Source organism: Sphaerisporangium sp. NPDC005288, from assembly GCF_040607475.1.
Taxonomy (GTDB): domain Bacteria; phylum Actinomycetota; class Actinomycetes; order Streptosporangiales; family Streptosporangiaceae; genus Sphaerisporangium; species Sphaerisporangium rhizosphaerae.
Genome location: NZ_JBEXGT010000060.1, coordinates 1 through 45,435 on the forward strand (window position 1 = coordinate 1; position 45,435 = coordinate 45,435).

Here is a 45,435-nt window from a genome sequence, read left to right on the forward strand (position 1 = left end):
GCTACCAGGGCGAGCGCCCGGCGCGCGACGCCCGCGGCGGCCCCCGCCGCCCCGCCTCCGACCGTCGCGAGCACACCCCCGGCCGCGCCGCCCGCTGACCCATCGACGAAGGCGCACCCGCTCCGTGCGGGTGCGCCTTCGTCATTCGTGGGGACCGTATGTCAGGACAAGAGATGATCTAGGCCGGTGGGGGAGCGGTGCTGCCTCGGGGGGTGAGGCGGGCGGCCTGGTCCTCGTAGGCGGTGACGTGGTCGCCGGCGATGAGCGAGAGCAGGCGGCGGGCGCCGTGCGCGCCGTAGGCGGGGATGTCGCGGGTGAGCGCGGTGAGCGGTGGCCGGACCACCTGCGAGAGCGGGGAGTCGTCCCAGGCGACGATGGACAGGTCGCCGGGGACGTCCAGGCGCATCTCCTGGGCGACCGACAGCCCGGCCACGGCCATGATGTCGTTGTCGTAGACGACGGCGGTCGGCCGCGCGGGCGAGCTGAGCAGCCTGCGGGTGGCGCGGGCGCCCTGCTCGCCGGTGTAGTCGGTGTGCACGGTGACGGCCTCGCTCACGCCGAGGCTCGCGCAGACGGCGGTGAACGCCTCGTCGCGCAGCGCGGTGTGCAGGAGCCGGGGCAGGCCGGCGACCCGGGCGATGCGGCGGTGGCCGAGCGCGGCGAGGTATTCGACGGTCTCGCGGACGGCCGTGCCCTCGTCGGACCAGACCGGCAGCAGCGACCCCGACCCCGAGGGTTGCCCGAACACCACGACCGGCATGCCCATCGACTCCATCTCGCTCACGCGGGAGTCGTCGGAGTGCAGGTCGACCAGGATGGCGCCGTCGACGCGGCCCTCGCCCCACCATCGGCGGTAGACCGCCATCTCCTCGTCGTGGTCGGCGACCACCTGGAGCATGAGCGCGTACGACTGCGCCGACAGCTCCCCCTCGATGCCGCTGATGAGCTCCATGAAGAACGGCTCGACGCCGAGGAAGCGCGCCGGACGGCACAGCGCCAGGCCGACGGTGTTGGCCCTGGCGCCGTTCAGGGCGCGGGCCGCGCTGTTGGGCCGCCAGCCGATCTCGTCGGCGATCGCCAGGATGCGCGCCCGGGTGGACGCCGACACCCCCGGCTGCCCGTTGAGCGCGTAGGACACCGCCCCTTTGGACACCCCGGCCTGCCGCGCGATGTCGGCGATCGTCGGACGTTTCACAGCGGCCCCTTTGCTGAACCGGTCTAGACCAACCGTGTCTGCCCAGTACCTTACTACGCTCCTTGCAGGTGGAACGGGCTCTCTCCCGGCCGGACGGCCGCCCGGCGTACGGGGCGCTGACCCTATCGGCGCGGGGAATCCAAGGGACGGGCACGGTGGCGCCCCCGTTGCGACCGCATACGCGCGGGCCGTGGTCGCATGTTGCTTATCCGGTTCAGCATCTGTCTTCCCATCGAAGGCGGAACACGCGGGACCGGCGGCCGTCACCTTCACCGGCGCCGCTGGGGGATGGCCACCCGATGGCCTGCCTGCCGCACGGCCGGGTCCCGTCCTGGTCCGTTTGACGCGCCGGGCGGCTCTCGGGCGGGTGCCTAGCACGCCTCGCGTCCGCCGCCGACTACTCTTGACGAGCAGGCACACCGACGTGAGAGAGACCATGAAGACCTTCGAAGAGCTGTTCGCCGAGCTTTCGGACAAGGCGCGCACCCGTCCCGCCGGGTCGGGCACCGTCGCGGCCCTGGACGCCGGTGTCCATGCCATCGGCAAGAAGGTCGTGGAGGAGGCCGCCGAGAGCTGGATGGCGGCCGAGCACGAGTCCACCGACCGGGCGGCCGAGGAGATCTCCCAGCTGCTCTACCACGTCCAGGTCCTCATGATCGCCCGGGGCATCGGGCTCGACGAGGTCTACAAGCATCTCTAGGCCGGAGCATCCGGCCGCAGCCGACCGACCTCGTTCCCCGACCCGATGCCTCTCCGATCCGAAAGGGACCACGGCAAGCCATGCTCCGTCTCGCCGTACCGAACAAGGGCGTGCTCAACGAGGCCGCCCAGACCATTCTGAAAGAAGCGGGCTACCGCTCACGCAAAGACTCCAAGGAACTCGTGGTCGTCGACCCCGAGAACTCCTGCGAGCTGTTCTTCCTGCGCCCGCGCGACATCGCCGTCTACGTCGGCGAGGGCACCTTGGACGTCGGCATCACCGGCATGGACATGCTGGCCGACTCCGGGGCCCCGGCCGAACAGATCATCCCGCTCGGCTTCGGAGTCTCCACCTTCCGCCTGGCCGCCAAGCCCGGCGCGTTCACCTCGATCCACGACCTCCAGGGCATGCGCATCGCCACCTCCTACGCGGGGCTGCTCGGCAAGTACCTCGCCGAGGTGGGCGTCGACGCCCGGGTGATCAAGCTGGACGGCGCGGTGGAGACCGCGATCAGGCTCGGCGTCGCCGACGCCGTGGCCGACGTGGTCGAGACCGGCACCACGTTGCGCAATGTCGGCCTGGAGGTCTTCGGCGAGCCGATCGCGCAGTCGCAGGCGGCCCTGATCAAGCAGGTCGGCGCCGAGGAGACCCCCGCGGTCAGGCAGCTCGTCCGGCGCCTGCAGGGCGTGCTGGTCGCCCGCGACTACGTCATGATCGACTACGACATCCGGGCCGAGCGCATCGACGAGGCCATCGCGATCACCCCCGGCATGGAGGGGCCCACGGTCTCCCCGCTGCACCGTGAGGGCTGGGTCGCCGTCCGGGCGATGGTCCCGCGCAAGGGCCACCAGCAGATCATGGACCAGCTCTGGGAGATCGGCGCCAAGGCCGTCCTGGTCACCGCCATCTTCGCCTGCCGCCTGTGATCCCACGCTGATCCCGTTCCGCTGATCCCGCTCTGACAAATGTCATCGCCAGGCCCGGATGGTCGGCACTGAGGATCTCCGGCGTTCCCTTCTAGCGTTGAGCACATGAACGCCATATCCCTCGCCGGCGTGCGAAAGAGCTTCGGTGAGGTCCGCGCCGTGGACGGCCTGGACCTCACCATGGAGGCCGGGCGCACGGTCGCGCTCCTCGGCCCGAACGGGGCCGGCAAGTCCACGACGATCAACATGCTGCTGGGCCTGACCCGCCCCACCGCCGGGGACATCCGCGTCTTCGGCCGCACCCCCGACCAGGCGGTCGCCGCCGGCGACATCGGCGCGATGCTCCAGGAAGGGACGCTCATCCCCGAGCTGACCGTCCGCGAGCTGGTCGACTTCGTCCGCCGCCTCTACCCTCGTCCCCTGCCGCTGGACGAGCTGCTGCGGATGGCCGACCTGACCGACCTGGCCTCGCGCCGCGCCGACCGGCTGTCCGGCGGTCAGTCCCAGCGGGTGCGGTTCGCCCTCGCCGTCGCCGGGTCGCCCCGGCTGCTGGTGCTGGACGAGCCCACCGCCGCCATGGACGTCGAGTCGCGGCGCGCCTTCTGGGAGGGCATGCGCGCCTACGCCGCCCAGGGACGTACGGTGCTGTTCGCGACCCACTACCTGCAGGAGGCCGACGAGAACTCCGACCGGGTGATCGTCGTCGCCCGCGGCAAGGTGGTGGCCGACGGCACGGCCGCCGAGATCAAGGCGGGCGCCGGCGGCAGCTCGGTGGAGTTCTCGCTCGGCGTCCAGTCGGCGGCCCGCCTGGACGCCCTGCCGGGGGTCACCGGCGTCACCATCCTCGACGGCAGGGTGACGCTGCGCACCGCCGACACCGACGCGACCGTGGCCGCGCTGTACCGCCGCACCACGCTGGAGATCAGCGACCTGCAGATCAACGGGGCCGATCTGGAGGACGCCTTCCTCGCTCTCACCCAGTCCTCGGAGGCGTGAACCATGCCGCACTACATCAAGATCGAACTGCTTCGGATGTTGCGCAACAAGCGCTATATCATCTTCGTCGTGGCCTTCCCCGTCGCCTTCTACCTGCTGTACTCCAACCTGTACGGCGACCAGGCCGACCCCTCGACCGGCACGCGGGCCGCCGTCATCCTGATGGTGTCCATGGGCGCCTACGGGGCCCTGGCCGCCTCGATCATGTCCACCGCCGTCCCGTGGGCGCAGGAACGGCAGAGCGGCTGGCTGCGCCAGCTCCAGATCACCCCGCTGCCCGGCTGGTCGATCATCCTGACCAAGCTCATCGCGTCCCTGCTGCTGGTGCTGCCCGCGCTGCTGTTCGTCGTGCTGGCCGCGGTGCTCACCCAGCACGTGTCGCTGAGCGCGGGGGAGTGGGCCGCGTTGATCCCGGTCATGTGGGCGGGCACGATCCCGTTCGCGGCGCTCGGCCTCATCATCGGCTCGCTGGTGCGCCCGGACACCGCCCAGCCGATCGCCATCATCAGCATGTTCGGCCTCGCGCTGCTCGGCGGCCTGTGGTTCCCCGTCGACATGCTCCCCAGCGCCCTGCGCACCGTCGCGCACGTCCTGCCGTCCTACGACTACGCCTCCATCGGCTGGGAGATCGTCGCGGGTCACACCCCCTCGGGGGCGTCGGTGGCCGGCATCCTCGGCTGGGCGGTCGCGCTCGGCGCCGTCGCGGTGTTCGCCTACCGCAGGGCGACGGTGCGGGCCTGAGTCATGAGCGGTCTCAGCAGCGTGTTCACCTTCGGCGGGGTGGGCGACAAGCCGTCCCGCTGGAGGCGCCTGCTCGGCACGTCCTTCGGCCTGGTCTACCTGTTCTACCCGGTCTCGGACGTCACCTCGGGCGCGATCACCGGAACCAAGGCGTACTGGGCGGTCGCCTCGCTGGTCGCCTTCGTCACCTGCTACATCGCCACGGTGCTCAGCCCGAAGGACTACGGCGAGCCGGGACGCTGGACCGCTCCGCTGCTGTCGGTGCTCGTGCTGATGGCCATCGTGCTCCCGATCATCTTCGGGGGCGGCTGGGTGGCGCTGCCCGTCTACGTCACCGTCGTGATCAGCATGGGCCTGCCCAGCCGGGTGGCCCTGGCGGGCATCGCGGGAATGGCCGGCGTCGTGGTGGTGGACGGCCGCCTTTCCGGGGCCGACGGCGGGGCCATCGCGCTGCTGGTGATGCAGGTCGTCACGCTCGGCGTGCTGTTCATGAGCGTCCGCAACACCCGCGTTCTGCTCAACCGGCTGCACAGGGCGCAGAGCGAGGTGGCCCGCCTGGCGGCCAGCGAGGAACGGCTGCGCATCGCCCGCGACCTGCACGACCTGCTCGGCCACAGCCTGTCGCTCATCGTCCTCAAGAGCGAGCTGGCCGGACGGCTGGCCGAGAGCGGCTCTCCCAGGGCCACCGGCGAGATCCGCGACATCGAGTCGGTCGCCCGCATGGCCCTGCAGGAGGTCCGCGAGGCGGTCACCGGCTACCGCCAGCGCGGCCTGTCGGAGGAGCTCGACAGCGCCCGCGCTGCGCTCGACGCGGCCGGGGTGAACGTCGTGGTGCGCACCACCGGCACTCCGCTGCCCGACACCCTGGACGGCCTGTTCGGCTGGGCGGTGCGCGAAGGGATCACCAACGTCGTCCGCCACGCCCGTGCCCGCAGGTGCGAGATCACCGTGACCTACCACGAGGGCAAGGCCGGTCTCGAGGTCACCGACGACGGCCACGGGGACGGCACCTACGAGCCGGGCAGCGGCCTGACCGGGCTCGCCGAGCGCGTCCAGGCCGCCGGCGGCACCCTGGACGCCGGCCCCTCCGCCGGGGGCGGCTTCCACCTGCGCGTCACCGTCCCGGCCCCCGTGGGAACCCGCGCGTGACCCGGCTCACCGACCACCTGCGCATGGCTTGGCGCACACCCCACCCGGGCCGCGTCACGCCGCCGCCCGGCCTTCGCACCCCCGGGAGCGGCACGTGATCAGAGTGGTGCTGGCCGAGGACCAGGCGATGGTCAGGGGCGCCCTGTCCACCCTGCTCGGCCTGGAGGCCGACATCGAGGTCGTCGGCGAGGCCTCCACCGGGGAGGAGGCCGTCGCCGTCGTCCGCGAGACCAGGCCCGACATCGCTCTGCTGGACATCGAGATGCCTGTGATGGACGGCATCACGGCCGCCGCCGAGATCGTCCGCGTGGCGCCCGGGTGCCGCGTCATGATCCTGACGACGTTCGGCCGGCCCGGCTACCTGCGCCGGGCGATGGAGGCCGGCGCGGTGGCGTTCATGGTCAAGGACAGCCCGGCCCGCGAGCTGGCCGCCGCCATCAGGCGGGTGCTGGCCGGCGAGCGGGTGATCGACCCGGCCCTGGCCGCCGCCGCCCTCAGCGCCGGCCCGAACCCGCTGTCCCCGCGGGAACGCGACGTGCTGTCCGCCGCCGCCGACGGCTCGACCATCGGCGACATCGCCCTGCGCCTGCACCTGTCCGAGGGCACCGTCCGCAACTACCTGTCCACGGCCATCCAGAAGACCCACACCCGCAACCGCATAGAAGCCGTCCAGCGAGCCCAATCCCAAGGCTGGCTCTGACGACGTGCGTGAGGGCATGGCCGGAGCATCCGGCGCGCTTCGCGCGAGCGACGCTCGGGCCGTTCGGATGAGCCCGGAAAGTTCTGGAAGAGGTCCGGGGAGGCGTGTCGGATCGGGGCGGTGGTGTTCGTAGCAGTGGTGAGGCCGCCGCAAGGCGCGCGACCGACTTCCCGCGAGGAGACACCGTGACCGCCACGTACACCTTCGACATCTTCTCCACCCTTGACGGCTTCGCCAATCACGACGGTGACTGGGGCGGCTACTGGGGCAAGCAGGGCCCCGAGTTCCTCGCATATCGCGCCGCCGCCTACCGCGACCCGCTGCGCATGGTGCTCGGGGCCACGACCTACTCGTCGAACGCGCCGTTCCTTGACGCGGGCTTCGACCGCAGCCTGTTCGACGGGTGGATCACGCGCATGTTCGCCTCCCCGGTCACGGTGCTGTCCAGCCGGCTGAGCGAGCCGCTCGACTGGCCGGACACGACCATCGTGTCCGGCGATCCCGTCGAGGTGGTCACGCGGCTCAAGGCCGAATCCGATGTGCCGCTGCGCTCCCACGGCAGCCTGACGCTCAACCGGGCGCTGCTGAACGCCGGCCTGGTCGACACCATCGAGGTGACGGTGTTCCCGGTGATCTCCGGGGCGACCGGCGTGGACCGTATCTTCGACGGCGCGGACGACTTCGACCTCGAACTGCTCGAGGCCCGGACCTTCGACCGCCACACGCAGGTGCTGACCTACCGGCCGACCCGACACGGCTGACCGGCGACGGGACCGCCGCCGGTTCGCGTGGCGGTCGGCCCGGCCCCGAAACCGCTGCCGCGGCTAGGCCGGTGGCTCGACGACCACCGCCAGCATGCGGGTGACCTGAGCCGTCAGCAGATCCGGATCGGCGTCGCGCAGCGCCGAGGTACCGATGAGGCGGCGCAGCAGCCAGGTGCCGGCCAGCAGGGCGAGCCCCAGTTCGGCGCGTTCCCGCGCGTGGGAGCCGTGCAGGGCGGCGGTGAACCGGGCCCCCACGTGCTTCTCGATGCCGGCTCGGATGATCTCCGCGGCTCTTGGGTTGGCCGCCGACTTGAGCATCAGCTCGAACGGTCCGAGGTGGTCCGTCTCCGGGGCGGTGCGGTCCACCAGCGCGCGGGCGGTCTCGGCCGTCACATCTGCCGGATCGGCCGGGACCATCGTGGGCTCGGCGAACGAGACGTCCACCACCTCGGTGAACAGCCCTTCCTTGGAGCCGAAATAGCGGTTGACGAGCATGGCCGTCACTCCGGCGTCCGCGGCTATGTCGCGGACGCCCACCCCGTCGTAGCCGTGCCGGGTGAAGGCCGTGATCGCCGAGGTCAAGATGGCCTGCCGGGTGGCCGCGGCATTGCGGGGCCGGGCGGTGGGGTGCGTCATGCCGAGCAAGTCTACAGCTGACAACTTATCGTGGTAGTCTACGACTGTAGACAAAAGTCTCGACCCAAGGAGTTCTGATGGATCTGCAACTCACTGGACGTCGCGCCCTGATCACCGGGTCGACGTCCGGACTCGGTGCGGCCACCGCCCGGCTGCTCGCCCGGGAAGGCGCCGCGGTCGTGGTCCACGGCCGCAGCGCAGAGCGGGCACAGGCGGTTGCCGACTCGATCGCCGCCGACGGCGGAAAGGCGTCGATCGCGGTGGGCGACCTGGCCACCGATGCCGGCGCGGACGCGACGGCCGAGGACGCTCTGGCCGGCGGTGACGTCGACATCCTGGTCAACAACGCCGGCGCGTACGAGCACCTGAACTGGGCCGACGCCACCGCGGACATCTGGCAGGACACCTACGACGTCAATGTCGTGTCCGGGGTGCGGATGATCCAGCGCCTGGTTCCCGCCATGCGTGAGCGCGAGTACGGGCGGGTCGTCACCATTGGAGGCGGCCTGAGCACGCAACCGTTCAACAGCCACCCGCACTACAACGCCTCCCTCGCGGCCCGGCACAACCTGGCGGTCTCCCTCGCCCGCGACCTGGCCGGCACCCGCGTCACCTCCAACGTCGTGGCACCCGGCGCGATCCTCGTCCCGGCCGTGCGGGACTTCCTGGTCAAGCTGTCGCCCGGGCGCGGCTGGGGCGAGACCTGGGAGGAGATCGAGTACAACTCGGTCCGCGAGATCGTGCCCAACGACCGGGTGCGCTACGGCAGGCCAGAGGAGATCGCGGGCGCCGTCGCCTACCTGTGCGGCCCCTACGCCGAGTACATCAGCGGCGCGACCATCCGCGTCGACGGCGGCACGGTCCGCGGCGCCTTCTGAAGACGTCCACCGCGACCGGCCCATCGAGAGCCGTGAAGGTCCGGCGGTCGCGTGGTCACAGGTGGTCGCCGGCGAGCGTGGCGAACTCGTCCAGCACGTGCAAGGTCTCGTCCTCGGGCAGGGTCGGCAGTGAAAGCGCCAGGCGGTCGGCCCCCGCCTCCGCGTAGGCGGCGATGAGTTCGGCATCGGGTGGCACCGATGCCACGATCACCGGCACGTCTCCGGCGACCTCGGCCAACTGGTCCAACTGGGGCCTGACCCGGGCGGGGTCGTCCGCCGAATGCGGCATCCACCCATCGCCGTGCGCCGCCACCCTGGCCAACGCCGCCTGGCCATCTCCACCGATGTAAATGGGCGGATGCGGGTGTTGTACCGGCTTGGGCCAGCAGAACATCGGGTCGAAGTCAACGTACCGGCCGTGGAACTCGGCCTCGTCCTTGGTCCAGATCTCCTTGATCGCGGTGAGCCGTTCGTTCAGCAGGGCCCCCCGGGTGCGTGGATCCGTGCCGTGATCGCGCATCTCCTCCCGGTTCCAGCCCGTGCCCACGCCGAAGATCACCCGGCCGCGGGACACCAGGTCCAGGCTGGCGACCTCCTTGGCGGTCTGAATGACATCGCGCTGGGCCAGCAGAGCGATGCCGGTTCCCAGCAGCAGGTGGTCGGTCACCGTCGCGGCCGCGGACAACGCGACGAATGGGTCGAGCGTGCGGTAGTACACCCTAGGCAGCTCGCCGCCCATGATGAACGGCGTCTCTCGTTTCACTGGGACATGGCTGTGCTCGTGCAGGAAAAGGGAATCGAAACCGCGCTCCTCCAACGCCTTGGCGAGTACGGCAGACCGGATGCCCTCGTCCGTGACGAACGTCGTGACACCAACCCTCATGTCTCAAGTCAAGCACTCTCCCTGCGCCTGTCGGCTGCCAGGGGGTTCCTGGGGTGAAGCGGCGCTGCAGGTAGTGTGGGCAGGTGAGAGTCGCGCTGCTGGGCGCGCCATCTGCTTCGGTACCCACGACCCCGCATCGACAGCGATCGGCGCATTCTCTGAGCTCGCAGACATCGTCCCCTGAACGGGCATCACTGGGATCTGTGGAATCGACAACATGAGGACACATCATGTCGAGTGTCACATATGAACCGAAGGCCACGGGCCTGGTGCTGATCGACACCGTGAACGACATCTTCTCCGAAAACGGAAAAGGCTACCCTCTCTTCAAGGACGAGTTCGCGCGGATCGGCGTCCTGGAGAATCTCGTACGCCTGCTCGCGGGAGCACGCGAGCGAGAGATGCCGATCTTTTTCTGTCCGATGTCCTACACCGAAGAGGACTACACGACGTGGAAGCACCTGTCCGGCATCCACCAGGAGATGTACGAGAAGCGGATGTTCGAGGCCGGCAGTTGGGGCGCTGACTTTCACCCTCGGCTGGGGCCGCGTCCCGGCGAGATCACGATCATCCCGCACAAGAACATCGACGTGATCGCGAACACCGACCTCGACGTCCAGCTACGTCAGCACGGCGTCGAGTACGTCGCGGTCGCCGGGATGATCGGCACCCTCTGCGTGGAGTCGACCGCGCGCAGTGCGATGGAACGCGGCTACCACGTGACGACGTTCACCGACGCCACCGCCGCCATCGGTGGCGAGGAAGCCTACGCGGAAATGGTGCGGCGCTACCGGCTGATCTCCCATGCCACACTCGACGTCGGAGGCTTCCTCGCGGCGAGCGGCAAGAGCGTCCGGTCGGGCTGAAGGCGGGCCGCGAGATCGTTCTCTCCGCCGGGGCGCGACGGTGATCTCCTCATCCGGGCCGGCATGAATCCGCGAGACCTCGGACGTGGACATCCCGGTATCGACGCCCGAGGCCGCCGCCTCGACGCACATGCCGCCGTCGTCGCCGGACATGCTCGCCTTGCGCCACCGGGCCTGGCTGAGGTCCAATTCCGCACCGCTTCCTCGATCATCCGCAAGGACGGTGAACGCGGCGGCCAGGTGCGGCGGAAGATCAGGGACATTTGATCAGCCGCCGAGGACGCGCTCCCACAGCAGCCCGTCCCGCCAGCTCCCGTCGAGAAAGATCGAGGAGTGCGCGACGCCGTACGGGCTGAACCCATTGCGGCGCAGCACCCGCTGTGACGGCAGGTTCTCCAGGTTGGTGGACGCCTCGGCGCGGTGCAACCCGAGTTCGTCCGTCATCACCTGGAGCACGAGCCCGACGGCGTGTCCGGCGTGCCCCTGATTCTGGGCGACGCCGGCGATCCAGTATCCGACGGAGCCGCGGAGCAGATGCGGCTGCGGCAGAATGTTCCCGACGGTGACCTGTCCGATCACCTGGTCGTCGGCGAGCACCACGCCCGGCCAGACCGAGCCGGCCCGGTATCCGGCCAGCAAGCCGTCGATCCGCTCCGCCTGGCCCTCTGGGGTGAAGAAATCGGCCGGCTGGGCGGGTTCCCACGGCCGGAAAGCCTCGAAGTCCCGCGCCCGATGCGCGGCTATCGGGGCGGCGTCGGTGGGCTCGATCAGACGGATCCTGGTGCTGCTGCGCATGGGCCGATCCTCGTCGCGGCGCGTCGGATGAGACGGCCAGCCTAAGCGAGGGTGCCCGCGCCTTTCCCGGCCTCATCTCGACCGAGGCGGCTGGCTCAAGGCGGCTTTGGCGCCGTGCGCTTCTGAGCGGCGGCGCTCTCCGTATCGAACATGTGATCTAAAACTTCTAGGAGTAGGGCTTAGGCCGAGGTTACGATCTTGGTGGTGGTCGGCCGGGTCGATCGGCCGGCTCTCCACGCTGACGGGGCGGGAAGACGCCCCGCTGACCGGACGGGAGATCGAGCTTGAGGCGTGCGCTGATCGCGATGGGCATGGGGTTGAGCTTGCTGGGGTCCACCGTCGTCGCAGGTCCGGCCCGGGCCGCGAGTCCGCTGGCCGTGCCGTTGGCTTCCACTGTGACGGCGGCTCAGCAGGTCGCGAGCTTCTGGCTGGCCGACGGGGCCGCCAATCTGAGGAACGCCACGCCGTACACCGTGGAGACCGAGACCGGCGGCGAACGGCTTTCCGCCGACATCGTCCCGGACGGTCCTCCGGCGTCCATCCCGCCGCTGGAGGGGCCTGCCTCGCCTGAGGGCGAAACGCCCCCGACCTCGGGCAAGGTGTTCTTCATCGGCAGCGATCTGCTGCCGCACTGGTGCACGGGCACGGTCGTGCACGCGAAGTTCAGGAACGTCGTCGCGACGGCGGGGCACTGCGTGCTGGACGTTGAGGCTCCGATGGGCGCGCTCTGGAAGTGGGTCTTCGTCCCCGGCGGCCACTCCGACGGAACGACCCCGTTCGGCCTCTATGTCGGCAAGCGTGCCTACACCCACTACGACCTGGACGACCTTCGCGACTACGACCGGGACTACGCCTTCGTGAACGTGTACGACGGGGTCGTCTCCGCGTCGCCGGACGCGCTGAGCGATGTCGGGAGGCTGGGCGATAACGTCGGCGGGCAGGGGATCGAGGCCAACCAGCCGCTCCCGTCGACGGTGGACGTGCTCGGCTATCCCGCCGGCCCTCACCCCGACGGCAGCCTGCCCTACACCGGCGGGACCCTCGAACGCTCGACCGGAGCGGCCTTCGCGGCGAAGGTCACGATGTCCAGGATGGACCGGCCTGTCGGCGTGGATTCACCGTTCACCGGTGAGGGGTCCCTCGGGTCCTCGTGGCTGACCCAGTACAGCGACGACAGCCGTAAGGGCTATCTCAACGGCATCACGGTCAGCGTTTCCGACACCGACGGCGACGGCCGGTACGACACCGGCATATCGCCGTACTTCGACGGCGAGTTGTACGGGGTCTACCTCAAGGCCACCGCCTACTGGACGGGTTCCATCATCTGAGCGCCCTCCGTCCCCGCCGCGCCCGCCCGCATGGGTGGGCGCGGTGCCGCTGTTGGTTCCTTCAGGCCACCTCGCCGGCCTTCGTGGCGCGGAGGAATCTCGCCCAGGCCTCCGGGGGGAAGGTCAGGACGGGGCCGCCGGGATTGGTGGAGTCGCGGACGGCGACGACTCCGGGCAGGTTGGCCGCCACCTCGACGCACATACCGCCGTCGCTTCCGGACCGGCTCGATTTGCGCCATCGCGCCTTGGTCAGATCCATCTCCGCACCGCTTCCTCGATCATCTTGAGGGACAGGGTCTGTGCGTGAGCTTCGCCGCGGAGAGTGTCGTGCAAGGTGCGAAGCCGTGTGATCGTCGCGCGATCGTCAACGGTACGTCCCTGCGGCTGTGTCTCCACATATCCGGTATAAGCGGAACCGCGCATTTCCGCTATGCCGAACGCTCCGAGAAACCCTGCGGCGGCCCTGGAACCGTAGGGGACTATCTGAATGGTGATCCTCGGCAGGCGGGACATTCCCGCCAGGCTTTCCATCTGCTCACGCATGACGGCGGGGCTTCCGATCGGCCGATGGAGAACGCCCTCGTCGACGAGGGCCCAGACCATGGGCGGGTCGTCGCGTGAGAGGGCGTTCTTGCGCTGCATGCGGCCGGCGAGGCGTGTCTCGATCATTTCCGCCGTGATGCCTGGGTCGTCCTCGAAGAGCGTCCGTGCATATGCCTGTGTCTGGAAAAGGCCGGGGACGAGGAGGGGGTCCCATAGACGGAGATCGGTCGCGCGTAGCTCCTCGGCGGCCCAGTCGCGGAAATGTTCGGGGACCGGGGGGAGGGGCGGCCAGGCGTCCAGGTAGAGGCCGTGCATGACGCCGTCGAGGCCGAAGACCTGGTCGCACAACTGGGCGAGGCCTTCTGTGGGGATGCGTCTGCAGGTCTCGACCATGCCGATCAGGCTCTCGGAGTAGCCGACCCTGCGGCCGAACTGCTCCTGGGTCATCCCGGCCCTGAGGCGGTGTCGCCGTAGCTCGTACGAGAACCGCGCCGCACCCGATGATTGGGGGTCGATATCGACCATTCTGCCCATCTATCCCTCGCCTTCGCCGCGCCACGGCACATCCCACGAGCTCACCACGACATGACCGGGGGAGTGCCTTTCGGTGAGTTCGATCGGCTACGCAAAGTATCCGATCGACTACAGGATGGTAAGGCGAATTCGTGCCCGGTGGCAGACGGTTTTCGGTCCACGACCGTAATTGGACGCGCCTCGCCGCCGGGCACCCGACACCCCGACTCGTATCGTGGAGGCGGCCGATGGGCGGCGGCAGAACGCGGGATCAATACCTGGAGATGAGGGCCGAACCGGAGGCCGCGGGCTACGCGCGCGAACACGTCAGGCGCGTGCTGTCGAAGTGGGGCAGAGAGGACATCCTCGAAACCGCCGAACTCGTCGCCTCGGAGCTCGCGACCAACGCCGTCAAGGCGACATGGGAGAGGGTCCACTTCGATGATCGTCGGCTGTGGGTGATCGCTCGATCGACCACGGGTGCGATCACGGAGCCGACGTGCTCAGGACGTACGTGAGTCGCCGATCACCCTCGTCGGTGCGCTCGTCCTGGTCGAGGCACGCGTCGCGGCGGTGTCGTGCCGGTGCTGCGGGCCGAGCACGCGAAGCATGTCCAGCGCCTCGGTGCCGCCGGGTGGCGGGGTGAAGACCCGCAGTCGCTGGTCGGTCGCGGGCGTCGCCAGCACTTCGCAGTCGAGGTCGATCCTGCCGAGCTCGGGATGCGTGAGCCGGTACGGGTGTGACACGCGCACCGCGACCTCGTGCCGGTCCCACAGCGCCGCGAACTCGGCGCTGGCCGCGCGGAGCCGCGTGACGAGTGTGCGGGATGCCGCGTCGTTGCCGCGGCGGGCCGCCGCGGCGCGCAGGTCGGCGACCAGCTGCCGGGCGTGCTCCTCGTGCTCTTCGGCTGCGAAGTGGCTTCGCACGTCCGGTTCGGTGAACCAGCGCAGCACGATGTTGCGGTCCTCCTGGGCCACGGTGCACACGCACCCGAACAACGCCGCCGCCATGTCGTTCTGCGCCAGCAGGTCGCCCAGATCGCTCAGGACCTGGACCGGAACGCTGTCCAGCCGGTCGAGCAGGTACAGCATGCTCGGCCGCAGGTACTCCCCGGCCCGCGCCCCCTCCGGCGGGCGGTGTCCGGCGAGCAGGTACAGGTGGTCCCGCTCGTCGGTGGTGAGCCGCAGCGCGCGCGTCAGCGCGGCCAGCATCTGAACCGAGGGCTGCGGGCTTCTGGCCTGCTCGAGCCGCATGTAATAGTCGGACGACATCCCGGCGAGCACCGCGACCTCCTCGCGGCGCAGTCCTGGCGTACGCCGCCTCGGGCCCTCGACCAGCCCGACGTCCCGTGGAGTCAGCCGTTCCCGGGACCGGCGCAGGAAATCGGCAAGGTCGTCACGCTTCATCACCATATCGGTAGTGATATCACCACTCGTGGAACGCATCCTCGGACCGCCGATCCTAGGCGGACCGCTCCGGTTCTCAGCCGTCGAAGGCGAAGGCATAGTTCTGGTGTGGCCGTCCAAGGCCCAACCGGACGAGGCAGAGCGGTGATCACGTCATGAAGGCAGTGCGGTTCCACGAATACGGCGGGATCGATGTCCTGCGGGTGGAGGAGGTGGAACGTCCGGCGCCGGGCCCCGGGCAGGTGCTGGTCGAGGTCCGCGCGGCCGGGATCCAGCCCGGCGAGGTGATGATCCGGGAGGGGGCGCGGCACGACCGCTGGCCGGCGAGGTTCCCCTCCGGGCAGGGCAGCGATCTGGCCGGCGTCGTGGTGGAGGCCGGTCCGCAGGTGCGCGGCTTCTCGGTGGGCGACGAGGTCCTCGGCTTCACCCACAACAGAGCGAGCCACGCGGAGTTCGTCGTGGTCGACGACGTGAATCTGGTCTCGCGCCCGGAGGGGCTGCCCTGGGAGGTGGCCGGGTCGTTGTACGTGGCCGGCACGACCGCGTACGCCACCGTGTTCGCGGTCGACCCCGGACCGGCGGACACGGTCGTCGTCTCCGGTGCGGCGGGCGGCGTCGGGTCGCTCGCCGTGCAACTCGCCCGGCGGCGCGGCGCCACGGTGATCGGGCTGGCGAGCGAGCCGAACCACGCCTGGTTGAAGGACCGCGGTGTCGTCCCGGTCAGGTACGGGGAGGGTGTGGCCGAACGGATCCGGCAGGCCTGCGGCGGGAACGTCGACGCGTTCATCGACACCTTCGGCGACGGCTACGTGGCCCTGGCGGTGGAACTGGGCGTGCGGCCCGAGCGGATCGACACGATCCGCGACTGGCGGGCCGCGGCCAAGGTCGGTGCGCGGACCTACGGAGAAGGCGCGGCGGCGTGCGCGGTCGTGCTCGGCGAACTGGCCCGGCTCGCCGCGCGCGGGGAGCTCGAGGTGCCGATCGCCCGCGCCTACCCGCTGGAGGGAGTGCGGGACGCCTTCCGCGAGCTGGAGCGGGGGCACACCCACGGCAAGATCGTGCTCCGGCCCTAGAGCATGTACGGCATCGGAGATCAGAGGGATTCGCCGGAAGGCGACTCGTCCGCCGAGCAGTATGGGCGCCATTTCGCCCCTGTCATAAGGGATTAACACCGGCGAAATTCGCCGCCGGGCGCCAAGTAATAGGTTGACGGTGTCGGTCGAGGGTCTCTCTCGACCGTACGCGTGCGCGCACTGCACTGCCGGTCCCTGATCAGGACATGTCCGTCCACCGCACCTTTTCGCCCAGGGATGCGAAATGACCGAATCCAGTGTGTCACCCCCACCGAGCCACGCACCCGACATGGTCACCACTACCGCCACCACAACGACCGTCCCGGCGGCCTCCGGCGAGGACGCCCCGGCCGGTGGCCTGGTCAAGCCCGGCTACGATCCCCGGCTGGCCAACGAGGACCTGGCCCCGCTGCGCCACCAGAACTGGTCCTCCTACAACATCTTCGCCTTCTGGATGTCGGACGTGCACAGCGTTGGCGGCTACGTCACCGCGGGCAGCCTGTTCGCCCTGGGCCTGGCGAGCTGGCAGGTGCTGTTCGCGCTCGTGGCGGGCATCGTCATCGTCAACGTCTTCTGCAACCTGGTGGCCAAGCCCAGCCAGATGACCGGCGTGCCGTACCCGGTCATCAACCGGGCGATCTTCGGCGTGCTGGGCGCGAACATCCCGGCCGTCGTCCGGGGACTCATCGCCATCGCCTGGTACGGCGTGCAGACCTACCTAGCTTCACAGGCGCTCATCATCATCTTCCTGAAGTTCTGGCCTGCCACGGCGGCCCTGAACGACGTGCGCGAGTACGGGTTCCTGGGGCTGCCCGCGCTCGGGTACATCTGCTACGCCATCCTCTGGGTGGCGCAGGCGGCGGTCTTCTGGAAGGGCATGGAGGCCATCCGCCGGTTCATCGACTGGGCCGGGCCCGCCGTGTACGTGGTCATGCTGGTCCTGGCCGTCTACCTGGTGAGCCGGGCTGGATGGCGCAACATCAGCCTCGACCTCTCCCAGGGTGAGGTGCTCGGCTTCGGCGAGTCGTTCCCGGTCATGCTGGGCGCCATCGCCCTGGTCGTCTCCTACTTCTCCGGGCCGATGCTCAACTTCGGGGACTTCTCCCGGTACGGACGCTCGTTCGCCGCGGTGAAGCGGGGCAATCTGCTGGGGCTCCCGGTCAACTTCCTCTTCTTCTCCATCCTGACGGTGATCACCGCCTCGGCCACGGTGCCGGTGTTCGGCGAGCTCATCACCGACCCCATCCACACTGTCCAGCGCATCGACACGCCGTTCGCCATCCTGCTCGGCGGGCTGACCTTCGTCATCGCGACGGTCGGCATCAACATCGTCGCCAACTTCATCTCCCCGGCGTTCGACTTCTCCAACGTCAACCCCAGGCGGATCAGCTGGCGTACCGGCGGCATGATCGCGGCGGTCGGGTCGGTGCTGCTCACGCCCTGGAACTGGTACGGCAACCCCGACGCCATCCACTACACGCTCGGCCTGCTCGGAGCCCTCATCGGCCCGCTGTTCGGCATCCTGATCGCCGGCTACTACGTGTGCTCGCGGCAGCGGGTGTGGGTGGACGAGCTGTTCACCCTCGACCGGGGCGGCCGCTACTGGTTCCGCGGGGGGTACAACCCCAACGCGGTCTGGGCGACCGTGGCCGCGGGCGTGCCGGCCATCGCCTCGGTGCTGGCCCCCAAGCTGCTGCTCGACCTCGGTCTGACCACGATCGACCTGACCTGGATCGCCGACTACAGCTGGTTCATCGGCTGCGGGCTGGGCTTCGTGGCGCTGGTCGCGTTCGAGCGGGTCTCGCCCCGCATCACCGGCCTGGACCGCGACCTGGCCGCCGCCTCCGACGGGGTCGCCGCGCGAGCGGCCGTCCCGGAGGGCGCGACTCCGGCCGGCCCGTGACCCGCATCCGGGTGATCAACCCCAACACCGCCCAGGCCATGACCGAGTCGATCGGCCGTTGCGCCCGGGCGGTGGCGGGGCCGGGCACGACGATCGTGGCCGTGAGCCCGGCCATGGGCCCCGAGTCGATCGAGAGCCACTACGACGAGGCGCTCGCCGTTCCCGGGCTGCTCACCGAGGTCGCGGCCGGTGAGCGGGACGGGACCGACGGGTACGTCATCGCCTGCTTCGGCGACCCCGGCCTGGACGCGGCGCGCGAGCTGGCGGCCGGCCCCGTCGTGGGGATCGCCGAGGCCGCCATGCACGTCGCGACCCTCGTCGGACGCGGCTTCAGCGTGGTGACCACCCTGTCCAGGACGGCGGGCCGCGCCTGGGACCTCGCCCACAGGTACGGCTTCGCCGCCGCCTGCCGCGGCGTGCACGCCTGCGACATCCCCGTGCTCGATCTGGATCGCCCTGACGGCGACGCCCGCGAGGTGGTGGCCAGGCTGTGCGCCGCCGCCCTCGAAGCGGACGGCAGTGACGCGGTGGTGCTCGGCTGCGCCGGGATGGCGGCGTTCTGCGCTGAGATCTCCGGCCGCCTCGGCGTCCCGGTCATCGACGGCGTGACCGCCGCCACCACCCTCGTCGAGTCGCTGGTCCGCCTTGGGCTGCGCACGAGCGCCCGCGGCGAGTACGCGCCGCCTCCGCCCAAGCGCTACTCGGGACCTCTCGGCGGCTTCACCATCCCGGCCCGGGGATGACCTCCGCCGCGCCGCCGGAAACGCCCCATCGTCGCATGTGGTCCGTCGGCTACGCCGGCACGCGGTGTGGTCGTGCCGGCCGGATCAGAGGCTCGCGGTGGCGACGTCGAACGCCTCGATCAGGCGTGCCGCGCCGGCCCGGCCGGTGTCCGGAGCGAGCAGGGCGCGCTGGCGTTCGGCACCGGTGCCCGTGCGGGCCAGTGCGGTCAGAAGCCGGTCGACCTCCTCCTCGTCGCCGGTCTCCCGCAGCGCGGGACGGATGCGGTCGAGCATCTCGTCCACGAGCGCGGTGGCGGGCACCCCGCCGCCCGTCTTCGGATGCACGCCGTCGCCGTTCAGCCCGAAGCGGGCGGCGGACCACAGGGCGGCCCGCAGGATCTCGGTGTCGCCGGGGTCGGCGGTGTCCGCGCCCGCCGCCAGCTCGGCGCAGGCGGTGCGCACCAGCGCGCGCGACAGAGCGGCCTGGAGCACCGCCTCGTCCACGGTGGCGGCGACGTCCGCGGCCCTGATCTCGACGGTCGGGAACCGCGCCGACGGCCTGGCCAGCCAGTACGGATGCGCTGAGGGGACCAGCGCGCCGCTGCGGTGCAGCATGGCCGTCACCTGGTCGTAGTGCGCGGCACTGGAGAAGTGCGGGGGGATGTCGGTGGCGGGCCAGCGGGACAGCGCGACGGTGCGCCAACTCGCGTAGCCGGTGTCGGCGCCGTCGCAGAACGGGGAGTTCGCGGAGATCGCGAGCAGGGTCGGCAGCCAGGGCCTGAGCCGGTTGACCACCGCCACCGCCATCTCACGGTCGGCCACGCCCACATGGACGTGCAACCCGCACGTCTCCTGCTGGGTGACGATCAGTCCGTACAGGTCGCGCAGCTCGCCGTACCGCGCCTTCGCCGACACGGTGCGGGGAACGGCCGGAGGGGTGACCGGAGAACCGATGGCCAGGACGCGCAGGCCCGCCTCGGCCGCGGCGCGTCCCAGCCGGGCCCGGCCCCCGGCCAGCACCTCGCGAAGCCCGCCCAGGTCCGTCCGCACGGGGGACACCGTCTCGATCATGGACGCCAGCAACTCGGCCTCGAACCCGGTCGCCGACCCCGCCGGCCCGGCGCCCGTACCCGCCGTCGCGGGGGCGCCTGAGCCGGTCGCCGCGGCCTGCTCGGCGTGCCGGTCGGCCACGTGCGCGGGCTCGCCGGCCCGCGGTCTGTCGAGTACGTCCAGCAGTCGTGCGTTGCCGGGGACGGGGCGGCCGTCCAGGGCGTCGACGACCAGGAACTCCTCCTCGACGCCGAGGGTGACCGCGTCGCCCTCGGCCGGCCGATAGGACCGCGCGAAGCTCACCTACACCGTCCCAAGCCATGACAGGGACACCACGAACAGCTCACGACGGCCCGGGCGCCTGCGCGACACGGGCGGCCTGCGGCGCTTCGGCTCGTTCATCGACGCCATTCTAAAACCGCCACCCCTCACCCACGAGCCCCGAAGGGCGATGATCGATGCGCCCCGACATTCCCCGGGCGAGGGGGAACATGCTCGCCCCGCACCGCTTCAGGAATGATCGACGTTCGGGTGCCGCATGGCGAACGCGCGCCACGCGTCTGGACGGGACCACGACGGCCGAGTCGGCATGCCTGGCGGAGGGCACGGATGGGCGGCACCTCACATTCCGCCGGACCGGAGAGGTGATTCCTCCGCGCTGCGGGGGAGGTGACGGCGATGGCGACGAGTGGGATACAGGACCGGATCCAGCGTCATATCGACACGCTGATCGAGACCGGCGCGGAGACCGGTGTGCAGGTCGCCGTCTATCACCATGGCGCGCTGATCGTCGACGCGGTGGCCGGTACGGCCGACCCGGCCACCGGGAGGCCGCTCACCTCCGGAACGCCGATCTTCAGTTTCTCCACCGGCAAGAACGTGGCGGCCGTGCTGGCGCATCTGCTCGTAGAGGGTGGTCTCATCGATTACGACACCCTGGTCACGGACCTGTGGCCCGAGTTCGGCGTGCACGGCAAGGCCACGGCGACACTGCGGCACGTGCTGACCCACACCGTCGGCCTTCCGGCCATGCCGCGACAGATCACCCCGCGCGAGCTTCCCGACTGGGCAAGGGTGTGTGAGGCGCTGGCCGCCGCCGAGCCGCGCTGGCCGCCGGGCACCGCCGTCGGCTATCACTCGTACACCTTCGGCCATCTCGTCGGCGAACTGGCCCGCCGCGCGACCGGGCGGCCCATGCGCGCGCTGCTCCGTGAGTGGATCACCGCGCCGCTCGCTATCGAGGGGCAGCTCTACTTCGCCGCTCCCAAGGAGTCGCTCGCGGGGCTGGCACGCCTGGAGCAGCAGACGCGGCAATGGCCTGCCGGCCCGGACGAGGATGCTGCGATCCTCGCACCCTGGGAAAGCCGGCCCAGTGCCGGCTTCGGCAACGACGAGGAGATCCTGCGCGCCGACATTCCATCAGTGGCCAGCGCCACCGCTCACGGCCTCGCCGCGATGTTCAACGCCGTGCTGCAGGGCGAACTCCTGGACTCCGCGCGGCCGGCGGACCTGTCCGCGCTCGCGTTCGAGGGGACGGACCGGGTTTTCGGCAATCCCTCGCGGATGGCGCTGGGCTTCCCGATCGGCAGGATCGGCGCCCCCGCCGAGGAGAACTCCGTGGCATTCGGATGGCCGGGCGGAGGCGGAAGCTACGCCTACGCCGACCCCGTGCGGGGGGTCGCCTTCGCGCTGACGAAAACCCGGCTCGTCCCGAACTTCGACACCGCCCTGTCGGTCACCGCCATTCTGGCCGACCATCTCGCCGGGACCCGCTGAGCGTTTCCTGCGGCTGTGCCGGGATGGGATTCACGACGATCAGAAGGAGAGAATCATGTCCGCTCACACAGTCGGCGACTCGACCGCGCCGCAGACCGGCCTCGGTCCGTTCTCCTCGCCCGGCGCCTGCCCGACGCCGTGGGAGGAGACGGAGTGGGCACTGCGCCGGATCCAGAAATTCCAGCTGTGCACCGTGCGCCGGGATGGCCGCCCGCACGTGACACCGTTGCTGGCGGTGTGGACGCTGGGCGCGATGTGGTTCACCACCGGCGAGAACGAACAGAAGGCCAAAAATCTCAGCGCCAACCGGCACTGCGCGCTGACCGCCGGAACCGGCACCCTGACCGGCGTGGACTACGTCATCGAAGGCACCGCGAGCCTGGTCACCGACCAGGCCACCAGGGACGCCGTGGCGACCGCCTTCGAACAGGCCTATGGCTGGCAGCTCACCCGCGAGGACGGAACCTGGTACCACCTGGGCGACGCCGTCCGGACCGGCGATGTCCGCCTCTACCGGCTCCAGCCGGACAAGGGCTTCGCCTTCGCCACCGGTAGCGAGTCGTCCGAGACCCGCTACCAGTGGGGCTGAAGGCGCAACGCCGCGCCGCCCACGCAGTCGTGCCGTGACCTCCCCGCCGCACAGCGCCCGGACGGGCCAGGCCACCGGATCGCGATCGCGGGTGACGGCTTCGGCCGTACGAGGCCGTTCTCCTGCGCATGCCGGCGCGGGGAGGCGTTCGAGCGGATCAGTAGTGGTACTTCGTCACCTGCTTGCGGCGGACGATCATTCGGAAGATCCACAGTGGGAGCCACACGAACAGGCCCCATAAGCCACAGGTGAGGATGGTCAGTACCAGGTGCAGCGTGTGTGACCCGGCGGACAGACCACGCTGTTTGGTCACGATCTTGCGCGGCCCGGGTGGCGGCGGTGGGTACTGCTGCCCTTGATACTGCGGCGGGTACTGCTGATCGTGGTACGGCTGCTGCGGGTGGCCGTAGGGCGGCTGGTTCGGAGGATAGGGGGGCTGGCCCACGCGGTCGCTCTCCATAACTGGATAGTGGTAGTGATCTTTGTGGGACGTGCGGGCGTCGCGGCCGGTTTACCGCGCCCCGCTCCCCGAAATCAGCATGACCCACCTCGCGGACAACCGCCGGCGGCCGGCCCCGGCTCTGCTCAAGGCGGCCCTGCGACGGGTCCGACCAAGGTCACCAGACGGCGGGCAGCCGTAAGGACTCCTTCACATCTGGGGCCCGCCTGCCTCCGGCCCTGAGGGCGTGTCCTGGGACGCCCTCGCAGGCGCGGAAATCTACAACGTAAAGGCGGCGGCCCCGGTCAGCGCTGGGCGGGCTGGAGGTCGGCGACGTGGCGGATCAGGTCGCCGACGTGGACGACGCCCATGCAGCGGCCCACCTCGTCCACCACCACCAGGTCGTCGTACACCCGCGCGGAGTCCTTGCCCGCCACCTGCATGGCGGCGATGACCGGGGTGGTCTTGGGCACGACGCGGGGCGGGTCGGCCAGACGGTGCGCCGGCTTCTTGGCGTGCAGCGCGTGCCCGTAGGGGCCGGCGATCGACAGCAGGAAGCGGCTGCGCTCCACGCTTCCCCGTGGACGCTGATACTCGTCGACCAGGATGACGCTGGTGATCGACGGTTCGGTGCCGAGGGCCTCCACCACCTCCTCCGCCGTCGCGTGCATGCCCAGCGTCACCGCGGGCATCAGGAACTCCTGGACCCGGGGCCCGAGGTCGATCATCGACGGCTGCGGCTCGGCCGGCACCGGCAGCGGCACGTGCACCCTGCCGTGCGAGGGCCGCCAGTCGAGCGGGGCCAGCAGCGGCCCCTGGGCGAGACGCACCCCCCAGCCGCGCAGCGTCGTGAGCTGCGCCTCGTCGCGCACCTGGGGAGCCAGGACGTGGACGCCCAGGCTCTTGGCCATGTGCGCCACCGCCTCGCCGACGGCGTTGCGCCGCGCGTCGCGGGGCACCCGTTCCATCAGTTCGGGCGAGAGCACCAGCGCGTACGGCGCGGCGTCGGCGATCAGGTCGAGCGGGACGTGCGAGGTGCCGAGGCCGCCGACGGCGACCAGGTAGCCGATGGTCCGCAGGCCGTCGATGCCGGTCAGCAGGGCTCGCCGGTCGCGCGCCGCGACGTCGCCGGTGATCACCAGGATCACCTCGCGGGGGCGGCGGCTGGTGGCGCGCATGGCCTCGTGCAAGGGGGCGAGGGCTCCGGAGCCCTGGACCAGCGCGTCCGAGGGCACGGTGAGCAGCAGCGGCAGCAGCGCCTCCTCGCGGGCGGCGGCGTGGGCGGCGGCGACCGTCCCCGAGACGTCCCCTGTGATGCCGATGGAGGCCGCCTCGGCTGCCGCCTCGACGGCGATCACCCCTCCGGTGTCCAGATCGACGATCGGGAAGAAGGCCGCGGTGGCCCGCGGGGCTCCCGGCGTCCCCGGCGGGAACGACCCGAACGACCCGGAAGGTCCGGACGGTCCGGACGGTCCGGAGGAGAAGCCCGGATGGCCCCCGGAGCCCGTGGGGCTGGAGGTGGGGAAGCCCGGGTGACCCCCGGTACCGGAAGTGACGAAGTCCGAATGCCCCGGGGTGTTGGAGGTGGGGAAGTCCCGGTGACCCGCGGAACTGGAGGTGACGAAGTCCCGATGACCTGGGGTGCCGGACGCCGGGAAGTCCGGATGACCTGTGCCGGACCCGGGATGGGACGGATGTCCTGCGGGGCCGGAGGCCGGAAAGCCCGGGTACGTCGCCGGCGGCGTCGCGCCGGGATGTGGGGACGCGGGCGCGGGGTGTCCTGGGGGGACCGCCTCCGGGCCGCCGGGGGCGGCTCCGTGGCGGCCGGGGGAGGGGGCGCCGGGAGATCCCGGTGAAGCCGGAGGGGCCATCGAGGCTCCCGGGGATGCGTCGGTATGGGTGGCGGTCGCCAGGATCGAGGCGGCCGGGGAAGAGGTTCTGAGGACCGTCACCCATGGATTGTGCTGCGGTTTCATCACCTCAAGGCACGCTGGAAGGCGGAATTCACGGATATTTCCCCCACTGTTGGAGGGAAGGATTTCTTTACCGACAGTCGGAAGCGCTGTCACACCCCGTAGCCAAGATCCCGTTTCGGGTGCCCCATCTTCGCCGGTTCCTCGCCGTCCGCGTGCGTGGTCCTTCGTCCTGTACTGTCGCTGGTCATGGCGGGACGACCGGCGGCAGGCGGGGGGCGATGGGTGTCGGTCGCGCCCGAGCGCCTGGAGGGATGGCTGCGCGGGTTCGCCGAGCGGCACGGCGCGAGCGAAGCGGCCTTGCGGGACGAGGCCACGGCGGTCCCACGCGGCGAGGTGGTGTGCCTGCGCGCCTCTGACGGCGCCGTCGCCGAACTCCACGTCCCCTTTCCCCCGTTCACCGCGCCGCCCTCCGCGGGTGTGCCGCCCGAGACGTCCACCGCGCCACCCTCCGCGGATGTGCCGCTCGAGACGTCCACCGCCGAGGCGGAGGACGTTCGCGGTGAGGGCCTCCTCGCGGCCCTGGTCGCGCACGCGACGGCCGAGCGGGTGATCGGTGTCCTGCTCGTGCGGCTCGGCGGGCACGCGGCGGGCGTGTTCGAGGGACGGCGGCTGGTGGCCTCCAAAGTGGGCTCGCGCCTGGTGCACGGGCGCAGTGCGGCCGGAGGCTGGTCGCAGCAGCGCTTCGCCCGCCGCAGGGAGAAGCAGGCCGGCGAGGCGTCGCAGGCGGCGGCCGACGTGGCCGCGCGGGTGCTGGTGCCGCGGGTGGCGGCGCTGGACGCGGTCGTCCTCGGGGGAGATCGGCGCGCCGTGGACGCCCTGCGCGCGGACCGGCGGCTCGCGCCGCTCTTCGCCCTGGAGGCCGGGCCCTTCCTGGACGTGCCCGATCCGCGGCTCGCCGTGCTCCAGGACACCCCCAAGAACTTCCGCGCCGTCCGCGTCCGCTTGCTGGACCCCGCGGGCTGAGCCCAGGCCTCCGCCGTCCGCGTCCGGCTGCTCGATCCCGTGGCCTCCGCCTTCCGCGTCCGGGTGGTCGATCCCCTGGCCTCCGCCGTCCGCGTCGGTAGAAGGGGCCGCGCCGTCCGGCTCCGCTGCCCGACCTCGCGGGCGCGACCCGGTCACCGCCGTCCGCGACGGTGGGCGCAGGGCCCTGACCAGCGCTTACCGGCAGAACGGCGGGCCGGGACCGAGGTCCCGGCCCGCCGCTATGACGTGCCCTGCCCAGCGTGGGCCGGGATCAGGTGGCGGTGCAGGTGACGGTGGCTCCGGCGCCGGTTCCCGTGCCCTGGAACCCGAAGTTGGTGCTCTGCCCGGCCGACAGCCGCCCGTTGTAGCTCGCGTTGGTGACGGTCACGGCGCCGCTGGTGCCGGAGTTGACGCCGCTCCAGATGGACGTGATCGTGGCTCCGGAGGGCAGGGTGAGGGCGACCCTCCAGCCGTTGATCGCGGCGCCGCCCGCGGTGACGTTGACGGAGGCGACGAACCCGCCGGCCCACTGGTTCGACACCGAGTAGGCCGCCGAGCAGCCCCCGGTCCCGCCGCTGGGCGACGGAGAGGGCGACGGGGAGGGCGAAGGTGACGGGGACGGCGAAGGCGAGGGGGAAGGTGACGGCGAGGGAGAGGGGGTGCCGCCGTCGAGTGTGAGGTTCTTCTGCTGGACCTGCCACTGGGTGTTGCACAGGCCGCAGTTGGGGCCGACGAAGTTGGCCCCGGCCGTGGTGTCGCCCTTCAGCCGCCACTTGAGGTACAGCACCGCCACGCGGCCGAACTCGCCGCCGTTGGTCTGGCCGTAGGTGCCGCCGTGGCCGACGTTCAGATTGCCCATGAAGGCGGGCAGCCCCGACGGCAGCTTGCCCCAGTCGTCGATGGCGTTGGGGTAGGCGATGTCACTGGTGCCGCCGATGAAGTAGGCGATCGGCTTGGTCAGCCGGCGGAGCTGGTAGTCGTCGGAGTCGTTCAGCAACCCGCTGCTGAAGATGGTGGTCGTGATGACACGCGAGTCGTTGGAGACGGCGTAGGCCTCCAGGCCACCGCAGGAGTAGCCCCCTACGGCGATCTTGGTGGTGTCGAGTTTGCCGTAGTACTTGCTGCCCTGGCGGTTGTTCTCCGCGACCGCCCAGTCGATGGACTGGGTGAGCATCTGGGACGTCGTCGAACCCGAGGCGTTCGGGCCGCCGCTGGCGATGGCGAGGAACCCGTACGAGGCGATCTCGCGGAGGAAGTTCTGCTGCGAGAGCCCGTTGGCGGAGCAACCTCCGTTGCCCCAGACGAAAATGGGGAGTTTCTCGGACGGGAGGGTTCCGGGCCGGTAAATGGTGTGATTGGCCAGGCCGGTGGAGGTCTCGTAATCAGCCGGATAGGGGCCTGAACCGCCGACCGCCGCTACGGCGGTCGGCGTCATGGTGAGCGCCACCATTCCGGCGCATATCGGGGCGACCGCGGCCGCCAGTACCGCGCTGATGATCGAGCGTTTTCTCATTTAGCCCTCCGAAGGCGTGACAACGGCGCTCTGTGTCGGATGTGGCATACGCGGCGGACGCCGGCGGGAGCCCGGCAACGGCACGGCCGACTCCCGCCGCGCCGGGCCGGCCGGCGCCGGACCGAATCCGCGGATCGATACGGCGAACCATCGGCTGCCGGTCGCGCTCGTGTCAGGCGCGATGAGCCGATGGGCAATGCGCAGTTACTATCACTGCGGCGAATAAAAGTGTCAAGCGACCGCGTTCAGCCGGTCGGGCGGTGTGCGCGCGGGCCGGAAACGCCCCTGGCGCGATCGGCATCCGGGCGGCCGCCGGTCGTCCGAGTGAGTGAAAGTTTCCTTTAACCGTCCCTGCGGGCCGGGGTGGAAACGAAGTTCTCCGACGCCCGGAAGTGGGTGATCCACGATGCGGCGTCCGGCCAGTACGGCGTCGTGACCTGGACCAGCCGCGCCTCGGCGAGCGTGCCGAGAGCGGAGTGGATCTCCAGCATGAGCTCCCTGGCGGCCTGGCGGGGCCACGGTGCCGGCAGGAGGTGCTCGGGGAGGTCCGGGTCGATGTCGGGGAACCTCCGCCAGGAATCCATGACGGAGGTGCGGGCCACCAGCGCCCGGGTCGCGTCGACCTGCCCGTCGCGGACGGCCGCCCGCAGATCCGAGTACCGCGCGATGAAACCGTCGTAGGCCGAGGCGAGGCCGGCCAGATCGTAGGCGGCGGCAGGGCCGTGCGGGCCGGCCTCCGCGTCGAAGCGGGTGTGCATCACCGACCAGCGGCCACCGTCGACCCCGTCCATGATCTCGTGCAGCGCCTTGGTCGCCGGACCCGCGTCGGATCCGGGCCGGATCCACACACTGTCGTACAGCCGGGCGAAACCCAGCGCCCCCAGAGCCCTGCGGACCGCGTGCCGCGGGGCCTGGCCGGACTGGGGGATCGAGAAGGAGACGGTCACCCAGTCGCCGGTCCACCGCGGCGGGCGCGCGCCGAAGCCGAGGAAATGATCCATCCGGGCGCGATGCCTGGCGATCGCCTGAGAGGTGAGGTGGTACACGGGCGGCCGTCCGGATCCCCGCACGGCGATCAGGCCACGCCTGGTCAGCCGGGACAACGCGGCCCGCGCGCTGGACTCGCTGATGCCGAACTCCCCGAGCATCGCGACCACCGCCGCCGACGGAAGGTTCGCCTCCGAGGAGTCGAGGTACTCGCCGAGCAGGGTCGCCAGAAGGTGCTGCGGGTTGGGGCCGGCCTGCGCCCGCGGGGCTCCGACATCCTCCGAAGGCACGTGGGCGCTCACGTCATCAGCTTGCCGCACGGCGACGTCCCTGCCGAACGACTCCGCCCTCGCGCCGTCGGCCTCGCGTTCGTCCCGGCGAGCTCAGGGCCCCTTGCATATACGCGTTTCCCGCGGCGGCCGCACGTTGGGACCCGTCACAGGCTTGTGCTGATCGCGCCGGCGACGCGGACGGTGGTGTCGGCGAGCCGCGGCAGCGGATGCGACGCTCCGACCAGCGCGTAAAGGGCCGCGACCGTCTGACCCGCCGCGTCGTGGAGGGGGGCCGCCACGCAGCGCACGAGCGGCATGAGCTCCCCGTGGTCGTAGGCCACGCCCGTCTCGCGGATGTCCGCGAGCTCCCGGCGCCCGCTCCCCGGCGGCAGGGCCAGCGATCTGCCCACCGGAGTGCAGGCCAGCAGGACCCTGCCGGCCGCGGTCGTCCAGCACGGCGACGAGGTGCCGGGCACGATCGGCGCCAGATGCCGCATCTCGCCGGCCACCGCGTCGATCACCATGGTGTGCCCGTGCGACAGGACGCAGACCCCCACCGTCGCTCCGGTCATCCGGGCGAACCGCCGTAGGGGACGCTGCACGGCCTGGCGCAGCGCCGGGCTCGCGCGCCACGCCCCGGCCAGCCGGTGCACGCGCGCGCCGACGCGGTACCTGCCGCCGGACTTCTCCACCGCGCCCAGATCGGTCAGCTGTTCCAGCAGGCGGTACGCCGTCGCCTTGGGCAGGCCGCTCTCGGCGGCGATCCGCGTCAGACCGGCCTCGCCGGTGCGTTCGAGGACGTCCAGGAGGGTGAAGGCGCCTTCCAGCACGCCACGCCCGGCCGTCACCGGCCCGTTCGCGGAGTCCGCGCCGACTGAACCCGTCATGGGCGAACAGTACGGCGCGTGACCGCCATGTACCAGTCTTGTCACCGAAACCGTCTCAGAAGGAGGCGGCGGTCCGGCGACCCGGTGGGCGGACCGCTGGGCGGACCGGGGAATCGGCGGGCGCGCGGACCATCAACCCCGCCGCAGGCAGCCCGTACACTAGGCCTATGCGCACTCCCGATTGATCGGCGCACTCACGAAGCGGGCCGAGCCGCGTGGCGGCCCCGCCGCGTTCCCGGTATCCACCGTCAGCACGTTCTTCGACCTTGTTCCCCGCTCTGGGAGTGTTCCCTCATCATGATCATCGCGTCCGACATCGAACTGCGCGCCGGTTCCCGCCTGCTCATCGAGGGGGCCTCCTTCCGCGTGAACCCCGGCGACCGCATCGGCCTGGTGGGCCGCAACGGCGCGGGGAAGACCACGCTCACCAAGGTGCTGGCCGGCGAGGGGCTGCCCGCCGCCGGCACGGTGACCACCACCGGCAGCGTCGGCTACCTCCCCCAGGACCCGCGCACCGGAGACCTGTCGGTGCTGGCCGCAGACCGCATCCTGTCGGCCCGCGGGCTGGACGAGGTGCTGCGCGAGCTGCGCCAGGCCGAGATCGGCATGGCCTCCGACGACTCCCGCGTGCGCGACCGCGCCGTGCGCGCGTACGGCCGCCTGGAGGACCGGCTGCACGTCCTCGGCGGGTACTCCGCGGAGGCCGAGGCGGCCTCGATCGCCTCCAGCCTGGGTCTGCCCGACCGCGTGCTCAAGCAGCCGCTCCAGACGCTGTCCGGCGGCCAGCGGCGGCGGGTGGAACTGGCCCGCATCCTGTTCAGCGGAGCGGAGACTCTCCTGCTTGACGAGCCGACAAACCACCTCGATGCAGACTCAATCGGGTGGCTTCGTGATTTTTTACGATCACACCAGGGCGGTTTGATCATTATTAGCCACGATGTCGGGCTTCTTGAAGCGACGGTCAACCGGGTCCTGCACCTCGACGCCAACCGCGGCGTCATCGACACCTACAACGTCGGCTGGACCACGTATTTGGCCCAGCGCGAGAGCGACGAGCGGCGCAGGAAGCGCGAGCGCGCCAACGCCGAGCGCCAGGCCTCCCAGCTGCTCTCGCAGGCCGACCGCATGCGCGCCAAGGCCACCAAGGCCAAGGCCGCCCAGGACATGGAGCGCCGCGCCAAGCGCCTGCTCGCGGGCGTGGAGGAGGAGCGGCGCTCCGACAAGGTCGCCAAGCTGCGCTTCCCCGACCCGGCGCCCTGCGGGCGCACGCCTCTGACGGCCACCGGCCTGTCGAAGTCCTATGGCTCGCTGGAGGTCTTCACCGACGTGGACGCGGCCGTCGACCGGGGCAGCCGCGTGGTCGTGCTCGGCCTGAACGGCGCCGGCAAGACCACGCTGCTGCGCATGCTCGGCGGCCTGGAGAAGCCCGACTCCGGCCAGATCCACCCCGGCCACGGCCTCAAGCTCGGGTACTACGCCCAGGAGCACGAGACGCTGGACGCCGGCCGCACGGTGCTGGAGAACATGCGCTCGGCGGGCTCTGACGTGCCCGACGTGACGCTGCGCAAGGTGCTCGGCTCGTTCCTGTTCTCCGGGGACGACGCCGACAAGCCGGCCGGCGTGCTGTCGGGAGGCGAGAAGACGCGCCTGGCCCTGGCCACGCTGGTGCTGTCGAGCGCCAACGTCCTGTTGCTGGACGAACCCACGAACAACCTCGATCCCGTTAGCCGCGATCAAGTACTTTCAGCGCTAAGATCCTATTCTGGGGCAATTGTCCTGGTTACGCATGATGAGGGTGCCGTTGAGGCCCTACAACCAGATAGGGTGATCTTGCTACCAGACGGAGTCGAAGACGCTTGGAGCGATGAATTTTCCGATCTTGTGGCACTTGCCTGATCTTAATTTGAGCGGGTACGGATCTTTTCCCATGGAGTAGGTAGCCGATCCGGCTGAAATGACTGATCATGGCGTGAGTAACGCTGCGGAAGTCTGGCACTACAGGAGGTACTCGTGGCCGAGACTCTCAAGAAGGGCACCCGGGTGACCGGGGCCGACCGTGAAAAACTGGCCGCCGATCTCAAGAAGCGGTATGCCGCGGGTGAGAGCATCCGCGCGCTCGCCGCGTCGACCGGCAGGTCATACGGGTTCATCCACCGCATCCTCAGCGAGTCCGGCGTGACTCTGCGGGGGCGCGGGGGCGCCACCCGGGGCAAGTCCAAGCGCTAGCGGACGCCTCGGATACGCGCGACCGCAGCCGCTCGTGCCGTTCAGCCGAAGCCCGTCCCGCCCGCGCCGGTAGAATCTCATTCTGGAACCTGCAGTGGGTTCGGGCGTGACGGGACAGTGAGGCATGGGGACGGAGCGGGCGATGGCGGAAGCGGCGACAGGGGGGAGTGCGGCGGACACCTCGGCGAGCGAGGATGCCGAGCCGGGCACGCATGGAGCGCTGACGCGCGCCGGAGGGGTGCGTGGCGAGGCTGAGGGAGCCCCTGACAGCGAACAGCTCGCGGAGATCGGTCTGCGCTTCGAGGTGGACGGCGAGATCGCGACGATCACACTTGACCGGCCCGAGCGGCGGAACGCCCAGACGTTCGCCACCTGGTCCGCTCTGGCTCAGATCGGCACAACGTTGCCTGAGCAGGTGCGCGTCGTCGTGGTCCGAGGCGAGGGGCCGTCCTTCTCAGCCGGCATAGACGTGCGGCTGTTCACGCCCGAGGGTGTCTCGGGGCAGGGGTCGTTCGCGTCCGCGGCCGCGCTCGACGGCGGGACGATCGACCAGCGCATCAGGGAGTTCCAGGAGGGCTTCCTGTGGCTGCGCCGTCCCGACATCGTGTCCATCGCGGCCGTGCACGGGCACGCGATCGGGGCCGGATTCCAGCTTGCCCTGGCCTGTGACCTGCGCGTCATCGCCGATGACACCAAATTCTGCATGAAAGAGCCCGCGCTCGGGCTCGTCCCCGACCTCACCGGCACCAAGCCGCTGGTCGATCTCGTCGGCCTGTCCCGCGCCGTGGAGATCTGCCTGACCGCGCGCGTCGTCGAGGCCGGCGAGGCGCTGCGGCTCGGCCTGGCCGAGCGGGTCGTCCCCGGGGACGAGCTTCAGGCGGCGACGAAGGAACTGGCCACGTCCCTGCTGGCGACCGACCGTGACGCGGCGGCGGCGACCAAGCGGCTGCTGCAGGGGGCGTCCGGCCGCACATTGGAGGAGCAGGCGGCGGCCGAGCGCGCCGAGCAGCGGGCACGCATCAAAGCGCTGTTCGGAGGCGTCCGTCAGGCGTGATCGTTCGCCTTGAGCTGACCGGGGAATCGGGGGGCCGGTTCTCCTGCTTGGCGGGAGGAGGGATCGGGCGAGGCCCGGTCCCGGGGCGCGCGGTGAGAGGATCGGCGGACGGTTGATGGCGATGATGGGCGGGGGATACGGTCCCCAGGTGATGCGGTCCCTGCGGCGGGACAGCTCGGTGACCAAAGAACGGCTCACGCCGGGGACGGTGCCGCGCATCTCCCGGTACGCGCGGCCCTACCGGGGGCAGATCGCCGCGTTCCTCGGGCTGGTCGTGCTGGACGCGGTGATCGTCATCGCCAACCCGCTGCTGCTGAAGTCGATCATCGACAGCGGCATCATCCCGCGGCGGGCCGACGTCGTGGTCATGCTGTCGTTGATCATCGCCGGCCTCGCCCTGGTGGACGCCGGGCTCGGGCTGGCCCAGCGCTGGTTCTCCTCGCGCATCGGCGAGGGCCTGATCTACGACCTGCGCACCGAGGTGTTCGACCACGTCCAGCGCATGCCGGTGGCCTTCTTCATGCGCGCCCAGACCGGCGCGCTGGTCTCGCGGCTCAACAGCGACGTCATCGGCGCCCAGCGCGCCATCACCAGCACGCTGTCGGCCGTGGTGTCCAACGTGGTCAGCCTGATCATGGTGCTCGGCGCGATGCTGATCCTGTCGTGGCAGGTCACGCTGGTCGCCCTGATCCTGCTGCCGATCTTCATCTTCCCCGCCCGGTACGTCGGGCGCCGCATGTCCGGGCTGACCCGCGAGCAGATGCAGCTCGACGCCGAGATGAGCTCGGTCATGACAGAGCGCTTCAACGTCGCCGGCGCCATGGTCGCCAAGCTGTACGGCCGGCCGGACGACGAGGCCTCGCACTTCAGCGATCGGGCCGGCCGTGTGCGCGACGTCGGCATCACCGTCGGCATGTACGGCACGGTGTTCCGCGTCGCCCTCGGCCTGGTCGCCGCGCTCGCCACCGCGCTGGTGTACGGGGCGGGCGGCGTGCTCGTGGTCGACGGCGCCTTCCCGCTCGGGACGCTGGTGGCGCTCGCCGCGATGCTCATGCGCCTCTACGGCCCGCTGACCAGTCTGTCCAACGTCCACGTCGACGTGATGACCGCGCTGGTCAGCTTCGACCGGGTGTTCGAGGTGCTCGACCTGAAGCCGATGGTCGCCGAGAGTCCGCACGCCCGGCCGCTGCCCGGCGGGCCGGTCACCATCGAGTTCGACGACGTCCAGTTCCGCTACCCGGCCGCCGAGGAGGTCTCGCTGGCCTCCCTGGAGTCGGTGGCCAGGCCCGACACCGGCCCGAGCCAGGAGGTGCTGAAGGGCGTCACCTTCACCGCCGCGCCGGGTCAGCTCATCGCGCTGGTCGGGCCGTCCGGCGCGGGCAAGACCACGATCACCTCGCTGGTGTCGCGGCTGTACGACGTGACCGGCGGCGCGGTGCGCATCAACGGCGCCGACGTGCGCGAGGTCACGCTGGCCTCGCTGCGCGACACGGTGGGCGTCGTGATGCAGGACGCCCACCTGTTCCACGACACCATCGGCGCCAACCTCCGCTACGCCCGCCCGGGCGCCTCCGAGGAGGAGATCTGGGAGGCGCTGCGCGCGGCGCAGATCTTCGAGCTGGTCGAAGGGCTGCCCGACGGGCTGGACACCGTCGTCGGCGACCGGGGCTACCGGCTGTCGGGCGGCGAGAAGCAGCGCATCGCGCTGGCGCGGCTGCTGCTGAAGGCCCCGCGGGTCGTCGTGCTCGACGAGGCCACCGCCCACCTGGACTCCGAGTCCGAGGCCGCGGTGCAGCGGGCGCTGAAGACGGCGCTGGCCGGCCGCACCTCACTGGTGATCGCCCACCGCCTGTCCACGATCCGCGAGGCCGACGAGATCCTCGTCGTGGAGGACGGCCACGTCGTCGAGCGCGGCCGCCACGACGACCTGCTCGCGGCGAACGGCGCCTACGCCGAGCTGTACAGCACCCAGTTCGAGCACCAGCGCTAGCGCCGCCGGTCGCGGGCGGGCCGGTCCGAGGAGGTCCTGGAGCGCCCGTCCCGGCGCCCGCGGCCGCCCGGCGCCCGCGGGCGCCGGGTCACAGGTAGCCGAGGCGGGTGAGCTCCTCCTTGGCGACCTTCTCGACCAGCGCGAGGTCGTCGGGCCGCAGCCGGGAGCGCCACGCGCCGACCTTGGGCGCGCCCGTGCCGTACAGCGCAACCTTGGAGACCCGGCTCTCGACGAACTCCGACACCGCCGCCACCGTGGCGCCCGGGGACTGGGCCATCTCCTCGTAGCGCACCGTGAGGAGCTGATCGGGCGGCATCTCCTGACGCAGCGCGGCGCTCAGGCGCACGGCGCTGCGCCAGCGCAGGGCGCACTTGCCCGCCGAGTCCATCGCGGTCCACTTCTCGCGGTGCTCGCTGGAGTTGACCCCGAGGAAGGGGTTGGGGAACTCGGTCTCGTCGCTGAGCATGCTGGTGCGGAACAGGCTCATCGAGGTCCGGTCGGCGAGCATGTCCGCGGTGACGTCCCTGCCGTCCCGGATGAACTGGATGAAACGGGCGTCGGGGAAGGCCTGCAGCAGTATCGGCGCGCTGTAGAGCAGGTCGGGGTTGGCGTCGCCGAACCGGACGACGGCGCCGGGCGAGGCGCACGGGCCGCCGCCGGTGACGGCCCCGGCCTCCCGGCAGGACGCCGGGCACTCGGCGCACGCCCCGGGGACGATCTGCCAGGCCTCGGCCAGGGCGTCGCGCAGCACCCGGACGGCGCCGCCGCCCTTCCTGCGCATGATGGAGGGACGACGGGCGAAGGCGTAGACCACGTGGGCGACCGCCGCCCGGCCCATCGTGAGGTGGAAGCCGGGCGAGCGTTTCAGCGCACGCGCGAGGAGGTCCACGCCGGAGTGCGGCGCGCCGAGCACGAACACCGGCCTGCGGACCTTGATGCCGTTGACCACCAGGATGTGGGTCGGGGGTCGCATAAGTGAGGACAGTCTGACACCCTTTGCGAGGTGAACGAACCGGCCACGCCCCGCCCGTCGGTGGTACATGGCGTCACCTGGGTAAGCGTACTCACAACTGTGGCGGTTTCCGCCCATTCACGGGTTTTCGACGCCCCTGAATCAGCACGAATTCGGGGTATGGGAGGCGGGCGATGAGGGACAGACGGCTGTGGGTCCCCGGCCGGCTCCACCCCGGCGACCGGGTGGCCGTCGTCGCCCCCTCCGGCCCGGTCGACCCGGTGCGCCTGGCGCGCGGCCGCCAGGTCCTCACCGAGATCGGCCTGGACGTGGTGGTCATGCCCAGAGTCCTCAACCGGCGCGGCTACCTCGCGGGGTCGGACGCCGGCCGGGCGGCCGACCTGCAGGAGGCGTGGTGCGACCCGAGCGTGCGGGCCGTCATCTGCGCCCGGGGCGGCTACGGCGCCACCCGCCTGCTCGACCTGCTCGACTGGGCGGTCATGGGCACGGCCCGGCCCAAGATCCTGCTCGGGTCCAGCGACATCACCGCGCTGCACCAGGCGTTCGCCGTGCGGCTCGGCGTCGCCGGCTGCTTCGGCCCGATGCCGGCCTGCGCCACACTGAGCGACCCCGAGGGCCCCGAGCCGTCCTCGCTGGCCCACCTGCGCGCCTCGCTGTTCGAGGGCGACATGCCGGACCCGGTGGCCGGCGACCAGGTGATCGTGCCCGGCCACGCCGAGGGCCCGCTCACCGGCGGCAACCTGTCGTTGCTCGCGGCGCTGTGCGGCACCCCGTACGCCATGCGCGGGCAGGGGCACATCGTGCTGCTGGAGGACATCGGCGAGGACCCCTACCGCGTCGACCGCATGCTGACCCAGCTGATCTCGGCAGGGTGCCTGACCGGCGCCCTCGGCATCGTGCTGGGCTCGTGGGTCGGCTGCGGCGACCCGATGCCGGCGCTGGTCGACCGGCTGGCCCCGCTCGGCGTGCCGATGATCGCGGGGGTGCCGATCGGCCACGGGACACCACAGTTCACCGCCTGGATGGGAGCGGACGCGGTCATTGATACCGAATCGTGCTCTTTGACTTGCCTGTTCCGCGACCCCGCTGCGGCACTGTAGGCGCAGGTCGGGGGAACACCGGGGGAACACAGTGGCAGTTGGGAGCCTTGCGTGGGCTTGTTCAGGCGATACCGGGACCGGCGGGCCGGCGCGGCGCGGCGCTCGATCGAGGACGCCGACCTGGACTCCCTGCTGACGCTGGTGGCCGAGAGCCTCGGCTACGACCACGCGTTGCGGTCCGGGGCCTCCTCGATGGAGCTCACCGGGCCCCGCACGATGAGCGTGCGGCTGGACGGGCTGCGCCGCGAGGCGGCGCGGCGGTCGCGTGAGGACTGGCCGGTACTGGTCTCCGAGCACCTGGCACGGGCGGTGGCCCGGCCCGAGGACCTGCCGGATGTGTGCGACTACGCCCAGGTCCGTCCGCTGCTGCGTACCCGGGTGGTGCTCGCCGACGGGCTGGAGGACGACCCCACCCGGCTGATCGGCCGCCACCTCGGCTCGGACCTGATCGAGATCCTCACCGTCTCCGGGCGTCCCGTGCGCCCCGAGGAGGCGTTCTGCTGGCCGGTCCCGCCGGCCGAGGCGCTGGAGGCCGCCGGGCGCAACGTGCTCGCCGACGAGCGGCTGACGGCCGAGCGCGTCGACCTCGACGGCATCGCGGCCTACGTCATGTCCGGCTCGCCGGCCAGCTCCGCCGTGCACCTGCGCAAGATCCAGGACTACCTGGTGGTCTCCTCCGACGGGCTCGTCGTGGCGCTTCCCCGCCCCGGTGAGATGATCGTCCATCCCATCGACGGCCTGTCGGTGATGCGCGCCATCGAGCGGCTGTGGCTGCTGGCCCACCGCGAGTACCGGGCGCACGACGACGGGCTCAGCCCGCACGTGTACTGGTGGAACCACGGCAGGCTGACCCGCATCCAGGCCGACCTGGTCGTCCAGAACGGCCAGCGCCGCCTGGTCGTCGCCCCGCCCCCCGACTTCGCCCGCCTCCTGGCCGCCATGGCCAAGGACCGCTAGACCGGCCCGCCGGGGGAACGCGGCGGCGGCCTAGAGAAGGGCGGTGTGGCGCGGGGTGGAGCCCGGGCGCGACAGGGTGTGCGCGGTGTGGATCAGCGGGACGTGGCTGAAGGCCTGGGGGAAGTTGCCGACCAGGCGCCCGTAGCGGGGGTCGTACTCTTCGGCCAGCAGCCCGACGTCGTTGCGCAGGGACAGCAGCTTCTCGAACATCTCGACGGCCTCCTTGCGCCGGCCGGCCATCGCCCGCGCCTCGGCCAGCCAGAAACTGCACGCCAGGAACGCCCCCTCGCCGCCGGTCAGGCCGTCCACGGTGTTCTGGTGGGCGATCGGGTAGCGCAGCACGAAGCCGTCCGACATCAGCTCGCGCTCGATCGCGTCGATGGTCCCGGTGACGCGGGGGTCGTCGGGCGGCAGGAAGCCGGTCTGCGGGATCAGCAGCAGCGAGGCGTCCAGTTCCTGCGACCCGTAGGACTGGGTGAAGGTGTTGCGCTCGGCGTCGTAGCCCTTCTCCATGATCTCGGCGTGGATGCGCCCGCGCAGGTCGCTCCAGCGCTCGACCGGGCCGCTCTGGCCGAACCGCTCGACCTGCCGGATCACCCGGTCGGCGGCCACCCACGCCATCACCTTGGAGTGGACGAAGTGCCGGCGGGGCCCGCGGACCTCCCACAGGCCCTCGTCCGGCTCGTCCCAGTGGGACTCCAGGAACTCCATCAGCGACCGCTGGATCGCCCAGGTGCGCGAGATGGAGGTCAGCCCGGAGGCCCGCGCCAGGTAGAGGCAGTTCATCACCTCGCCGTACACGTCGAGCTGGAGCTGGTCGACCGCGGCGTTGCCGAGACGCACCGGCCGGGAGTCCTCGTAGCCCTCCAGCCAGGGCAGCTCCATCTCGGGCAGACGGCGCTCCCCGGCCACGCCGTACATGATCTGCAGGTCCTGCGGGCGGCCGGCGATGGCGCGCAGCAGCCACTCGCGCCAGTCGCGGGCCTCCTCGACGTAGCCGGCCCCGAGCAGGGCGTCGAGGGTCATCGTGGCGTCCCGCAGCCAGCAGTAGCGGTAGTCCCAGTTGCGGACGCCGCCGATGTCCTCGGGCAGGGAGGTGGTGGGCGCGGCCACGATGCCGCCGGTGGGGGAGTAGGTGAGGGCCTTGAGCGTGATCAGCGAGCGGTCGACGGCCTCGCGCCAGCGCTCCTCGGTGCGCGGGGTGCACTGGGAGATCCACTCGCGCCAGATCGCCTCGGTCTCGTCCAGCTCTTCCAGGGGGTCGATGCTCGGCGGCTTCGGTGAGTGGGAGGGGTGCCAGGTGAACACGAACGCCAGCCTGTCGCCGGCCGACACGCGGAAGTTCCCCTTGTGGGCGTAGTCGCCGCCCTGCAGCGGCACGGGGGAGTGCAGCCACACCGAGTCGGGCCCGCCGATGGCCTGCAGCAGCCCGTTGTCGCGGCGCACCCAGGGCACGATGCGGCCGTAGTCGAAGCGGATGCGGATGAGCGTGCCCATCTCGACGCTGCCGGACAGGCACTCGACGACCCGCACCAGGTCGGGGTTGGCATGCCGGGGCGGCATGAAGTCGGTGACCCGCACCGTGCCGCCCTCGGTGTCCCACTCGGTCTCCAGGACGAGGGTGTTCTCGCGGTAGCGGCGCCGGGTGCTCAGCCGCCGCCCAGGCCCGGCCGGGCCGATCCACCAGTGGCCGTTGCGCTCCTCGCCCAGCAGTGCCGCGAAACAGGCGGGGGAGTCGAAACGGGGCAGGCACAGCCAGTCGATCGACCCGTCCCGGCCGACGAGGGCGGCCGACTGCATGTCGCCGATGAGTGCGTAGTCCTCGATCCGCATGCCGTCACGCTAGTACGCCTGAAGGCTCGCGGCGCACGCCTCGGGCGACGGGCCCGGCCTCGCGGGCGTCAGCCGCGTGGACGCATCAGCGGCATGAAGAACTGGGTGAGCGGGCCGATCAGCACCGCGAAGGCGATGGTGCCCACGCCGGCGGTGCCGCCGAGCAGCCAGCCGACGGCCAGGACGCTCAGCTCGACCAGCGTGCGCGCCGTCCTGATGGACAGGCCGAGCCGGTTCAGCCCGGTCATCAGCCCGTCGCGGGGCCCGGGGCCGAGCCCGGCACCGATGTACAGGCCGGTGGCGGCGGCGATCACCACGATGGCGGCCAGCAGGTAGGCCCAGCGCACCAGCAGGTGCCCGGGGGTGGGCAGCACCCAGATCACCAGGTCGGCGAACAGGCCCAGGAAGACGATGTTGCTCACCGTGCCGAGGCCGGGGCGCTGCCTGAGCGGGATCCAGAAGACCATGACGGCGGCGCCCACCACGATGATCCACGTGCCGATCGACCATCCCGTGCGCACGGCCAGGCCCTGGTGGAAGACGTCCCACGGGTCGTTGCCGAGACCGGACTCGACCTGCAGGGCGATGCCGGCGCCGTAGAGGAACAGCCCAGCGTACAGGCGCAGCAGGCGGGCGGGGAGCGAGCCGACGTGGGGCAGGGAGATCTCAGTCATGGTGCGGCCATGGTCGGACGCCATTGGCTTGCCACTAAAGGGCCAATCAGAGAAAGTGGCCTTATGGAGCGCTATGTCAGTGGGCCATGGCTGGCCCGGCTGGTCGACCTGCCGCCGGACACCCGCCCGTACTACCGCGCGCTCGCCGACCGTCTGCGCGGGCTCATCCTGGACGGCCGCCTGGCCACGCGCGTGCGCGTGCCCGCCGAGCGCCACCTGGCGCAGGCCCTCGGCGTCAGCCGCACCACCGTGACCGCCGCCTACGACCGGCTGCGCGAGCAGGGCTACCTCGACAGCCGCCAGGGCGCGGGAAGCTGGACGACCCTGCCCGATCCAGGCGCGCTCGGCACCGACAACCCGTGGGTCGTCCCCCGCGACGACGGCCTGATCCCCCTGCACGCCGCCGCCCCGCCCGCCACGTCCCTGCTTCCCGAGGCGCTGGCCGCCGCCGCCGAGGCCTACCCCCGCTACGGCTTGGGCACCGGCTACGACCCGGTCGGCATAGCGCCGCTGCGCGAGGCGATCGCCGCCCGGTACGGCGCCCGGGGGCTCGCCACCCGGCCCGACCAGATCTTGGTCACCGGTGGCGCTCAGCACGCCATCCACCTGGTCATGACCCTGCTGACCGGTCCCGGCGACCCGATGCTGGTGGAGTCGCCGACCTACCCCCACGCCCTGGACGCCGCCCGCCTGCGCGGCGCCCGGCTGGTGCCGGTCGGGTTCCCCGAGGACCGCTGGGACCTGGACCTGATGGCCTGCGCCATGCGGCAGTCGGCCACCCGGCTCGGCTACGTCATCCCCGACTTCCACAACCCCATGGGCCTGTTCATGGACGACGCCGGCCGGGCCGAGCTGGTGCGCGCCGCCCGCAGGTACGACACCACGCTCCTGGTGGACGAGAGCTGGGCCGAGCTGGCCGTCGACGAGATGCCCGCGGCCCGGCCGCTGGCCGCGTTCGACACCGACGGCCGGGTGATCAGCATCGGGTCGGCCTCCAAGCTGTGGTGGGGCGGCCTGCGCATCGGCTGGATCCGCGCCACCAGCGCCATGGTGCGGCGCCTTGCCGTGCTGCGTGCCGGGGTGGACATCGCCGCGCCGCTGATCGAGCAGCTCGTGGTGGCCCACCTGTTCGAGCGCATCGAGCTGGCCAAGGCAGAACGGGCCCGCGCGCTCGGCGCCTCCCGCGCGGCCCTCGCCGAGGCGCTGCGCGCGCTGCTGCCCGAGTGGCGCTTCACCGAGCCGCGCGGGGGCGGGTCGCTGTGGGTGCGGCTGGACGCCCCGAACGCGACGCCGCTCGCCGACGCGGCGGCGGCCCGGGGAGTGCGCCTGGCGCCCGGCCCGTGGTTCGGTGTGGACGGCACGCTGGAGCGCTACCTGCGCCTGCCGTTCACCATGCCGCCGCGGGCGCTCGCCGACGCCGTGCCACGCCTGGCCGCCGCGCGCGCCGCGGCCGCCTCGCCGGGCTCCCTTCCCGCGCCCGGGCCGCGGGACGCCGCGCTGACCCCCTCCCTCTGACGGGCCGCGGCGCTGCCGCGCCTCACACCTTCGCCGGGGCGGCGCCGGGACGCTCCGGCGCGCGGCCGGGGGCCGCCGTCACACCTCGCCCATCAGCACACGCAGCCGGTGGGCGAAGGCCAGCAGGACGCCCGAGGCCAGGACCGCGATGGCCGCGAGCGTGGTGAAGTACGCCGGCTCGGACATCACCCGCAGCAGGCGCGCGGTCTGGCCCCCGATGGCGTCGCCGACGGCGAAGGACAGGTACCACACGCCGAGCATCTGGCTGCGGAAGGCGTGCGGGGCCAGCTCGACGGTCACCGACAGCCCGACCGGGCTCAGCGACAGCTCCCCGAAGACCTGGACGAGATAGACCAGGAACAGCCACCAGACCGAGATGCGCCCGGTCTCGGCGAGCCGGGCGGCGAGCGCCATCACCACGAAGCTGACGCCGATCATGAACAGGCCGAACGCGAACTTCTGCGCCGCCCCCACCCGGTCGCCGAGCTTCACCCACAGCGCCGCGAAGACCGGCACGAACACCATGATCATCAGCGGGTTGAACGACTGCGTGGTGGCGGCCGTGATGGAATGCCCGAACATCCGCAGGTCGGTGTGCACGGCCGCGAAGTCGTTGAGGACGGTCGGCGCGAGGTCGTAGATCATCCAGAAGATCGCGGCGGCGGCGAACAGCCAGATGTAGGCCTTCATCCTGGTGCGCTCGACGGGGGTCAGGTTGTGGCTGCCGAGCAGGATGTAGGCGAAGTACCCGACCGGGACCATGATCGTCAAGAGGGTGAGCGCCACCGTGAAGCGGTCGACGGTCAGCGTCCCGCTCGCCGCCCACAGGGCGAGCGCCACCGCCGCGACGCCCAGGCCGGCCGCCGCGACCAGTCCGAAGTGGCGCCGCTCCTGAGGGGTGAGGCGGTGTCCGGGCGTCTCGCCGGCGCCCCGCAGATGGCGGCCGCCGGCGACGTACTGTGTCAGGCCGATGGCCATGCCGACCGCGGCGGCGCCGAAGCCCAGGTGCCAGCGGTCGTCCTTGGCCAGGTTGCTCACCACGTACGGCGCGGCGAACGCGCCCACGTTGATGCCCAGGTAGAAGATCGAGAAGCCGGCGTCCCGCCGGGCGTTGTCCCCTTCGGGGTACAGGGCGCCGACCATCGTGGAGATGTTCGGCTTGAGCAGGCCGGTGCCGGCGACGATCAGCGCCAGGCCGAGCCAGATGAGCGCCGGGCCGCGCAGCGGGATCGCCATGCTGATGTGGCCGAGCATGATGACGCACCCGCCGATGAGCACGGCGCGGCGGGCGCCGAGCACGCGGTCGGCGATCCAGCCGCCGGGCAGCGCCAGCAGGTAGACCAGCGCCCCGTACACGCCGACGACCGCGGTGGCGGTGGGCTTGGGCATCCCGAGGCCGCCCTGGACGACGGTCGCGGTGAGGAAGAAGAACAGGATGGCGCGCAGCCCGTAGAAGCTGAAGCGCTCCCACATCTCGGTGAGGAACAGGGTGACGATGCCGCGCGGATGCCCGAAGACCCTGCGCTCCTCCACCTGCGTGCTGAGTTCCTGCGACATGCGGTACGCCCCCCGTGCGCGTTCACTGCCTGGCCGGCGCCCGGCGGGCCGAGGGCGTCGCCGAGGCGGGGGTCCTCGCCGTCGCGCCTTGAGCGGCACCGTGGGCGTGCTTTCTGGACTTAACGTGACGTTCGTCCGTTTTATTGCTTAGTGCCGGAATTCATTTTCCGGATTTCCATAGGAGCCGATCACCGAGGGTAAGGGAAACGGGCGGCGAGGAGCCCGGGAACGGCCGGGGTCACGCGTGTTCTCACTTCCAGGGGCTTGTTCGATGTGAACGAGCTGTGGTGCGATTCATGCCATTCATGTAAGTGGGCACTTCTGGAGGCGAAATGGCCGACCCCCGGGTCCTTGCCGAACGTAGGGAAATCGAGCAAGAGATCGCCGGCCACACCATCTGCGAACAGCTCAAAGTCACGGCGGAACGCTTTCCGGACGCGCCCGCCTACTCCGACCGGTCAGGCGACGGCTGGACGACCCTGACCTATTCACAGGCCCGGCGGCAGGTGCTCGCGATCGCCGCCGGCCTCGCCGAACTCGGCCTCGGGCGCGGCGAGGCCGTCGCGCTGATGATGGTCAACCGCACCGAGCACGTGCTCGCGGACCTCGGCGCCGTCCACGCCGGCGGGGTGGCGTGCTCCATCTACGCGACCTTCGCCCCCGACCAGGTCGCCTTCGTCGCCAGGGACGTCAACGCCAAGATCGCGGTGCTGGGGGGCGCCGCCGACCTCGCGCGCTGGACGCCGATCCTCGACGAGGTGCCCGGCCTGCGCAAGGTCATCATCTTGTCCGACTGCCCCGAAGGCGACCTGTTCATCAGCTGGGACGACTTCCTCGCGCTCGGCGAGCGCGCCCTCGCGGCCGACCCCGCCGCCGCCGAGGCGCGGGCCGCCGAGGTGTCCGCGGACGACGTGCTGACCGTGCTCTACACCTCCGGCACGACCGGCAACCCCAAGGGCGTGCCGCTGACCCACGCCAACATCTGCTTCGAGGTCGCCGTCAGCGTCCGCCTGACCGGCCTGCCCGACCACGGGTCCCAGATCTCCTACCTCACCTACGCCCACGTCGCCGAGCGGGTGCTCAGCCTCTACATCCCGCTGTTCAAGGTCTACCACGTCCACTTCTGCCCCGACCTCGCCCAACTCGGCACCGTGCTCGCCCAGGTGAAGCCGCTGTTCTTCTTCGGCGTGCCACGGGTGTGGGAGAAGATGATGGCCCGCCTGCAGGCGCTGCTGGCCACCCAGCCCGAGCAGGAGCAGCAGAGGGTCCGCGCGGCCATGGCCGCCGGGCTCGCCTACGTCGAGGCCTGCCAGTACGGCCGGACGCCGAGCGCCGAGGTCACCGCCGCCTACGAGCAGGCCGACGCCGCGCTGCTGTCCGTCGTCCGCTCGATGATCGGGTTCGAGAACGCGCGGTGGCTGGCCACCGCCGCCGCCCCGATGCCGCTGGAGGTGCAGCGGTTCTTCGCCGGGTTCGGCATGCGGGTGGTCGACGTCTACGGGATGACCGAGACCAGCGGCGCCTTCACCGGCAACAGCACCGAGATGTTCAAGCTCGGCACCGTCGGCCGGGCCTTCCCCGCCGTGGAGGTGCGCGTCGCGCAGGACGGCGAGATCCTCACGCGCAGCCTGGCCAATACCGCCGGCTACCTCGACCGCCCCGAGGCCACCGCCGAGCTGATCGACGAGGAGGGCTGGCTGCACACCGGCGACGTCGGGTCCATCGACGAGGACGGCTTCGTGCGCATCGTCGACCGCAAGAAGGAGCTCATCATCACCGCGGGCGGGGAGAACATCTCGCCGGCCAACACCGAGAACCTCCTCAAGGAGCACCAGCTCATCGGCCAGGCCCTCGCCTACGGCGACCGCAGGCCCTTCGTGGTGGCGATCCTCACCCTCGACGGCGAGGTCGCGCCCGTATGGGCCAAGGGGCGGGGCATCGAGTTCGCCTCGCTCTCCGAGCTGGCCGAGCACCCCGACGTGCTCAAGGAGGTGGACGCGGCCGTCGCCGCCGCCAACGCCAAGCTCGCCCGCGTCCAGCAGGTGAAGCGGTGGCACCTGCTGCCCGTCGAGTGGACCGCCGAGACCGAGGAGCTCACCCCGAGCCTCAAGCTCAAGCGCCGCGTCGTGCACGCGAAGTACGCCGCCATCATCGAGGAGATGTACCGGGCCTGACGCGGGCGTTTTGCCGGGCGCGGGGCGTGTCGGGCCCCATGCCCTTACCCGCGGCCGCCTACCCTCCAGGCCATGACCTTGAGACGTCTGCTCACGTCGTCGGCCGCGGGGCTGGCCGCGCTCACGGTCCTGGCGGAGGCGCTCTCGGCGCCTTCCGCCGCCGCGGCCGGGGCGGTGGAGGCGCGCGCGCTCGGCGGGCGCCCGCCCGCCGAG

At 71.1% G+C, this 45,435-nt stretch carries 42 protein-coding genes; 25 read left to right on the forward strand and 17 right to left on the reverse strand.

The genetic code is table 11. From position 1 onward, the window contains the following. Positions 1–178: 178 nt before the first annotated feature. Positions 179–1,195 carry a LacI family DNA-binding transcriptional regulator gene (locus ABZU32_RS36710; RefSeq protein ID WP_354844949.1) on the reverse strand — a complete coding sequence of 339 codons (1,017 nt, stop codon included), beginning with the start codon at positions 1,193–1,195 and terminating at the stop codon, positions 179–181. 436 nt (positions 1,196–1,631) lie between these two features. Between ABZU32_RS36710 and ABZU32_RS36715 the strand changes: the two genes are divergently transcribed. The 7 genes from ABZU32_RS36715 to ABZU32_RS36745 all read left to right on the forward strand — a co-directional run bounded on the left by ABZU32_RS36715 (position 1,632) and on the right by ABZU32_RS36745 (position 7,168). After that, the gene (locus ABZU32_RS36715; RefSeq protein WP_248961442.1) at positions 1,632–1,895 is read left to right on the forward strand and encodes a phosphoribosyl-ATP diphosphatase; all 264 of its coding nucleotides are present in this window, start codon (positions 1,632–1,634) and stop codon (positions 1,893–1,895) included. Positions 1,896–1,975: 80 nt separating this feature from the next. Continuing rightward, positions 1,976–2,821, forward strand: coding sequence for an ATP phosphoribosyltransferase (gene hisG / locus ABZU32_RS36720; protein WP_354844952.1), 846 nt, complete (start codon positions 1,976–1,978; stop codon positions 2,819–2,821). Between the two features lie 105 nt (positions 2,822–2,926). Further along, the gene (locus tag ABZU32_RS36725) at positions 2,927–3,817 is read left to right on the forward strand and encodes an ABC transporter ATP-binding protein (RefSeq protein WP_354844955.1); all 891 of its coding nucleotides are present in this window, start codon (positions 2,927–2,929) and stop codon (positions 3,815–3,817) included. A 3-nt stretch (positions 3,818–3,820) separates the two neighbouring features. After that, positions 3,821–4,558, forward strand: coding sequence for an ABC transporter permease (locus tag ABZU32_RS36730; RefSeq protein ID WP_354844957.1), 738 nt, complete (start codon positions 3,821–3,823; stop codon positions 4,556–4,558). A 3-nt stretch (positions 4,559–4,561) separates the two neighbouring features. Beyond that, a complete protein-coding gene (locus ABZU32_RS36735) occupies positions 4,562–5,707 on the forward strand; it encodes a sensor histidine kinase (protein ID WP_354844960.1) in 1,146 nt (381 codons plus the stop codon). Positions 5,708–5,801: 94 nt separating this feature from the next. Further along, positions 5,802–6,407, forward strand: coding sequence for a response regulator transcription factor (locus tag ABZU32_RS36740; RefSeq protein ID WP_354844963.1), 606 nt, complete (start codon positions 5,802–5,804; stop codon positions 6,405–6,407). A gap of 185 nt (positions 6,408–6,592) precedes the next feature. Continuing rightward, positions 6,593–7,168 carry a dihydrofolate reductase family protein gene (locus tag ABZU32_RS36745; protein WP_354930264.1) on the forward strand — a complete coding sequence of 192 codons (576 nt, stop codon included), beginning with the start codon at positions 6,593–6,595 and terminating at the stop codon, positions 7,166–7,168. Positions 7,169–7,231: 63 nt separating this feature from the next. Here the strand turns inward: ABZU32_RS36745 and ABZU32_RS36750 are convergent, their stop codons facing one another. Then, positions 7,232–7,807 (reverse strand): TetR family transcriptional regulator, encoded by a 576-nt coding sequence (locus tag ABZU32_RS36750; protein WP_354930266.1) that lies wholly within the window; start codon positions 7,805–7,807, stop codon positions 7,232–7,234. Between the two features lie 77 nt (positions 7,808–7,884). Here ABZU32_RS36750 and ABZU32_RS36755 point away from each other — a divergent pair, with 77 nt between their 5' ends. Beyond that, on the forward strand, positions 7,885–8,685 hold the full coding sequence (locus tag ABZU32_RS36755) for an SDR family oxidoreductase (protein ID WP_354930269.1): 801 nt from the start codon (positions 7,885–7,887) through the stop codon (positions 8,683–8,685). A 55-nt stretch (positions 8,686–8,740) separates the two neighbouring features. On the opposite strand, the gene ABZU32_RS36760 is transcribed toward ABZU32_RS36755, so the two are convergent. After that, the gene (locus ABZU32_RS36760) at positions 8,741–9,502 is read right to left on the reverse strand and encodes an LLM class F420-dependent oxidoreductase (RefSeq protein ID WP_354930272.1); all 762 of its coding nucleotides are present in this window, start codon (positions 9,500–9,502) and stop codon (positions 8,741–8,743) included. A 335-nt stretch (positions 9,503–9,837) separates the two neighbouring features. On the opposite strand from ABZU32_RS36760, the gene ABZU32_RS36765 reads away from it, so the two are divergent. After that, positions 9,838–10,434, forward strand: a complete 597-nt coding sequence (locus ABZU32_RS36765; RefSeq protein ID WP_354930275.1) for an isochorismatase family cysteine hydrolase — start codon at positions 9,838–9,840, stop codon at positions 10,432–10,434. A 267-nt stretch (positions 10,435–10,701) separates the two neighbouring features. Here ABZU32_RS36765 and ABZU32_RS36770 read toward each other — a convergent pair whose 3' ends face one another. Then, positions 10,702–11,229, reverse strand: coding sequence for a GNAT family protein (locus ABZU32_RS36770; protein ID WP_354930278.1), 528 nt, complete (start codon positions 11,227–11,229; stop codon positions 10,702–10,704). A gap of 284 nt (positions 11,230–11,513) precedes the next feature. On the opposite strand from ABZU32_RS36770, the gene ABZU32_RS36775 reads away from it, so the two are divergent. Beyond that, positions 11,514–12,557 carry a hypothetical protein gene (locus ABZU32_RS36775; protein ID WP_354930281.1) on the forward strand — a complete coding sequence of 348 codons (1,044 nt, stop codon included), beginning with the start codon at positions 11,514–11,516 and terminating at the stop codon, positions 12,555–12,557. Positions 12,558–12,618: 61 nt separating this feature from the next. On the opposite strand, the gene ABZU32_RS36780 is transcribed toward ABZU32_RS36775, so the two are convergent. Further along, positions 12,619–12,816 (reverse strand): DUF397 domain-containing protein, encoded by a 198-nt coding sequence (locus ABZU32_RS36780; RefSeq protein WP_354930284.1) that lies wholly within the window; start codon positions 12,814–12,816, stop codon positions 12,619–12,621. Continuing rightward, the gene (locus ABZU32_RS36785) at positions 12,807–13,625 is read right to left on the reverse strand and encodes a helix-turn-helix transcriptional regulator (protein ID WP_354930287.1); all 819 of its coding nucleotides are present in this window, start codon (positions 13,623–13,625) and stop codon (positions 12,807–12,809) included. The genes ABZU32_RS36780 and ABZU32_RS36785 overlap by 10 nt, the downstream gene beginning before the upstream one ends. Positions 13,626–13,861: 236 nt before the next feature. Here ABZU32_RS36785 and ABZU32_RS36790 point away from each other — a divergent pair, with 236 nt between their 5' ends. Then, positions 13,862–14,131, forward strand: coding sequence for a hypothetical protein (locus ABZU32_RS36790; protein WP_354930290.1), 270 nt, complete (start codon positions 13,862–13,864; stop codon positions 14,129–14,131). On the opposite strand, the gene ABZU32_RS36795 is transcribed toward ABZU32_RS36790, so the two are convergent. Further along, on the reverse strand, positions 14,117–15,019 hold the full coding sequence (locus ABZU32_RS36795; RefSeq protein ID WP_354930293.1) for a helix-turn-helix transcriptional regulator: 903 nt from the start codon (positions 15,017–15,019) through the stop codon (positions 14,117–14,119). The two genes, ABZU32_RS36790 and ABZU32_RS36795, sit on opposite strands and share 15 nt — an antisense overlap. A 155-nt stretch (positions 15,020–15,174) precedes the next feature. Between ABZU32_RS36795 and ABZU32_RS36800 the strand changes: the two genes are divergently transcribed. The 3 genes from ABZU32_RS36800 to ABZU32_RS36810 all read left to right on the forward strand — a co-directional run bounded on the left by ABZU32_RS36800 (position 15,175) and on the right by ABZU32_RS36810 (position 18,738). Beyond that, entirely contained in the window at positions 15,175–16,092 is a 918-nt protein-coding gene (locus ABZU32_RS36800; RefSeq protein ID WP_354930296.1) for an NADP-dependent oxidoreductase, read from the forward strand. Positions 16,093–16,336: 244 nt separating this feature from the next. Next, positions 16,337–17,995, forward strand: a complete 1,659-nt coding sequence (locus ABZU32_RS36805; RefSeq protein ID WP_354930299.1) for an NCS1 family nucleobase:cation symporter-1 — start codon at positions 16,337–16,339, stop codon at positions 17,993–17,995. Then, positions 17,992–18,738, forward strand: coding sequence for an aspartate/glutamate racemase family protein (locus ABZU32_RS36810; protein WP_354930302.1), 747 nt, complete (start codon positions 17,992–17,994; stop codon positions 18,736–18,738). Before ABZU32_RS36805 ends, ABZU32_RS36810 begins: the two co-directional genes overlap by 4 nt. A gap of 84 nt (positions 18,739–18,822) precedes the next feature. Here the strand turns inward: ABZU32_RS36810 and ABZU32_RS36815 are convergent, their stop codons facing one another. After that, positions 18,823–20,070: a glutamate--cysteine ligase gene (locus ABZU32_RS36815; protein ID WP_354930305.1), complete on the reverse strand. Its 1,248-nt coding sequence runs from the start codon at positions 20,068–20,070 to the stop codon at positions 18,823–18,825. 375 nt (positions 20,071–20,445) lie between these two features. Here ABZU32_RS36815 and ABZU32_RS36820 point away from each other — a divergent pair, with 375 nt between their 5' ends. Further along, positions 20,446–21,543: a serine hydrolase domain-containing protein gene (locus ABZU32_RS36820; RefSeq protein ID WP_354930308.1), complete on the forward strand. Its 1,098-nt coding sequence runs from the start codon at positions 20,446–20,448 to the stop codon at positions 21,541–21,543. Between the two features lie 55 nt (positions 21,544–21,598). After that, positions 21,599–22,132 (forward strand): pyridoxamine 5'-phosphate oxidase family protein, encoded by a 534-nt coding sequence (locus tag ABZU32_RS36825; RefSeq protein WP_354930311.1) that lies wholly within the window; start codon positions 21,599–21,601, stop codon positions 22,130–22,132. A 157-nt stretch (positions 22,133–22,289) separates the two neighbouring features. Here the strand turns inward: ABZU32_RS36825 and ABZU32_RS36830 are convergent, their stop codons facing one another. Both ABZU32_RS36830 and ABZU32_RS36835 read right to left on the reverse strand, forming a co-directional pair. Beyond that, positions 22,290–22,592, reverse strand: coding sequence for a hypothetical protein (locus ABZU32_RS36830; RefSeq protein ID WP_354930314.1), 303 nt, complete (start codon positions 22,590–22,592; stop codon positions 22,290–22,292). A 284-nt stretch (positions 22,593–22,876) separates the two neighbouring features. After that, the gene (locus ABZU32_RS36835) at positions 22,877–23,929 is read right to left on the reverse strand and encodes an EAL domain-containing protein (protein ID WP_354930317.1); all 1,053 of its coding nucleotides are present in this window, start codon (positions 23,927–23,929) and stop codon (positions 22,877–22,879) included. A gap of 804 nt (positions 23,930–24,733) precedes the next feature. On the opposite strand from ABZU32_RS36835, the gene ABZU32_RS36840 reads away from it, so the two are divergent. Continuing rightward, positions 24,734–25,510, forward strand: a complete 777-nt coding sequence (locus ABZU32_RS36840; protein ID WP_354930320.1) for an acVLRF1 family peptidyl-tRNA hydrolase — start codon at positions 24,734–24,736, stop codon at positions 25,508–25,510. A gap of 271 nt (positions 25,511–25,781) precedes the next feature. Here the strand turns inward: ABZU32_RS36840 and ABZU32_RS36845 are convergent, their stop codons facing one another. The 3 genes from ABZU32_RS36845 to ABZU32_RS36855 form a co-directional block, all read right to left on the reverse strand. Beyond that, positions 25,782–27,023, reverse strand: coding sequence for a cellulose binding domain-containing protein (locus ABZU32_RS36845; RefSeq protein WP_354930323.1), 1,242 nt, complete (start codon positions 27,021–27,023; stop codon positions 25,782–25,784). 341 nt (positions 27,024–27,364) lie between these two features. Continuing rightward, a complete protein-coding gene (locus ABZU32_RS36850; RefSeq protein ID WP_354930326.1) occupies positions 27,365–28,312 on the reverse strand; it encodes a PaaX family transcriptional regulator C-terminal domain-containing protein in 948 nt (315 codons plus the stop codon). A gap of 134 nt (positions 28,313–28,446) precedes the next feature. Further along, positions 28,447–29,169, reverse strand: coding sequence for a helix-turn-helix domain-containing protein (locus ABZU32_RS36855; RefSeq protein WP_354930329.1), 723 nt, complete (start codon positions 29,167–29,169; stop codon positions 28,447–28,449). Between the two features lie 297 nt (positions 29,170–29,466). Between ABZU32_RS36855 and ABZU32_RS36860 the strand changes: the two genes are divergently transcribed. The 4 genes from ABZU32_RS36860 (at position 29,467) to ABZU32_RS36875 (ending at position 34,439) form a co-directional block, all read left to right on the forward strand. Next, the gene (locus tag ABZU32_RS36860) at positions 29,467–31,065 is read left to right on the forward strand and encodes an ABC-F family ATP-binding cassette domain-containing protein (protein ID WP_354845030.1); all 1,599 of its coding nucleotides are present in this window, start codon (positions 29,467–29,469) and stop codon (positions 31,063–31,065) included. Between the two features lie 114 nt (positions 31,066–31,179). Beyond that, a complete protein-coding gene (locus tag ABZU32_RS36865; RefSeq protein ID WP_093173121.1) occupies positions 31,180–31,395 on the forward strand; it encodes a helix-turn-helix domain-containing protein in 216 nt (71 codons plus the stop codon). 142 nt (positions 31,396–31,537) lie between these two features. Beyond that, entirely contained in the window at positions 31,538–32,449 is a 912-nt protein-coding gene (locus tag ABZU32_RS36870; protein ID WP_354930332.1) for an enoyl-CoA hydratase/isomerase family protein, read from the forward strand. 115 nt (positions 32,450–32,564) lie between these two features. Beyond that, complete coding sequence (locus tag ABZU32_RS36875) at positions 32,565–34,439, forward strand: ABC transporter ATP-binding protein (RefSeq protein WP_354930335.1); 1,875 nt, start codon at positions 32,565–32,567, stop codon at positions 34,437–34,439. A gap of 88 nt (positions 34,440–34,527) precedes the next feature. On the opposite strand, the gene ABZU32_RS36880 is transcribed toward ABZU32_RS36875, so the two are convergent. After that, a complete protein-coding gene (locus tag ABZU32_RS36880) occupies positions 34,528–35,412 on the reverse strand; it encodes a sulfotransferase (protein WP_354930338.1) in 885 nt (294 codons plus the stop codon). 173 nt (positions 35,413–35,585) lie between these two features. On the opposite strand from ABZU32_RS36880, the gene ABZU32_RS36885 reads away from it, so the two are divergent. Then, positions 35,586–36,512: an LD-carboxypeptidase gene (locus ABZU32_RS36885; protein WP_354930341.1), complete on the forward strand. Its 927-nt coding sequence runs from the start codon at positions 35,586–35,588 to the stop codon at positions 36,510–36,512. 51 nt (positions 36,513–36,563) lie between these two features. Continuing rightward, positions 36,564–37,469, forward strand: coding sequence for a hypothetical protein (locus tag ABZU32_RS36890; protein WP_354930344.1), 906 nt, complete (start codon positions 36,564–36,566; stop codon positions 37,467–37,469). 30 nt (positions 37,470–37,499) lie between these two features. Here the strand turns inward: ABZU32_RS36890 and ABZU32_RS36895 are convergent, their stop codons facing one another. Together ABZU32_RS36895 and ABZU32_RS36900 are read right to left on the reverse strand one after the other, a co-directional pair. Further along, positions 37,500–39,302 carry a glycoside hydrolase family 15 protein gene (locus ABZU32_RS36895; protein WP_354930347.1) on the reverse strand — a complete coding sequence of 601 codons (1,803 nt, stop codon included), beginning with the start codon at positions 39,300–39,302 and terminating at the stop codon, positions 37,500–37,502. A 68-nt stretch (positions 39,303–39,370) separates the two neighbouring features. Then, positions 39,371–39,976 carry a hypothetical protein gene (locus tag ABZU32_RS36900; protein WP_354930350.1) on the reverse strand — a complete coding sequence of 202 codons (606 nt, stop codon included), beginning with the start codon at positions 39,974–39,976 and terminating at the stop codon, positions 39,371–39,373. A 63-nt stretch (positions 39,977–40,039) separates the two neighbouring features. Between ABZU32_RS36900 and ABZU32_RS36905 the strand changes: the two genes are divergently transcribed. Then, a complete protein-coding gene (locus ABZU32_RS36905; protein WP_354930353.1) occupies positions 40,040–41,491 on the forward strand; it encodes a PLP-dependent aminotransferase family protein in 1,452 nt (483 codons plus the stop codon). Between the two features lie 78 nt (positions 41,492–41,569). On the opposite strand, the gene ABZU32_RS36910 is transcribed toward ABZU32_RS36905, so the two are convergent. After that, positions 41,570–43,048, reverse strand: coding sequence for an oligopeptide:H+ symporter (locus tag ABZU32_RS36910; protein ID WP_354845058.1), 1,479 nt, complete (start codon positions 43,046–43,048; stop codon positions 41,570–41,572). Between the two features lie 332 nt (positions 43,049–43,380). Here ABZU32_RS36910 and ABZU32_RS36915 point away from each other — a divergent pair, with 332 nt between their 5' ends. Continuing rightward, positions 43,381–45,222 (forward strand): AMP-dependent synthetase/ligase, encoded by a 1,842-nt coding sequence (locus ABZU32_RS36915; protein WP_354930356.1) that lies wholly within the window; start codon positions 43,381–43,383, stop codon positions 45,220–45,222. Positions 45,223–45,435: the final 213 nt, after the last annotated feature.

Coding starts and splice junctions, on each gene's coding strand:
- ABZU32_RS36715 (WP_248961442.1), top strand. CDS start 1,632: ATGAAGACCTTCGAAGAGCTGTTCGCCGAGCTTTCGGACAAGGCGCGC.
- hisG (WP_354844952.1), top strand. CDS start 1,976: ATGCTCCGTCTCGCCGTACCGAACAAGGGCGTGCTCAACGAGGCCGCC.
- ABZU32_RS36725 (WP_354844955.1), top strand. CDS start 2,927: ATGAACGCCATATCCCTCGCCGGCGTGCGAAAGAGCTTCGGTGAGGTC.
- ABZU32_RS36730 (WP_354844957.1), top strand. CDS start 3,821: ATGCCGCACTACATCAAGATCGAACTGCTTCGGATGTTGCGCAACAAG.
- ABZU32_RS36735 (WP_354844960.1), top strand. CDS start 4,562: ATGAGCGGTCTCAGCAGCGTGTTCACCTTCGGCGGGGTGGGCGACAAG.
- ABZU32_RS36750 (WP_354930266.1), bottom strand. CDS start 7,807: ATGACGCACCCCACCGCCCGGCCCCGCAATGCCGCGGCCACCCGGCAG.
- ABZU32_RS36755 (WP_354930269.1), top strand. CDS start 7,885: ATGGATCTGCAACTCACTGGACGTCGCGCCCTGATCACCGGGTCGACG.
- ABZU32_RS36770 (WP_354930278.1), bottom strand. CDS start 11,229: ATGCGCAGCAGCACCAGGATCCGTCTGATCGAGCCCACCGACGCCGCC.
- ABZU32_RS36780 (WP_354930284.1), bottom strand. CDS start 12,816: ATGGATCTGACCAAGGCGCGATGGCGCAAATCGAGCCGGTCCGGAAGC.
- ABZU32_RS36785 (WP_354930287.1), bottom strand. CDS start 13,625: ATGGTCGATATCGACCCCCAATCATCGGGTGCGGCGCGGTTCTCGTAC.
- ABZU32_RS36790 (WP_354930290.1), top strand. CDS start 13,862: ATGGGCGGCGGCAGAACGCGGGATCAATACCTGGAGATGAGGGCCGAA.
- ABZU32_RS36795 (WP_354930293.1), bottom strand. CDS start 15,019: ATGAAGCGTGACGACCTTGCCGATTTCCTGCGCCGGTCCCGGGAACGG.
- ABZU32_RS36800 (WP_354930296.1), top strand. CDS start 15,175: ATGAAGGCAGTGCGGTTCCACGAATACGGCGGGATCGATGTCCTGCGG.
- ABZU32_RS36805 (WP_354930299.1), top strand. CDS start 16,337: ATGACCGAATCCAGTGTGTCACCCCCACCGAGCCACGCACCCGACATG.
- ABZU32_RS36820 (WP_354930308.1), top strand. CDS start 20,446: ATGGCGACGAGTGGGATACAGGACCGGATCCAGCGTCATATCGACACG.
- ABZU32_RS36825 (WP_354930311.1), top strand. CDS start 21,599: ATGTCCGCTCACACAGTCGGCGACTCGACCGCGCCGCAGACCGGCCTC.
- ABZU32_RS36830 (WP_354930314.1), bottom strand. CDS start 22,592: ATGGAGAGCGACCGCGTGGGCCAGCCCCCCTATCCTCCGAACCAGCCG.
- ABZU32_RS36840 (WP_354930320.1), top strand. CDS start 24,734: ATGGCGGGACGACCGGCGGCAGGCGGGGGGCGATGGGTGTCGGTCGCG.
- ABZU32_RS36845 (WP_354930323.1), bottom strand. CDS start 27,023: ATGAGAAAACGCTCGATCATCAGCGCGGTACTGGCGGCCGCGGTCGCC.
- ABZU32_RS36855 (WP_354930329.1), bottom strand. CDS start 29,169: ATGACGGGTTCAGTCGGCGCGGACTCCGCGAACGGGCCGGTGACGGCC.
- ABZU32_RS36860 (WP_354845030.1), top strand. CDS start 29,467: ATGATCATCGCGTCCGACATCGAACTGCGCGCCGGTTCCCGCCTGCTC.
- ABZU32_RS36870 (WP_354930332.1), top strand. CDS start 31,538: ATGGCGGAAGCGGCGACAGGGGGGAGTGCGGCGGACACCTCGGCGAGC.
- ABZU32_RS36875 (WP_354930335.1), top strand. CDS start 32,565: ATGGCGATGATGGGCGGGGGATACGGTCCCCAGGTGATGCGGTCCCTG.
- ABZU32_RS36880 (WP_354930338.1), bottom strand. CDS start 35,412: ATGCGACCCCCGACCCACATCCTGGTGGTCAACGGCATCAAGGTCCGC.
- ABZU32_RS36885 (WP_354930341.1), top strand. CDS start 35,586: ATGAGGGACAGACGGCTGTGGGTCCCCGGCCGGCTCCACCCCGGCGAC.
- ABZU32_RS36895 (WP_354930347.1), bottom strand. CDS start 39,302: ATGCGGATCGAGGACTACGCACTCATCGGCGACATGCAGTCGGCCGCC.
- ABZU32_RS36900 (WP_354930350.1), bottom strand. CDS start 39,976: ATGACTGAGATCTCCCTGCCCCACGTCGGCTCGCTCCCCGCCCGCCTG.
- ABZU32_RS36905 (WP_354930353.1), top strand. CDS start 40,040: ATGGAGCGCTATGTCAGTGGGCCATGGCTGGCCCGGCTGGTCGACCTG.
- ABZU32_RS36910 (WP_354845058.1), bottom strand. CDS start 43,048: ATGTCGCAGGAACTCAGCACGCAGGTGGAGGAGCGCAGGGTCTTCGGG.
- ABZU32_RS36915 (WP_354930356.1), top strand. CDS start 43,381: ATGGCCGACCCCCGGGTCCTTGCCGAACGTAGGGAAATCGAGCAAGAG.